The organism is Streptomyces sp. MA5143a (assembly GCF_900290235.1).
In the GTDB taxonomy this organism is placed as follows: Bacteria; Actinomycetota; Actinomycetes; order Streptomycetales; family Streptomycetaceae; genus Streptomyces.
This window is the reverse complement of sequence record NZ_OLMK01000102.1, coordinates 1-57,671: the sequence shown is the minus strand read 5'-3', so window position 1 is coordinate 57,671 and position 57,671 is coordinate 1. Positions and strand designations below refer to the sequence as shown.

Sequence of the window (57,671 nt, the reverse complement as noted above, 5' to 3'; positions counted from 1 at the left end):
GTCGCCGCCGATGTCGTCGGCCGGGACCAGCCCGGCGGCGAGGGTGAACTGGTCGGCCTCGCAGCAGGGCGCCGAGGGCAGCAGCTGGTGCTGGATCTCGGCGGCGAGGCTGGTCTCGGTGGTGCGGCGGCCCAGATGGTAGAGATCGGTGAAGCGGCGGTCCGTGACGATGATGTAGGCGAGCGCGTGGGCCGCGTCGCGGACCTGGCGCAGCGCGGTGTCGTCGGCGGACTGGAGGGTCACCTCCAGCAGGCCGATGCAGTCGCCGCGGTTGGTGACCGGCGTGACGACGCGCAGTCCGTCCTGCCCGTCCGGCTCCACGTGTTGGCGTTGGCCTCGGAGCACACCGTCGTAGACGCTGCCGTGCAGGGCGATCGGTTCGGCGCGGTCCGTGGTGTCACCGCCGGGCGCGGCGAGGCGTACCAGCCGCTGTCCGATGAGGTCGGCGAACAGGAAGGAGACCCGCTCCGCTCCGAACCGCTTCTGCAGATCGCGAGCCACCACGTCGACGGACTCCCCGGGCGGGGCCGCCTCCGCGGCGGCCAGCAACTCGCCCAGTTCCAGATCTCCACGCTCCACGACAACCTCCTGTCGGTTGCCGCAACTTTTTCCCCGAGTTTCCGCGACATCACCCGATGTGTGACACGGCACGCGGTCCGAGGGCCCGATGCGTCGCCGGATCAGTCCGGATCGCCACCTACGGAGTGTGACGGCCGGTGACGTCCACCGCGGGGTCGTCGGGCAGGGCGATGCGGACGGTGATGCGCTTGCCGACCGGTTCGCGCCGCGCCTCGAAGCCGTGCGCGACGGCCATGACGATCTCCAGGCCGTGCTGCCCGACCCGGCCCGGGTCGGCGGCCCGGGCCACCGGGAGGACGGGATCGCTGTCCCAGACGGCCACCTCGACCATCGCTCCGGAGACCCGCAGCTCCATGAGCACCGGGCCGGGGGCGTATTTGCGCGCGTTGGTGACGAGTTCGCTGACCACCAGCTGGGTCAGTTCCATCGCGCGGGCCGACACCGGCACGCCGTGCTCGACCCGCACACGGGTGAGGAAGTCGGCAGCGCTGTGCCGCGCCTGGGCGATGCAGGACCCGTCGCCGTCCAGGGCGACGGTGTCCTGGATCGGAGCGACATCGGGCATCACACCGCCCTCGCCGTCAGGAACTGATTCCGCCGGGTCCACTTTGATCCCCCGTTCACCTGCCTGCGCGTACCCCGCACCATGACTCACATGCTCCCTGACATCGCCCCAGGCATTGAACACCTGTTCGCCGTACCATCGTGGCAGGGTGCCGAAGCAGATCCTGTCGGAACCCGACCAGCCACCCGCCAGAGCAGTCGAGGACACGAGCGGTGACAGACACCCATGGAACAGCCCGTCCCGGCCGGCTGTCGATCGGTCTCACCTCCGTCGACGGCGTCCGGGTGGTCACGCTGCGCGGCGAGATCGACCATACGGTCAGGGAGCGGTTCACCGAAGCCCTGCTGCCCCGAGGGGACGCGGACGCGCGGACCGTGATCGACCTCAGCGAGGTGACCTTCATGGACTCCAGCGGCGTCAACGTCCTCGTCGCCGCCCACCACGAGGTGAGCGACGCACAGGGCTGGCTGCGCATCGCCGGCGCCCGGGATCCGGTGCGGCGGCTTCTGCACCTGGTCGCCCTGGACCAGGTCATCGCCTGTCACCCCACCGTCGAGGAGGCCCTCGCGGCCTGAGCACGGGGCTGTGCCCCTGGTTGTCCGGGGCAAGGCGCTCGCTACGGCGGGCCTCCCTCCGGTCCCCGGCCGTTCCTGGGTCTACGTCCCCACGCGGTCAGCATGCCGGCCGAGAGGGCGGCGCATTCCTCGGACCCCAGGTAGCGGACCGCCTCGTCGACGGCCGTGTCGTCGACGAGACCCGTGGCGAGCATCGCGGCTCTGCTCCGCTCCCACGTGTCCGCCCAGAAGCGGCTGATGGGGCTGCCCGGAAGCAGGGGCGGCACATGGATCTCGGCGGCCACGGACCCGAGTCCCGCCGCCCGCAGCAGGTGCGGGTACGACGGCACCCGGGAGACATCGGTCCCGATGGTGGCCCGCAGCCCCTGCCACATCGCCCGCATCACCCGGCTGTACGGGGTGTCGGGCGTCCGGTCGCCGGTCAGGTCGACCGCGTCGCTGAGGACCAGCACGCCGCCGGGTTCGACGAGGTCGGCCAACGCCGTGATCAGACGGTCGCGCTCGGGCAGATGCATCAGCACGAAGCGCGCGTGGACGAGCCGGAACCGGCCGGACACGAAGTCGGGGGCGGTGATGTCGGCTTCCCGCACGTCGAGTCCCGGGACGGCACGGGCGCCGAGGAATCGGACGTCGCGGTCCACGGCGAGCACGCTCGCCACCCCGGCCTCCGCCAGGAGCCGCCGGGACACCGTGCCCGTGCCGGCACCGACGTCCAGGCAGCGCCAGCCGGGGCCGACGCCGAGCGCCCGGAGCCGCGCCATGGTGATGTCGTCGTAGGCCAGCGCGCCGAAGTCGATGCGCTCGCCCTCGCCGGCCCGCCCCGGAGGGAAGACGGCCTCGCCGTAGCGGCCGCCGCCCGACAGCGGGTCGTCGATGGGTTCCATGGTGCCGGGCCCCTTCGCACGGAGGTGAGGACGTGCGGCCGTACCGAGGCCGCCGGTGCACCGATCCTCCCCGGAGGGCGGCGTGCGCGGCCGAGGCGCGCCCGCACCTGAGCCGATCGGACGTGGACGGCACCCACCCCGCACAGCGCGGAATTCGGTTGTCCGGCCTGCGGGCCGGCGTCTAGGTTCTGCGGTCATCGACGTGTAGCTCAGCAGCAGAGCGCCGGGCTCGGGACCCGGAGGGCGCGGGGGCGGAACCCGCCACGTCGGCTTATGAACGACAACGCTGAGCAGCAGCATCCCACCGTGGCACCGTCCTATGCGGCGGGCCAGCTGGCCAGGGCCTTCACCACCGGGCTGACCCATGAGGACGCCGACACCCGGCGTCGGGCCGAGGTGCGCGGGCAGCGCTGGCGGGAGGTCCTCGCGGGAATGGCCGCGGGCCGGCTGACGATCGGTTCACGCACCCCGGTCGCGGGTCTCCCCGCCTGGGCGACTTGCGAGGTCGTACGGGGCGGCTTCGCGACCGGGACCGCGAGCGCGGGCGGCCCCCTCCAGCCGTACGAGATCGAGGCCGCGCGGAGCTTCGGGGTGCCCGTCGAGCGGCGCGCGCTCTTCGCCCACTGCCTCACCGAGCCCGGACTGGCCTGGCTGTGGGCCCTGTTGGACAGCGGCCACTACGAGATCGGCGTCCCCGAGGAGGCGGCGCTGCTCACCATGGCGTGGCTGGTGCGGCACGGGGAGGTGGACGCGGCGCTCGACCTCGCGGCGGAACTGGAACCGTTCGCCGGCCGGCTGCGGTTCCTGCCCCGCCCGGCGGAGGGCCCCGCGCCGGACCCCTCCGCGGCGGTCCACCGGTACACCGTCTCCGACACCGTCGACACCCTGGTCCGGCGGCGGCCCAACGCGGCCGTCGAGACCCAGCGCGAGGCGCTCGCCGTGTGGCAGCCGTTCGGCGACGAACTCCTCGTCCACTGGCTGCGCACCGCAACGGACGGCCGGGTGCTCGCACTCACCCCGGACGACGACTGGCTCGCCGACGGGGCGATGCTGCTCGGCCGCTACCGGCGGCTCGCCGCGGAGCACACCCGCTGCGCCAAGCACCTTGACCCCAAGGCGAACCTGGGCATTCTGCGGGGTGCGCTGGAGGAGGTCGTCGCCGGTCGGCCGCTGGACGCGCGGCGACTCGGCCTGCTGCGGCACGCGGTGGAGTCGATGGTGCGGCGACGCGGTCTGCCCGGGTCCGCGGCGCACACGGCGCTGCGCCGAGGCCAGGCCGCGCAGGCGGCCCTCCCCTCCCACCACGCCCTGGCCCAGCTGATGCTGCGCCGCCTCGCCGTACTGCCCCAGGACACCGGTGTCACCGATGTCGCCCCGCTCCTGCGCGCGGTGACCGAGGAGGAGGGCCGGGAGACGGGGCTGCCCGTCGGCGCCGCCGTGCCGCCCGTGATCGGCCGGGTCGTCGAGTCCGCGCTGAGCGCGCCGATCGGCACCCTCGTGGAGCGGGGCGTCGTCCCGTCCGCCGAGGTACTGGCCGAACTGGTACCGCAGTTGGTCGCCGCGACCACCGCCCGGTCGTACCGGGACGAGTCGCTGCGGGCGCTGATGACGGCGCACTACCGTGCGTTCCGCGACCGCCGCTCCCTGCTGCTGCTCGATCTGGAGCGGCAGGTGCGCGTGGAGGAACTGCCCTGGGTACGGGCGGTGTCGGGGCAGCGGTCCGCCGTGCTGGGCAGGGCGGACGGCGAGGGCACGCTCACCGTGCTGCGGCAGCTGGGCGAACTGGCCGTGCAGGCGTTCCCGGGGACCCTTCTGCCCAACCCGCTGGTCCGTGAGCTGGGTGAGCTGGGACGCCGGTGCGACCTGGGCGCCCCGTTCGTGGAGGAGCTGGCCGCGGACATCTTCATGGGCGCGTTCAGCCCCAAGTTCCTCACGGCGGCACGGACAGCGGGCGACCTGCTCGGCGGGGGCTCGCTGTACGAGCGCTACTACGGCATCGACTACGCGGCGATCCGCGACCTGGCGATCGCGGAGGCCGCCGCGGCACCGGGCCGTTCGCCCGGCACCCGCGCGTCGCCCGGTTTCGCGCGCCTGTGCGCCGAGCGCGCGGGGACGCCGTCCGGGTTCTGGTCGGTCGCCGCGAACGGCACGGTGATCGAGCAGGCGCAGATCCTCACCACGCACAACCTGGCCACGCTGGTCGGGCCGGTGGGCATCGCCCCGCGGCCCGGCTGGGCCGACCTGGCGCGGCGCTGCTTCGTGACGGTGTGCCGGCTGACGGGACGCGTCCACCACAACCCGCGCCCCCTGGGCACCCTCAAGGACGCGGCGTACGCCTGGCGCCAGATGCTGTTCCACCTGTCCCTCTGTCCGCCCGGGGAGCAACGGCGGGTCGTCGCCGGGCTGCACGAGGAGACGGCCCGTCACCCCGACCATGTCGCGGTCCGGTTGGCGCCGGCCCTGGCGGGCCTGGCCCTGATCGCCGAGGGCGGCGCCTTCGACGCCGACGGAACGGCGGACGACGGCCGGGCCCGACGCCTGCTGGGGTGGAGCACCGAGGGTCACTGGATGCGAGACCAGACCCATACATAGGATGTCAATGAGTGGGCGGACGGCGAAACAAGAGGAGGTTACCCCCAGTTAGGCTCAGCGATCCTCAACTTTCCCGTATTCATGGGATGTCATGGACGCAATCGCATGGTATTTATACGTCCCATGAGACGGTCCTGGATCCTTCCCCTGATCACGCTGGTCGCCGCCACGTTCGGAGTGACAGCGGCGGGTGCGACCCCGGCATCCGCCGCCCCGACCACCCCCTTGCGGGTCATGCCGTTGGGTGACTCCATCACCTGGGGCGTCGGAAGCAGTACGGGCGACGGCTACCGCGCCGCGTTGTGGAACAAGCTCGCCGCGGACGGCCACCCGCTGGACTTCGTGGGCACCGGGCGCGCCGGTTCGATGTCCGACCCCGACAACGAAGGCCACTCCGGATACAAGATCCACCAGATCACCGCACTCACCGACGCCGCGCTGACCCGTTACCGCCCCAACGTCGTCACCCTCCACATCGGCACCAACGACCTCAACGAGAGCTACCAGGTCTCCACGGCCACCGCCCGGCTGCGGTCGCTGGTCGACCGGATCACCGCCGCCGCCCCCGACGCGACCGTCCTCGTGGCCTCCCTGGTGGTGTCCACGAGCGGCTCGGAGGAGCAGTACCGGGCCGCGTACAACCAGGCCGTGCCCACGATCGTGCGGGACGCGCAGGCGGCGGGCAAGCACGTCGCGTACGTGGACATGAGCGCCCTCACCACCGCCGACCTGGTCGACGCCCTGCACCCCAACGACTCCGGCTACCGGAAGATGGCGGACGCCTTCCACCGCGGCGTCCAGGCCGCGGACAGCGCCGGGTGGCTGAGGAACCCGGCTCCCGCGCCCGCCCGGGTGGAGTCGGGCCTGGCCGGCAAGTGCCTCGACGTCAGCGGCGCGAACACCGCCGACGGGACCGCCGTCCAGACCTGGAGCTGCGGCGGCGGCGCCAACCAGACGTGGTCCGCTTACACCGACGGCACCCTGCGCTCCCTGGGCAAGTGCCTCGACGTCTCCGGCGGCGGGACGGCCAACGGCACCAAGGTGCAGCTGTGGACCTGCCACGGCGGCGCCAACCAGGTCTGGCAGCCCTACGACGGCGGCTACCGCAATCCCGCCTCCGGGCGCTGCCTCGATGTCCCCGGCTTCTCCACGTCCGACGGCACCCAGCTCCACCTGTGGGACTGCCACGGCGGCAGCAACCAGAAGTGGACCACACTGGCCGCCGGCTGACCTTCCGTCGCACCGGCCGGACCGGGGTGGCGTACGCCCGGAACGCCACCCCGTCTCATCCGGGCCGGCCTCCTCAGGGCCCGTCGAGGTCCGCGCCGGGACCCCCGATCGTCGCGGGCCCCCCGGTGGCACTGTGGAGGGCGCCGTCGGGGCCGCCGGTGCGCAGGTGCCAGGGGTGCAGGCTGTCTGTGGTGACGTGGTACCGGTCGCCGTCCCGGCGTACATGGAAGCGTGCCGCGTCCCCGGGGCCCTCGGGACGCGGGATCACCACGGTGCGCTCGGCGCCGTCGGCGAAGGCGTGGACACGCAGTTCGACCCCGTCCGCCCAGGCCGAGACGGGCCGTTGGTCGTCGGCGGCGAAGGGGACGACCGAGTCGGGGCGGGCGAGCAGCGGCAGGGTGTGGAAGTCGTGCCGCTCCCGCACCCAGCGCGGACCGGTGACACGGGCGCCGGTCAGGATGTTGGTCCAGGTGCCCTCGGGGGCGTAGTACTCGACCGTGCCGTCGTCGCTGAGGACCGGGGCCACGAGCAGGTCGTCGCCCAGCATGTACTGGCGGTCGAGGAAGGCGGCCGTGGGGTCGTCGGGGAACTCCAGCACCATGGCCCGCATCACCGGGACCCCGGTGGTGTGGGCCTGGCGGGCGGCCTGCTGGAGGTAGGGGGCGAGGCGGTGCTTGAGAAGGGTGAACGCGCGGGTGACCTCGACGGCCTCCTCGCCGTAGTCCCACGGCACACGGTACGACTTGCTGCCGTGCAGCCGGCTGTGCGAGGAGAGCAGACCGAACTGCACCCAGCGCTTGAACACGGCGGGCGTGGGGGTGCCCTCGAAGCCGCCGATGTCATGGCTCCAGAAGCCGAACCCGGACAGACCGAGGGACAGCCCGCCGCGCAGCGACTCGGCCATGGCGTTGAAGTGGGACTCGCAGTCGCCGCCCCAGTGCACCGGGTACTGCTGGCCGCCGACGGTGGCGGAGCGGGCGAAGACCAGCGCCTCGCCCTCGCCGCGCACCTCCCGCAACAGCTCGAAGACGGCCCGGTTGTACAGGTGCGTGTACGAGTTGTGCATGCCGTCCGGGTCGGAGCCGTCGTGCCAGACCACGTCGGTGGGGACACGCTCGCCGAAGTCGGTCTTGAAGCAGTCGACGCCCTGGTCCAGCAGGGCGCGCAGCTTGCCGGTGTACCAGTCGCGGGCGGCGGGGTTCGTGAAGTCGACCAGGGCCATGCCCGGCTGCCAGAGGTCCCACTGCCACACACTGCCGTCGGGCCGCCGTACGAGGTGGCCCGCGCGCATGCCCTCCTCGAACAGCGGCGACTTCTGGGCGATGTAGGGGTTGATCCAGGCGGAGACCCGCAGCCCCCGCTCCTTGAGCCGGGCCAGCATGCCCGCCGGGTCGGGGAAGGTCTCGGGGTCCCAGTCGAGGTCGCACCACTGGTGGCCGCGCATCCAGAAGCAGTCGAAGTGGAAGACGCTCAAGGGGATGCCGCGCTCGGCCATGCCGTCGATGAAGCCGTTCACGGTGGCCTCGTCGTAGTCGGTGGTGAACGACGTCGACAGCCACAGGCCCAGGGCCCAGGCCGGGGGCAGCGCGGGACGGCCGGTGAGCGCGGTGTAGCGCTCCAGGACCTCCTTGGGTGTCGGCCCGTGGACCACGAAGTACTCCAGCGTGTGGTCCTCGACGCTGAACTGCACCTGGCCGACCGCCTCCGAGGCGATCTCGTAGCTCACCCTGCCGGGATGGTTGACGAGGACGCCGTAGCCGCGGTTCGTCAGATGGAACGGGATGTTCTTGTACGCCTGTTCGCTGCTGGTGCCGGCGTCCGCCTGCCAGATGTCCACCGTCTGGCCGTTCTTGACGAACGGGGTGAACCGCTCCCCCAGCCCGTACACCAGCTCCCCCACGCCGAGGGCCAGTTGGCCGACCATGTGGTGGCGGCCCTCGGCGTCGGTGACGAAGCCCGTGCCCCGCTCGCCCACGGAGGTCAGCGTCCGTCCCCCGGCGGTGAAGTCCAGCCTCCACGGCCCCGAGGTGTCCACGCGCAGCGTCAGCTCCCCGGAGACGAGCTCCAGCAGCGTGCCGTCCCGCCGGATCTTGCCGACGCCCTCCTCGGCACCTGGGAGCTCGAACCGCGGCCCCCCGCGTACCGATCCGGCGTGGTGGGTGGCCCGTACGCCGATCACTCCTTCGGCGGGCGACCAGCACTCGACGGTCAGCAGGGGGCTGTTGAGCGTGTCGCCGCGTCCGCGGACATGGCGTACCGGGGCGTAGAGGGTCATCCGGTGCTCGTCGGCGCGGACGTCCGTGATCTCGGTTGCGTGACGCGCGGTGTGCCCCGGGCGCATCAGCCAGTAGCCGTCGGTGAACTTCATCGTGCGGTGTCCTCCGTCCGCGCGCGGTGCGCGGCGATCAGGGCCCGGTACCAGCGGTAGCTGTCCTTGGGCGTGCGGGTGAGGGTGTCGCAGGCGACGCGGACCAGGGCGGAGCAGTTCGGTGGGCGCGGCCGGCACGACCGGCCGGCCCTGGTGACCGATTGTCGAAGCGCATCGACGCTGCCACTCCTGCCGCTGACCTGTCAATTCCCGGGATGGAAGAAAGTTTCCTTGCCTCTGCCCTCTTGTTTCGCGTGAATTGCCTCATTACCTTCAGCAGCTATGTGAAGCGCTTCGACAGTACAGCTGGTGGGAGGCCGCCGCCATGAGCCGGAGGTTGCACCGCGGAAGCTTCGTACAGGCCGACGGCCCGTCACTGACCGGAGCGGCTCCCACGACCCGTCGAGAGGACCCACCGCGTGCCCCTGCCGCACCGATCGGACGCCATGTTCGCCAATCCCGTGATACCCGGCTTCCATCCCGACCCCAGCGTCTGCCGCGTCGGCGACGACTACTACCTCGCCTGCTCCAGCTTCGAGTACTTCCCCGGCGTCCCCCTCTTCCACAGCCGCGACCTGGTCCACTGGACCCAGATCGGCAACGCCCTGGACCGGCCGAGCCAGTTGCGCCTCCCCAGGGAGACCCCCGCCTCGGGCGGGATCTACGCCCCCACCCTGCGCCACCACGACGGCCGCTTCTGGCTGATCGTCACGAACGTCAGCGGTGACGGCAACCTGATCGTCACGGCCACCGACCCGGCGGGCCCCTGGTCGGACCCGGTGTGGGCGCCGGGCGTGCCCGGTATCGACCCCGACCTCGCCTGGGACGAGGACGGCACCTGCTGGTGCACGGTCGCCGGGGTCGCGCAGGTCCGTCTCGACCCGTCCACGGGGCAGACGTACGGCACACCACATCCGCTCTGGTCGGGCGGACCCGGCGCGAAGGCCCCGGAGGCACCGCACCTCTACCGCATCGGCGACCACTGGTACCTGCTCATCGCCGAGGGCGGCACCGAACGCTGCCACGGCGTCTCCATCGCCCGCGGCCCCTCCCCGACCGGCCCGTTCGAGCCCTGCCCAGACAACCCGATCCTCACCCACCGGGGCACCGACCACCCCATCCAGAACACCGGCCACGCCGACCTCGTCCAAGGCCCCGACGGCTCCTGGTGGATGGTCCTCCTCGGCGTACGACCCGGCGGCGGCACCCCCGGCTGGCACGTCCTCGGCCGCGAGACCTACCTCGCACCCGTCGAGTGGGTCGACGGCTGGCCGGTGGTCGGCGAGGTGCCGCTGGAGGCGCCCGCCCCCGACTGGCCGCTCTCCCCCGCCCCGGTCGAGGAACGGCGCGACGACTTCGACCTCGCCGAACTCCGACCCTGCTGGATCTCGCCACGGGACCGGCCCGCCGAGCACTACGGCACCAAGGAGCGCCCCGGCTGGCTGACCCTCCGGGCGCGCGGCGGCTCCCTGGACGAGCCGGACGTGGTGTTCGCCGGCCGCCGCCAGCAGCATCCGCGGTGCCGGGCACGCACGGTGGTCGACGCGGCCTCGGGGCGCGGTGGCCTCGCCGTACGCCTCGACGAGCGGCACCACTACGAGATCGAGGCGTCCGCCACGGAGGTCCGGGTGATCGCGCGCGTCGGCTCGCTGCGTACCGTCGTGGCCGCCCGGCCCCTGCCCGACGGGCCTGTCACGGTCCTCCGCGTGGAGGTCGGTGAACCGCCGGCCCCGCACGACGCGCGCACCGGGCCCGACGCGCTCGCCTTCGGCGTCGAGGCACCGGACGGCACGTTCACCGCGCTGGCGACGCTCGACGGCCGCTATCTGTCGACCGAGGTGGCCGGCGGTTTCACCGGCCGGGTCCTCGGCCTGTACGCCGCCGAAGGCACCGTCCACTTCGACTGGTTCGACTACGAGCAGCTCCCCCCTGAGGCGGACGCCGCCGAGGACGCGGCCCAGGACGACTGACCGGACGACTGACCGATGCCGTCGGGCCGGGGCGGCGCCATGCCCGCGGGCGGCGCGGTGGCTGAGGGAGACGAGGACATCGCTCAGGACGGCAGCAAGCGACCGCCCGGCTCACTGCTCCTTCGGCGGGGCCGTGCTCTCCCGGAGGGTCAGGGTGGTCGCGATCTCCAGCCCGACCTGCGGTAGTTCCTCACCGCGACCGAGGGCGAGCGCCAGTTCGGTCGCGGCGGTCGCCATCTCGGCGAGGGGCTGGTGGACGGTGGTCAGGGGCGGATCCAGCCAGGCCACGGCCGGTACGTCGTCGAACCCCACCACGCTGAGATCGTCCGGGACGCGCAAACCGAGTTCACGGGCGGCCTGGTAGACGCCGACCGCCTGCATGTCGTTCGCGGTGAACACGGCGGTGGGCCGGTCGGGCCGGGACAACAACTCCCGTGCGGCCGCCTGCCCGTGCTCACGGGTCAGCTGGGTCTTGACCACCAGGCGGGGGTCCACCGGCAGGTCGGCCTCCGCGAGAGCGGACGTGTAGCCGGACAGCCGGGCGAGGCAGAAGGCGTGGTCGGGCCCGCTGATCATCGCGATGCGCCGGTGTCCGAGTCCGATGAGGTGCCGGGTCGCCGCCTGACCGCCCCGCCAGTTGGTGGCGCCCACGAACGGCACGTCGTCGGGCAGCTCGTCGATCGGGTCGAGGACGACGAACGGAATGCCCCGCGCCCTCAGTTGCTCGCGCTCCGCCTCGGAGAGCTGCGCCACCGACAGGACGCACCGGGGGCGCCGGCCGACGGTGTCGTCGATGGTCGTGCCGGAGGTGTCATGGAGCCCGAACTCCGACACCAGCACGCCGATCCGGTTCTTCCGGGCCACCCGTTCGACCCCGCGGATGATCTCCACGGCCCACATGCTCTCCAGTTCGCGGAAGACCAGCTCCACGAGGTTGCTGCGGTTCTTGGGAGGCTTGCGGTAGCCGTGCTGGAGGATCAGCCGCTCCACGCGCGCCCGTGTCTCGTCCGACACCCCGGAGCGGCCGTTGAGCACCTTCGACACGGTGGGTACGGAGACGCCCGCGGACTCGGCGATGTAGGCGATCGTCACCGATACGGGCCCCTCGCCGCGTCCCCCGTGGTCCTCCGTCGAAGGTTGTCCCGCTCGGTTGTCCGGCACGGTCGCCCTCTCCCCTCCCCTGGCCTGCTGCCCCGCCATTCTGGCACCCCGCCCCGGGGAACCGGTGATCGTCCGGCGCGCGGCGACCGCGCCCCGTCGGCGGCCGGCGACCGGCGGTCAGCGGTCAGCGGTCGAGGTGGAAGCGGACGGTGGTGCCGTCGGGCGCCGTGTGGAGGCGGACGAGGTCGGTGATGTGGTGGACCAGCAGCAGACCGCGTCCGCCCAGTTGGTCGCGTGCCGGGGGCCTGCGGCCGGCCAGGGGGTCGGTCAGCCGCCCGAGGTCGTGGACCTCACAGACGATCTGCTCGCCCTCGGCCCAGATCCGCAGCGTCCCCGATCCACCGCCGTGCACCACGGAGTTGGTGGTCAGCTCCGCGACCGCCAGCGTCAGATCCTGTATCCGCGCCTCGGTCAGGCCGAGCCGCCGGGCCTCCCGCACCGCGAACGCGCGGGCCCACGGCAGCGCTTCCGCGTCGAACGGCAGGGCCGCCGCTCCGGGCGGGCCGGTGAGGGGCTCGTTGTAGCGGGCGACGACCTGCTCGGGAGCGTAGGCGGCGCTGGGCCGTTCGACACCGGAGTCGATGACGACGGGATGCGTGGCTCGGGCGTCGGCGAGCACCACCGGGGTCAGGGCGTCCGCGTCGTACGGGCAGAGGATCGTCACCGCTCGGCCCTCGAAGGCCGTGTTGATGAGGGCCTCGTGCTGGACGCACGCCGGGTACTCCGCCGCCGAGCGGCCGGCCCAGATCGGCTCCCCGATGATCCTCACCCGGCCGTCCGGGTGGGCGTCGGCGAAGGCGCGCAGGACGCCGGGGATGATCCGCCCGGGATTGCGGCCCGCCCGCGTCATGTCGAGGAACTCGACCCCGGCGGCGTCGGCGCCCAGCCCGGCCTCGATGAGCGCGAGGCGGGGGCCCGGTACGGCGACCGCGACGGCCTCCCCGGCGGCCAGGCCGTCCCGGAGGAACGGCACGGTGCCCGCCAGGTACTGCTCCTCACCGCGGTAGAACAGCGCGGGGTGCGTGAAAGGTCCTCTGTCGGCGGCCATGGTCATCGCTCCGCCACCTCGATCGCCGCGAGGCCGGGCCAGAACAGGTCGAGGATGCGTGTCAGCTCCGGCGGCGGACGGTGCACGACGATACGGCCGGCGGTCAGTCGCTGCGCGGTGAGCGCCAGCACCGCGGCGCCGCCCACGTCGATGGACATCAGCCCCGACAACTCCACGTGGGAGACGTCTCCATGGGTGCTCGCCACCTTCTTCAGGGCCTGTTCCCAGGACGGACGGGTGATCACGTTGATCTCTCCAGCGGCACGGATACCGGGACGGCCGGACAGCGAACGGATCTCCAGCGCGGCGTCCCCGGGTCGCGCTGCCGGGACCCTCCCGTCCTCGCCGTCGGCGGCATCCACGTTCCCTCCCCGTGTCGGGTGCCGGGGGACGACGTTCCCCCGTGTCGCCGCTCACCGCGTCTCCGGAAACGACGGACCAAATGACACGTCATCGTATAACCCACCGGTCGACCGGGCCTCTGATTCCGTGCCCGGTGTTTAGGGGTGGGCTTTCGGGACAGTCCAGTGCCTGTCATGGACACAGGGGTTCGAGCGCCCGGTGGGGCGATCGATCGACGGAGGGGGAACAACGTGCTCACCCACACAGGACGGTGGCGCCGCTTATTCGGCGCCCTGACGGGCGTGGCCGTCGTGCTCGGGCTCATGGCGGGGGCGGCGCGGCCCGCCGCGGCGGCCGGCGGTACGCCCCGGCCCGTGACCGCCTACCGCCACACCAGCGAGGCCGGCGACTGGATCGGGCAGGGCTCCACCGTCGCGTACACCCCGTCCACGGCGAGCATCACCGTCGAGGGCGCTCTGGAGGTCGTACGGTTCCGGGTCGAGAACGACAGCGCGTGGTGGGACGTGGTGCTCGCCGCCCCGCGCGGCGAGAAACTGCACCCCGGCGTCTACCGCAACGCGGAGCGGGCGCACTCCGCGACAGGCCGGGCCCCCGGCCTCGACGTGAACGGACAGCACCGCGGCTGCAACGTGGTGTACGGGCAGTTCGCCGTCCACCAGATCGAGGCCGACGCCTCCGGGGACATCACCCTGCTGGACGCCACCTACACCCAGCGCTGCGAGTCCCCGGACGCCCCCGCGCTCAAGGGTGTCGTCAAGTACCGCGCGTACCCGCTGTCGTTCACCTACGCCAGCGAGCCGGGCGACTACCCCGGCCAGGGCCGCTCGGGCACCCACACGGGGGCCACGAGCGTCTTCGCACTGCGGGAGTGGGGCGTCGGCGGCCTGTCCTGGGACGCGTCCGGCAAACGGGAGAGGTGGTCGGCGCTGCTCGTCCCGCCCACCGGCGAACGCTTCGAGGCGGGGCGCACCTACCGCACCGAACGCGGCAGCGGCCCCGGAGTCGCCGACCTCGACGTGTCGGGCTTCGGCGGCTGCAACCGCAGCCACGGCACCCTGACCCTCACCAGGCTGGCCCGGGACACCGACGGCACGGTCACCGCCTTCGCCGCCACGTTCGAACAGCACTGCGAGGGAGCCGAGCCCGCGCTGCGCGGGACGATCCACTACTACGCCTGACCGCACGGAACGGCGCGGACCCGCGGGGCACCCCCGGGTCCGCGCCGTCGGCGCCCGGCCCCCGAGGGCCCGGCGCGTCGCACGTTCAGTCGACCCGCACGCCCACGATGCAGGTGTCGTCGTCCGTGTCGGACTTGCTGTAGGTGAGCAGGCGGTCCAGTTGCTGGTCGAGCGTGGGCGGGACCGTGCTCGCGGCCGTCAGCAACTGGGCCAGCGACTCCTCCACGGAACGGTCACGGCGTTCGATCAGACCGTCCGTGTACATCAACAAGGTGTCGTCGACGGCCAGTTGGAGTTCGTGCTCCTCGTACGTCGCCTCCGGTACGGCGCCGAGCAGCAGGCCCTTGACCAGGGGCAGCGGTGCCGCCTCGCCGTCGCGCACCAGGACGGGCGGCAGATGGCCGGCCCGCGCCCAGCGCAGGGTACGGACCTCGGGGTCGTACAGGCCGCAGACCGCCGTGGCGGTGACGGCGCCGTTCAGATGGTGGGCCACCATGTTGAGCCAGGACAGCAGTTGGGCCGGTCCCGCTCCCGTCACGGCGAGACCGCGCAGCGCGTTGCGCAGGACGACCATGCTGGTGGCCGCCTCGATGCCGTGTCCGGCGACGTCCCCGACGCACAGCAGCACCAGCCGGGACGGCAGCACGACCGCGTCGTACCAGTCGCCGCCGACCAGGTTCTGCGTCTCCGCGGGCCGGTAGCGGACGGCCACCCGCAGTCCGGGCGCCTCCAGGGGGGCCTGCGCGGGGGGCATGATCGCGTGCTGGAGCTGGAGGGTCAGCCGGTTGCGTTCGCTCGCCTGCTGCTCGGTGTGGGCGAGCTGGTCCCGGGTCGCGGCGAGGGCGACCTCCGTCCAGTGGTGGGCGGAGATGTCCTGGTAGGCGCCCCGTACGACGAACAGCCGGCCGTCGGAGTCGAGGACCGGTTCGGCCACCACGCGGATGTGCCGGGTGACGCCGTCGGGCCGCTGGAGCCGAAACGCCGTGGACGCGGGGCGGCGGTGGTGCAGCAGGGTGCGCAGGAACCTGCCGATGGCGACGGCGTCGTCGGGGTGGGCGTGGGCGGGCAGTTGCTCCAGCGGGACCGGGCCGCCGACGGCGGGTTTGCCATAGAGGCTGTAGAGCTGCCCGTTCCAGGTGATCTCACCGGTGAGGAGGTTCTCCTCGAAGCCGCCGATACGGCCGAGGCGCTGGGCGTGCTGGAGCAGGCTCGCCAGGCGCGCCGTCTCGTCCTCTATCCGCCAGATGAGCAGGACGCTGCCCCCGTGGCGGCTGATGTTGACATCGGCGACCGCGGCCAGCGGCACGTCGTCCACGAGCGCGGTGAGCCGCATGCGGTGCGCGCGGAACGGCTCACCCGTGGCGTAGACCCGTTCGACCTGGCCGAAGAGTTCGCTGTCGCCGGCGGCCATCGGGTAGGCCTCCAGCAGCAGGGCGCCGTTGACGACGCCGCGGGGCCGGCCGGCCGGGTCGAGGAAGCGCCGGTTGACGTGGTGGATGCGGAAGTCGACCAGTTCCCCGTCGGCGTCCAGGTGCGGGACGAGCACCAGCGCGGGGTCGTGGAGGCCGTCGGCCAGGTCCATCAGCTCGGCGACGGCCGGCAGGACGCCGGGCCGGGTGTCGCCGTCGGGTCGGCGCGGGACGTACGTCTCCAGCGTGTGAGCGCACAGCTCCGCCAGGGCCTCCACCTGGCGGACGATCTGCGGGGGTTGGGGCTCCAGCCGTGTGGGCCAGACGATCTCCAGCACGCCGTGGATACGGCCGCCGGTGCCCGCGGGGAGGGCGACGCGGCCTCCGTCGGGGTGGTGGTGCTGGCCGATGGACGGCAGCCCCGTCTCCGACAGACAGCCGATCCACTGGCCCGTCCGCTCGCCGAGTCCGCGGCGTGCCACGGTCGCCACGCCCGGCGGCACATACCGCCAGCGGCCGGCCTCCGCCGCCGAGAACCCGGCGCTGCCCGCCAGGGTGAGGGAGCCGTCGGCGTCCAGCGCCCAGATGGCGACGGCCTCCGCGCCGAGCGGTGTCAGGGCGTGTTCGAGCAGGGAGTCGGCGACGGCCTGCGCGTCGTCCGCGGCCAGCGCCCCGCTCTCGGCGGTCCGCAGCCGTACGGCGAAGGAGTCGCGCCCCGCGTCGGTGGTGTCGCCGCGGTGCGCGGTGGTCGCGAGGAACGCGGTCGTCACCTCCGAGAGCCGGTCGCGCGAGGCCTGGTTGATGACCTCGACGGCGAACTCCAGGGGGGTCACGCCCGCCTGTTCGGTCAGCTCGGCGAGCTGCCGTGCCGCCTGGGCCGGCCCGCAGTGGAGGCGTTCGACGAGGATGCCCTTGGCCAGCTCGACCAGGGCGCGTCCGTCGGCCTCCGCCTGGGCGGCCTGCACCTCGCGGCGCAGGCGCTCGACGGTCGCGGCGAGCCGTCCGACCGGGGAGGACTGTCCTGTGCCGTCCTCGTCGTCCGGGCCGGTGACGGCCACCGCGTCACCGTCCGGGAACTGGCCGGCGGGGGTCCGGGCGACGGTCGTCCCGGCGGCGGGGCCGGTGGCGAGCAGATCGGTGCCCGCCGGCCGGTCGGCGGCGGACGGCTCGCCCGTCGGGGCGCCGGGGTCCGGCGGGTCGGTGGGCTGGTGGAGGTTGCTCACGGTTGGCCTGTTCCTGGGCTCGGGCGTCCGGGGACGCCAGGCGGTCGGCTGGTGCGCGCGGCGGGGCGGTCCCCCGTCACGTGGACAACCAGCGTCGGACGCGGCCGATGAGGTCGTTGGTGTCGACGGGCTTGGTGACGTAGTCGTTGGCGCCCGACGCGAGACTCTTCTCCTGGTCGCCGGGCATGGCCTTGGCGGTGACGGCGATGATGGGCAGCTCGGCGTACCGGTCCATCGCGCGGATCTCCGCGGTGGCGGTGTAGCCGTCCATCTCCGGCATCATCACGTCCATCAGGACGAGTGAGATGTCGGGGTGGGCGAGCAGCATCTCGATGCCCTTGCGGCCGTTGTCGGCGTGCAGGACCTGGAAGCCGTGCAGTTCGAGGACCCCGCTGAGGGCGAAGAGGTTGCGCGCGTCGTCGTCGACCACGAGCACGGTACGGCCCAGGAAGGCGTCGTCGACGACCTCGGCGGCCGGGCGCTGAAGGTCGTCGCCCCGGACCAGGGACAGCACGTCGCCCGGCTCCTCGGCGGACAGGTGCAGGGTGATCCGTTCGCGGAGTTCGTCGAGGCTGGACAGGAAGTCCAGCGGGCGGCTCTCCGCGCGGGAGCGCAGCGTCTGCTCCTGCGCCAGGTCCACGCGGTGCCCGGTGTGCACGAGGACGGGCACGCTGGCGAGTGCCGAGTCGCCTTCCATGGCCTCCAGCAGCCGGGCGCCCTCGCCGTCGGGCATGCCGAGTTCCAGGACGACGCAGTGGCAGGGGTCGGCGGCCAGGGTGCTGGCCGCTTCCTGCGCGCCCACCGCCGTGATGATGTCGATGGCGCCGAGCGGGTCGTCGGGGTCGGGCGCGATGTCCGCGACGGCGCGTTCGGCGACGAGGGTCAGCAGCCCGCGGGGCCGTTCCTCGACGACGAGGAGGCGCCGCCTGCGCCGTTCCGCGGTCACGGTGGGAGCGGTGTCCGGCCGGGGGGCCGGGGGCAGTTCGGCGGTGTCCGACTGCTCCAGGGGCCGGGCGCCGCCCGCGAGGACGTCCTCGAAGTCGGCGCGCGCCACGGGGAGGTAGAGCGTGAAGGTGCTGCCCTGACCGGGTGTGCTGTCGACGGTGACGGCGCCGCCCAGCAGGTGGGCGATCTCCCGGGTGATCGACAGGCCGAGGCCGGTGCCGCCGTACTTGCGGCTGGTGGTGCCGTCCGCCTGCTGGAACGCGCCGAAGATCGCCTCCAGTTGCTGCTGGGGGATGCCGATGCCGGTGTCCTTCACCCGGAAGGCCACCACGGGGCCGCCGCGGAGGACACCGAGGGGCACCTCCCGGTCGGCGGCGGGCTCGATGCGCAGTTCGACACTTCCCTGTTCGGTGAACTTCACCGCGTTGGAGAGCAGGTTGCGCAGGATCTGCCGCAGCCGGGAGTCGTCGGTGAGCAGGTCGGCCGGGGTGCCGGGTGCGGTGGCCACCGTGAAGTTGAGGCTCTTCTGCGTCGTCATCGGCCGGAACGTCGCCTCGACGTACTCCAGCAGCTTGCGCAGCGGGACCCGTTCGGGGGTGACGTCCATCTTGCCGGCCTCGACCTTCGACAGGTCGAGGATGTCGTTGATCAGCTGGAGCAGGTCCGAGCCGGCCGAGTGGATGATGCCCGCGTACTCGACCTGCTTGGGGGTGAGGTTGCGGGAGGGGTTCTGTGCGAGCAGCTGGGCGAGGATCAGCAGGCTGTTGAGCGGGGTGCGCAGTTCATGGCTCATGTTGGCCAGGAACTCCGACTTGTACTTGGACGCGAGCGCCAGTTCCTGGGCGCGGGTCTCCAGTTCCTGCCGGGCCTGTTCGATCTCCAGGTTCTTGGCCTCGATGTCGCGGTTCTGCGAGGCGAGCAGCGACGCCTTCTCCTCCAGTTCGGCGTTGGAGCGCTGGAGTTCGTCCTGCTGCACCTGCAACTCGGCGGAGCGGGCCTGGAGTTCCGCGGTGAGCCGCTGGGACTCGTCCAGCAGTTCGTCGGTGCGGGCGTTGGCCACGATGGTGTTGAGGTTGACGCCGATGGTGGGCATCAGCTGGGCGAGGAAGTCCTGGTGGATCTGGGTGAAGCGGGTGACGGAGCCCAGTTCGATGACGCCGAGGACCTGGTCCTCGACCACGATGGGCAGCACCACCAGGGCGCTGGGCTCGGCCTGTCCGAGACCGGAGGAGATGGTGACGTAGCCCGGCGGCAGTTCCTCGACGCTGATGGGCCGGCGGTTGCGCGCGGCCTGCCCGACGAGGGAGCGTCCCACGGGGATGCGGTCGGGCCGGTCGGTGTCGTCGGGGTAGCCGTACGAGCCGACGAGCCGCAGCTCGGGGCCTCGGGTGGTGTCCTCGGCGAGGTAGAAGGCGCCGTACTGCGCCGAGACCAGGGGCGAGAGTTCGTCCATGATCAGTTCGGCGACGACGGGCAGCTCGCGGTGGCCCTGCATGAGGCCGGAGATCCGGGCGAGGTTGGTCTTCAGCCAGTCCTGCTCCTGGTTGGCCCGCGTGGTCTCGCGCAGGGACTCCACCATGGAGTTGATGTTGTCCTTGAGGTCGGCGACCTCACCCGACGCCTCGACGGTGATGGAGCGGGTCAGGTCGCCCTCGGCGACGGCGCTGGTGACCTCGGCGATCGCGCGGACCTGACGGGTGAGGTTCCCGGCGAGTTCGTTGACGTTCTCCGTCAGCCGCTTCCAGGTGCCCTCGACGCCCTCGACCTCGGCCTGTCCGCCGAGCCGGCCCTCGCTGCCGACCTCGCGGGCGACACGGGTGACCTCGGCGGCGAAGGACGACAGCTGGTCGACCATCGTGTTGATGGTGGTCTTCAGCTCCAGGATCTCCCCGCGCGCGTCGACGTCGATCTTCTTCGACAGGTCGCCGTTGGCGACGGCGGTGGTCACGAGGGCGATGTTGCGGACCTGGCCGGTGAGGTTGTTGGCCATCGAGTTGACGTTGTCGGTGAGGTCCTTCCAGGTGCCGGCGACGTTCGGGACGTGCGCCTGGCCCCCGAGGCGTCCCTCGGTGCCGACCTCGCGGGCGACGCGGGTGACCTCGTCGGCGAAGGCGGAGAGGGTGTCGACCATCGTGTTGATGACGTCCGCGAGGGCGGCGACCTCGCCCTTGGCCTCGACGGTGATCTTCTGCGAGAGGTCGCCGCGGGCGACGGCGGTGGCGACCTGGGCGATGGAGCGGACCTGGCCGGTCAGGTTGGACGCCATCACGTTGACGTTGTCCGTGAGGTCCTTCCAGGTGCCCGAGACGCCCCGGACGATGGCCTGTCCGCCCAGGTTGCCCTCGGTGCCGACCTCGCGGGCCACGCGGGTCACCTCGTCGGCGAACGCGGAGAGCTGGTCGACCATCGTGTTGATGGTGTTCTTCAGCTCCAGGATCTCCCCGCGCGCGTCCACGGTGATCTTCTGCGACAGGTCGCCCTGCGCCACCGCCGTGGCGACCTGGGCGACGTTGCGGACCTGCGCGGTGAGGTTGCCCGCCATGAAGTTCACGGAGTCGGTGAGGTCGCGCCAGGTGCCCTTGACGCCCTTGACGTCGGCCTGGCCGCCGAGGCGTCCCTCGGTGCCGACCTCGCGGGCCACGCGGGTCACCTCGTCGGCGAAGCCGGAGAGCTGGTCGACCATCGTGTTGATGGTGTTCTTCAGCTCCAGGATCTCCCCGCGCGCGTCCACGGTGATCTTCTGCGACAGGTCGCCCTGCGCCACCGCCGTGGTCACCTGGGCGACATTGCGGACCTGCGAGGTGAGGTTGCCCGCCATGAAGTTGACCGAGTCGGTCAGGTCGCGCCAGACGCCGGCGACGCCGGGCACCTGCGCCTGGCCGCCGAGGCGTCCCTCGCTGCCGACCTCGCGGGCGACGCGGGTGACCTCGTCGGCGAACGACGACAGCTGGTCGACCATCGTGTTGACGGTCTCCTTCAGCTGGAGGATCTCGCCGCGCGCGTCGACGTCGATCTTCTGCGACAGGTCGCCCTTGGCGACCGCGGTCGCCACCTGGGCGATGTCGCGCACCTGCGTGGTCAGGTTGCCGGCCATGGCGTTGACCGAGTCGGTCAGGTCCGCCCAGGTGCCCGAGACCCCCGGCACCTCGGCCTGACCGCCGAGCGTGCCCTCGGTGCCCACCTCGCGCGCGACGCGGGTGACCTCCGAGGTGAACACGGACAGCTGGTCCACCATGCCGTTGAAGACCGTGGCGATGTCACCCAGCAGGCCGTCGCCGTCGGACGGCAGCCGGGTGCCGAAGTCACCGTCCCGTACGGCGGTCAGTCCGGCCAGCAACTGCCGCAGTTCCTGCTCGCCCGGGGCCCGGTCGGTGGCCTCGATCGTCTTGCCGCTCATGCGCACCCTCGTTCCGCTCCCCTAGAGCCCTCACCCCGAGGACTCGGAACCCGCGCCGGGCCCCTGGCGAGGCCCGCTCCTCCTCGGCATTCCCGCAGTTCACGGATGAGCCGGATGGGAAAATCCGGTGAAGGTTAACTCAGTTGTCGCGCCACGACCAAAGCCTCGTACGGACATCTCGGCCGCCACGAAAAGACCCTGCGCCGGGGGGCATACATCGAGGAACAAGGGGCACTCGGCGTGGTTCGGCCCGGTCGTCCGGCCGGCGCCGGAGCCGCGCCGCCGGCGGCCTCGGGGCGCTATTTGACCGACCCTGCCATGACCCCCTGCACGAAGTGCCGCTGGAAGGCGAAGAACACGACCACGGGCACGATCAGCGACAGGAACGCGCCCGGCGCCAGCACGTCGATGTTGCTGCCGAACTGGCGGATCTGTGACTGGAGCTCCACCGTCAGCGGCTGGGAGGAGCTGTCGGCGAACAGCAGCGCCACCAGCATGTCGTTCCACACCCACAGGAACTGGAAGATGGCGAGGCTCGCGAGCGCCGGCCGTCCCACCGGCAGGACGAGCCGGGTGAAGATGCGCCATTCCGTTCCCCCGTCCATCCGGGCCGCCTCCAGCATCTCCTTCGGGATCTCCGCGAAGTAGTTGCGCAGCAGGAACACGGCGAACGGCAGCCCGTAGGAGACGTGGAAGAGGACGACACCCGGGATCGTGCCGAACAGCCCGAGCTGGCCGAAGAGTTTCGCCACCGGCAGCAGACCGATCTGCACCGGCACCACCAGCAGGGCGACGACCAGCAGGAACAGGGTGTCACGGCCGGGGAAGTCCAGCCAGGCGAAGGCGTACCCGGCGAGCGCGGCGATCACCACCACGAGCACCGTCGTGGGTACGGAGATCAGCACCGTGTTCCAGAACGCCTGGGTGATCCCCGCGTTCTCCAGCAGCGCCGCGTAGTTGTCGAAGGACAGCTGCCCGGGGCTGGTGAACGTCGTCCACCAGCCGCCCCGGGCGGTGTCCTCGGCGGACCGCAGGGACGACAGGAGCAGTCCGGCCAGCGGGGTGAGCCAGATCAGCCCGATGACCACCAGGAAGGCCTGGACCAGGCTGTTGCCCAGTCCGCGCCGGAGCGCACCGAGATTCATCGCTGACTCCCTCGGAATCGACGGACGTTGAAGACCATGGCCGGGATCACCAGCAGCAGGAGCAGGACCCCGAGGGCGCTGCCCAGACCCTGGTTGTTGCCGCCGCCGAAGGACACCAGCCACATCTGGGTGGCCAGCACGGTCGCGTCCTCCTGCACCGGTCCGGGCGCGATGATGTAGACGAGGTCGAACACCTTCATCACGTTGATGACGAGGGTCACGAAGACCACGGTCAGCACGGGCGCGAGCAGGGGCACGGTGATCCGGCGGAACACCTGCCACTCGTTGGCCCCGTCCATGCGCGCCGCCTCCAGGGTGTCCCGGGGCAGGGTGGACAGGCCCGCGCCGATGAGCACCATGGCGAAGCCGGTCCAGATCCACAGGTAGGCGCCGATGATCGCGGGTGTGACGAGCGCCGGGCCGAGCCAGGAGACGCCGTCGTAGGGCGGGGCGAAGTTGGAGCCGGGGAGCGCGACGGTGTACGTGCCGTCGGCGAGGCCGGCGAAGCGGAAGGAGCCGTCGGCCCCGGTGGTCGTGCTCGCGACCGCCTTCCCGTCGCGCACCGCCTCGACGGTCATCCGGGGCAGTCCGCTCTCCTCGGGGTCGACCCGGCCGGGCTCTCCGCCCCCGCCGCGGGTGAAGTCGAGGTAGACGACGCCGCGCAGTTCCCCGGGCGCCGCCTCGCGGTCGGCCGCCGTACGGGCCGGCCGGGCGCCCTCGGGCAGGTCCTTGGGGGCGACGCCGACCAGGCCGAGGGAGACCGTGTCGCCGGGCGACACCGTCGTGCTGGTGCGGTAGGAGCCGTCGGCGCCCGCGCTGAGGCCCTGGCCGTCACGGGCGCGGGCCGTCGGGTACGACGAGGAGCCCTGGAAGGCGTCGTGGACGCCGACCACCGCCGCGTTCAGGACGCCCTTGTCGGGGTCCTCGTCGTAGGCGAGCCGGAAGATGATGCCGGCGGCGAGGAAGGAGACGGCCATCGGCATGAAGAGGAGCAGTTTGAACGCGGTGGCCCAGCGGACCTTCTCGACGAGCACCGCGAGGATCAGCCCGAGCCCGGTCAGCAGGGCCGGCGCCACCACGACCCAGATCGCGGTGTTGCGGACCGCCTTGAGGGTGGCCGGGTCGCGGAACATCTCGGTGTAGTTCTCGCCGCCGACGAACCGGGTGCCGGTGGCGTCGAAGAGGCTGCGGCCCACGGAGAACAGCACGGGGTAGACGACGAGGGCGCCGAGCAGGAGCAGGGCGGGGAAGACGAAGAGGAGGGCGACGATCCGGCCCCGCCGCCGGGCGCGCCGCTGACGCGCGGCGGGTTCGGCGGCGGGGGGAACGGCCACCTTCGTGGCAGTGGCGGTCATCGCGGTCAGCCCTTGTACGCCTTGGCCGCGGCGGCCTCCAGCTGTGCGGCGGTCCCCTTCGGGTCGGACGGGTCGCGCAGGAAGTCCTGGAGGATCTTCCACTCGCCGGCGCCCTTGGTCCCGCCGAAGGCGGCCGGGGCCTGGTCGGACATGTCGAAGCGGACGGAGTCCCCGGCGGCTATGAGGGACTTGGCGGTGGTGCGGGTGACGTCGTCGCCGTAGGCGGCGGGGTCGACCTTCTTGTTCGGGGAGAGGAAACCGCCCGCCTCGGCCCACACGGCGGCGGCCTCCGGGGTGGCCAGGTACTCAAGGAGGGCCATGCCGGCCTCGGTGTTCCTGCCGTCCTTGAGGACGACGGCCGCGTCACCGCCGCTGACCACGGGTGCCTTGCCGCCGCCGACCGGCGGGAACGGGAAGAAGTTCGCGTCCTCGCCGATCTTCCGGCCGAACTGGTCCTTGGCGACGCCGGCGACGAAGTCGCCCTCGTAGACCATGCCGGCCTCGGGCTCGGGGCCGAAGACCTTCTCGACGGAGCCGGGGAAGTCGGTGTTGAGGGCGCCCTTCTGTCCACCCTGGAGCAGCTGCTTGTCGCCGAACAGCTCACCTAGGGTGGTGAGCGCCTCGACCACGCTGCCGTCCGTCCACTTCAGCTTGTGGGCGGCGAGGGCGTCGTACTTCTCGGGGCCGGCCTGGGAGAGGTAGACGTTCTCGAACCAGTCGGTGAGCGTCCAGCCGTCCTGCCCGGCGACGGAGAAGGCGGCGAGACCCGAGTCGGAGACGGTCCGCCCGGCCTTGAGCATGTCGTCGTACGACTTCGGCGGCTTGACGCCGGCGGTGTCGAGGGCGTCGGGGCTGTACCAGACGGTCGACTTGTGGGCGGCCTTGAAGTACAGGCCGTAGAGGGTGCCGTCGACGCTGCCGTAGTCCTTCCACACGGTCGCGTAGTTGGCGTCGACGGACTTGCGCGTGGTGCCGGACAGCGGCTTGAGCCAGCCGTTCCGGGCGAACTGCTGGAGCACGCCGACCTGCGGGACCATCACCACGTCGGGGGCGTTGCCGCCCTCGATCTTGCTGCCGACGACGGTGGAGACGTTGTCACCGGTGGAGACGAACTGGGTCTTGGCGCCGGTCTTCTCGGTGAAGGCGTCCAGCACCTTCTGGAAGTTCTTCTGCTCGCTGCCGGACCAGACGCCGGCGACGGTGACCGTCCGGCCGTTCAGCGCCTTGTCGCCGCCGCCCGCGGCGACGGGGCCGCCGCCTGAGCAGGCGGTGGCGCCGAGCGCCAGGGCGAGGGCGGTGCAGCCGGTGAGCAGGGTGGTACGTCGTCGCATCATCGTTGATGTCCCTTCGGAGCGGGGAAATGGACGGTGTGAGGGGTGTGGGGGCTCAGGAAGCGGCGTCGTCGCCGATCCACCAGGCGGCCGTGGAGCCGGGGAGGACCCCGGCCGGGCAGGGGCCGCTGGACAGCAGGGGGGTGCCGGCGACGGGCGCGGGCGAGGGGGCGGTGCCGAAGTTGACGGCGCAGACCAGGCCGTCGCCGCGGACGAAGCCGAGGACGCCGGGCTGGGTGTCCAGCCAGCGCAGCTCGCCCTCGCCGAGCTGGGGCAGGGCGGCCCGAAGCTGGAGACCGTCGCGGTAGAGGTGCCAGAAGGAGCGGGTGTCGGCGAGAGCGCGGTCGGTGGCGTACTCGGCGAAGTACTCGGGCTGCGGCAGCCACGGCTTGGCGCCCTCGACCCCGGAGGTGAAGCCGAACGGGGAGGCCTGCCCGGACCACGGCAGCGGCACCCGGCAGCCGTCGCGGATCCGGGCGCGGCTGCCGGTACGGCGGAAGATCGGGTCGGTGAGCACGTCGTCGGGCAGGTCGACGACCTCCGGCAGGCCCAGTTCCTCGCCCTGGTAGATGTAGGCGGCTCCGGGCAGCGCCAGCATCAGCAGGGCGGCGGCGCGGGCGCGGGCGGCGCCGAGGCCGCTGCCCTCGACGGCGGGCTCGCCGTAGCGGGTGACCGTGCGGACCTGGTCGTGGTTGTTGAGGACCCAGGTGACGGTCGAGCCCGTGCCCGCGATGTCCTGCATGGCCTCGGTGATGACCTTGCGGAAGGCGTCGGCGTCCCAGGAGGCGCTCAGCAGGTCGAAGAAGAACGCCTGGTGGAGTTCGTCGGGGCGCACGTACAGGGCGTGCTCGCGTGCCGTGGGGACGGAGACCTCGCCGACGAGGAGCCGCTCACGGCCGTCCCGCTCGGTGTACTCCTCGCACACCGCCCGCCAGTGCCGCCACACGTCGTGGACCTCGGGCTGGTTCCAGGCGAGCGGGTTGACCGAGTCACGGGTGCGGGCGTCGGCCTCGGGGTCCGGCGAGTCCGGCAGCTCCGGGTGCTTGAAGAGGCCGGCGGCGACGTCGATGCGGAAGCCGTCGACGCCCCGGTCGAGCCAGAAGCGCAGGACGCTCTCGAAGTGGGCGCCGACCTCGGCGTCACGCCAGTTCCAGTCGGGCTGCTCGGGCGTGAACATGTGCAGGTACCACTGGCCGGGCCGGCCGTCGGCCTCGGTGACGCGGGACCAGGCGGGGCCGCCGAACATGGCGTGCCAGTTGTTGGGCGGCTCGGCGCCGTCCGCTCCCCGCCCGTCGGCGAAGTGGAAGCGGGCACGGGCCTCGCTGCCCGGCGTGGAGGCCTGGGCCTCACGGAACCACGGGTGATCGCTGGAGCAGTGGTTCGGCACGATGTCGAGGAGCACCTTGACCCCGAGCCGCCGGGCGGCCGCCACCAGCAGGTCGAACTCGGCGAGGTCGCCGAAGAGCGGGTCGACGTCGCAGTAGTCGGCGACGTCGTAGCCGTGGTCGTGCTGCGGGGAGGGATAGAAGGGGCTCAGCCAGATGCCGTCCACGCCCAGCTTCTTGAGGTACGGCAGTCCGGCCCGGACCCCGGCGAGATCGCCGACGCCGTCGCCGGTGCTGTCCAGGAAGCTGCGGACGTACACCTGGTAGATCACTGCGTCACGCCACCAGTGACGCGATTCGATGCGCTTGGAGCTCACCCCGTTGGCCTGTCTGTGCGAGCTGACGGTTATGCATGCATGTTATGTAGGTGTGTCGCAGAGGTGTCAACGAGTGCACAGCAGATATCTGATACCTGGGACTTTATATGCGGATATTCCGACCCAATGGGAGGCTGGTCGATACGCGGGCGTTACCTAACATGTAAGTAGGTGGGGACGCGCGACGAGGGGGGGAAGGGGGTCAGCCGCGGCGGGAGATGTCGGCCAGCTCCCGGGTGAGCCGCCGCACCGCGGCCTCGGGCGTCGCGTGGCCCGTCATCGCGTCGTGGACGACCGCCTGCACGACCATGCTGACCTGGTCGTAGCGCGGACTCTTGGGGCGCGGCGCGGCCGCGAGGACGCTCCGGCGCAGCGTCGGCAGATAGGGGAACTGCCGGATCAGCTCAGGGTCCCGGTAGAGGTCCGCGCGCACGGGGGGCAGCGCGCCCCGGGTGAGGACCTGCCGCTGGACCCGCTCACTGGTGAGGTACGTGATCAGGCGTGCGGCGGTGTCGGCGTGTTCGGCGTGCGCGTTGACGGCGAGGTTGGAGCCGCCGAGCACACTCGTGCCGGGCCCGTTCGGGCCGGGCAGCGGTGCGGCGCCGATCTTCCCGGCGACCGCGGAGCCGGGGGCGGAGGCGCCGACGTAGGCGTAGGGCCAGTTGCGCAGGAAGAGCAGCCGGCCGTCCTGGAAGGCCCGCTTGGACTCCTCCTCCTTGTACTCCAGCGCCTCCCGGGGTATCCACCCCTCGCGTACGCCGCGGGCGAGGAACCCGATGCCCTCGCGGGCCGCCGAGCCCACGGTGACGCGTTCGCCCTCGTCGCCGAGGATCGTGCCGCCCGCCGAGTAGACGGCCTCGGCCGCGTTGACGGTGAAGCCCTCGTAGGGCAGGAACTGGCCGGCGTAGCCGTCGAGGCCGTGCTCGGGCGCGATGGTCCGCGCGTAGTGCTCCAGCTCGGCCCAGGTGCGGGGCGGCGGGACACCCTCCTCCGCGAGGACGTCCTTGCGGTAGAGGAGCAGACCGGCGTTGGTGACGTAGGGGACGGCGTAGAGGCGTCCGTCGTACGTCGCCGTGTCCACGACCGGCCGCAGGAAGCTGCCCAGCGGGAAACGGTTGCGCGGCAGCGGGCGGATCCAGCCGGCGGCGGCGAACTCCGAGGTCCAGGTGACGTCGATGTTGAGCACGTCGAAACGGCCGCGGTCGCCGCCGCGCAGATCGGTGATCATCTGGGCGCGGGTCTCGTCCGCGGAGTCCGGAAGTTCGACGAGGGTGACCCGCTCCCCGGGGTGGGCGCGGTTCCAGCCCTCCAGGAGGGGACCGAGGTAGCCGGTGAGGTCTCCCGCGGTGGCCAGGGTCAGCGGACCGCGGCCCCTCAGTCCGCCCTGGGCCTGCGCGCCGGAGGCGCCGTAACCGGCCAGGACGACCGCGAGAACGAGGAGGCCCCTACCGGCGGCGCGTATCCACCGCATAGGTTCCTCCCTGTGCACCCGGCGCCGGGCACCTTCGCCCGGAGTCAGAGGCTATGTATACCCGTTAGGTATGGGCGATACTAGGGCCTGGAACACAATACGAGGCCGCGAGGAGGACAGCTTCAGTGCGCCTGCCCCTCCTGGCCCTGCTGGCGCGCGGCCCGGCCCATGGCTACGAGCTCAAGCAGGACCTTGAGCAACTCCTGGGTGCCGCGTACCCTCAGCCGAACATCGGCCAGATCTATGTGACCCTCGGCCGCCTCGAGAAGTCGGGTCTGATCGAGGGCGAGGAGGTCGAGCAGTCGAGCCGGCCCAACAAGAAGATCTACCGCCTCACCGCTGCCGGGCAGGAGGCGCTCAGCGCCTGGTACGAGGAGACGTCGGACGAGCCGCGGGTACGGGACGAGTTCTTCATGAAGCTCGCGCTCGCCCCGCAGACCGGTCTCGCCGACCAGATCACCCTGATCAACCGACAACGGCGCCACTACCTGAACACCATGCGCAATCTGTCGAAACTCGCCACGGCCGACCACCGGGACAACCGCATCGCCCAACTGCTCATCGAGGGCGCCATGCTGCATCTCCAGGCCGATCTCGACTGGCTGGAGCGCTGCCAGGAGGAACTGGAGAAGCCGGAATGAGCGACGCGCCCACTGCTGTGCTGCGGGCCGAGGGGCTCGTCAAGACCCACCACGGGGAGGGCGCGCCCGCCCATGCCGTGCGCGGAGTGGACCTGTGTGTGCGGCGGGGTGAGTTCGTGGCCGTCACCGGCCCGTCCGGCGCGGGCAAGTCGACGCTGCTGCATCTGCTCGGCGGACTGCAACGCCCGGACAGCGGCAGCATCTGGCTGGACGGCGAACGCACGGACGCCTACAGCGAGGCCCGCTGGGCCGTGGAGCGCCGCCGCCGTATCGGCATCGTCTTCCAGTTCTTCAACCTGGTGTCCAATCTGTCGGTCGCGGACAACGTGGAACTCCCCGCGCTGCTGGCCGGGGTCTCCGCCAAGCGGGCCCGCGCCGAGCGGGCGGAGCTGCTGGCCGAGCTGGGGCTCGCCGGCAAGGAGCGCAGCATGCCGGGCGAGCTGTCGGGCGGCGAGCAGCAGCGGGTCGCGCTGGCCCGCGCCCTGGTCAACCGCCCTCCCCTGCTGCTGGCCGACGAGCCGGCGGGCAGCCTGGACAGCAGGGGCACCCGTGAGGTGATGCGGCTGCTGTCGCGTTTTCACCAGCGCGGCCAGACGATCCTCCTCGTCACCCATGACGCCCGGCTGGCGAGCGCCGCGGACCGGGTGATCAGCTTCTTCGACGGCCGGATGGCCGACGACGTCGAGCTGGACGGCGCCCCGTCGCCCGGCGCGGGGGTGCCCGCCGTGCTGGAGCTGAGGGACTGACGGATGCGAGCCATGTTGCGCTGGGCGCACTCGGACCTGCGCACCCACCGGGGCGAGGCGCTGTTCCTGGTGCTGGCCACCGTCGGCATCGTGACGTCCCTGCTGTTGGCGACGGCGCTCTTCGGGTACGCGACGAACCCGTGGCAGCGTCTGTTCACGCAGTCCCGCGGCGCCCATGTGTGGATCCACACCGCCCCCTCCACCGAGGTGTCCGAGCTGGCCCGGCTGGCGGGCGTCGAGTCCGCGGCAGGCCCCTACCGGACCGCCGACACCACGGTCACCTCCCGCGGCACCCGCGCCTCCGTCGAGCTGCGCGGCACCGCCGAGCGACCCGAGGTGGGCCGACCGCTGCTCACCTCCGGCCGGTGGCTGGATCCCGGCCGCCCCGACGGTGTGGTGCTGGAGAGCAGCCTCGCCCGGACCCTGCTCGCCGGCCCCGGTGACGTGCTGTCCCTGCCCGGCGGCACCGGGAAACTGACCGTGCTGGGCGTCGCCGACAGCGCGGAGCCGCGCTACCGCAGGGGCGAGCGGCCGGGGCTGGTCTGGGTCCCGCCGGCCGCCCTGCCCCGCACCGCGGCCGAGCACGGCCAGGTCATCGGGCTGCGCCTGACGGACCCCGACGACACCGACTACGCCGTCCAGCGGGCCGTCACCCTGCTCGGCGCCGGTGCCGTCAGCGAGGTCTCCGCCTGGCAGCAGGCGCGGGCCGAGGCGGAGGGCGACAACCGGCTGCTCGGTCTGGTGCTGGGGCTGTTCGGGCTGGGCGCGCTGGTCGCCGCCGGGCTGGCCGTGCACGGGGCGATCGGCACCCGCATCCGGGGGCATCTGCGGGACATCTCGATCCTGAAGGCGATCGGTTTCACGCCGGGCCAGGTGGTGCGGATCTTCCTGCTCCAGCACCTGGCGTACGCGCTGCTGGGTGCCGTGGCCGCGGCGGGGCTCACCCAGGCACTGGGCCCGCTGCTGCCCGGACGCCTCGGGGACGCGGTCGGCCTCTGGCAGGGCATTCCCGGGCACACCGCCGCGCTCGTCGCGGTGCCGGTGGGAGTGGTGCTGTTCATCGGGGCGACCACCGGGCTGGCGGCCTGGCGGGCGGGGCGCGTGCCCCCGGTCCCGGTACCGCGGGCCGCCGTACCGGCCGGGGGACGACTGTCGGGGGTGGCGCGGCGGGCGCTCGGTCTCGGGCTGCCGCCCGCGCTGGTCCTCGGCTGGCACCGGGCGTTCACCCGCCGCGCGCGGTCCCTGGCCACCGTCGCCCGTCTCGCGCTGCCGCTGACGCTGATCGTGGTGGCGATGAGCGCGTGGACGACCATCGACCGCTTCCAGAGCGAGCCGGAGCGGGTGGGTCTGGCGTCCGCGCTCACCGTCCGCGCCGGCGACGGCCTCGGCGACGCGGAGACCCGGGCGCTCCTGGCGCGCGACCCGGAGGTCGCCGCGGCCCATCCGGGTGTAGAGGTGGCCGCCCTGGTGTCGGGCCAGACGGCCACGATCGCGTTGCGGGGCCTCGGCACGGAGGCGGAGCCGTACCCCTTCACGCTGGCCGAGGGCCGCCCCGCCCGCGGTCCCGACGAGGCGGTGGCCGGACAGGGTCTGCTCGACCTGCTGGACGTCGCGGTCGGCGACTGGGTGCGGCTGACCGTGGCCGGCCGACCCCAGATCCTCCACATCGTGGGTCGCAGCATCGAGCCGGAGAACGCGGGCCGGACCATCTCCACCTCGCTCGACACCCTGCGGGAGAACGACCCCGCGCTGCGGCCGACGTTCTACCAGGTACGGCTGCGCGACGGTGCGGATCCGCGGCGGGTGGCCGCCGACCTGACCGCCGCGGCCGGACCGGGCCGACTGGACGTGCACACGGTGACCAATCCCGCCGACGGTCTGTCGCCGCTGCGCGGTGTCGTCGTGGGCCTGCTGGGCGTCCTCGCGCTCATCGGGCTCGTCGAGCTGCTGACGGCCATCGGCGGCACGGTCCGCGAGAGCGAACGGGATCTGTTGGCGCTGAAGGCGATCGGACTGTCGCCGCGGCAGATCACGGGCATCACCGTCACGGCCACCGGATGCACCGCCCTCGCCGCGACGGCGGTCGCCCTGGCGCTGGGGCTGCCGCTCGCCCACTGGCTGATCGACGCGCAGGGCGGCTCCAGCGGTGTCGGGGCCGGGATCGCGCGGGGCCCCTCCCCCGTCGTGCTGTCGGTCTTCGCCGCGGCGGCGGTGCTGGGCGCCCTGGCGCTCGCGGTCCTGCCCGCGCTCCGCGCGGCCCGCCGCCGCCTCGCGGACACGCTGGGCGCGGTGGCGTAGCGCGCGCCGCCGCCCGACCGACCCGGGCTCGCCCGCCCGAGCGGCGCGCCCGGTACGGGTGCCGTACCTCACCGGTCGGCGGGGGGCCGCGCCGTGCCGCCGGTTCACATCGGTCGCCTTCCAGCGGGAGATGAGCCCGGCCGAACTCATCCGCAACGGCCCGCAGGCACTGCCCTACCTGGGCGCCAGGCTCGCCGCCGAGCCGTGGGCCACGTGTACCTGCGCAGGATCGCGGAGTACGCCGACCGGCACCCGGCCGGCGCACTCCCGAGTTCCTGCCCGGGCAGCGTCTCGACCTGGGCACCGCCCTCGCCGCGTACACGACGGGCAGCGCCCATGTGAACCACCTGGACACCCTCACCGGCAGCATCACCGCGTCCGGGGTCCTGCACCGGTCCGTGGAGGAGCCAACACCGCCTTCCAGCTCGTCCTGCGTCCCCGTGCCGCTCCGGACCCGTACTGGACCGGCGTGCCCGGCATGTACGTCTCTTCCGCGGCGACCCGGCCCAACCGCTGCCCGAGTCGCTGCGGCAACGGGCCATGGTCACCGCCGGCGATCTGCACGTACGTGAAGCGGCGGTGAGGGGCGAGGACCCTGGTGAAGGGTCCTGGTGAAGGGTCCTGGTGAGGGCCCTCCGGCCGCCGGTCCCGCACGCCTCCCCCGTGCCGGGTCGGCGCCCGTTCCGATGCCCCCGTGTGTGACGCATGTGTTCCGAACTCTTGACGCCCGGCGTATGACTGCGTAGACATGACAGCGCAGACATGACTACGCAGTCAGACACACGACGTCTGACATGATGGCGTTCGGTCGTGCGGTCACCGGGAGGCACCATGACGCGAGGGGCAGGGCGGGGCGGGAGTTCCGCCGCGCCGCGCAGTGTGGACGTCGCCCGGGTGGCCGGGGTCTCGCAGAAGACGGTGTCACGGGTCTTCAACGACGAGCCGTACGTCTCCACCGAGGTCCGCCGGCGCGTCCTCGACGCCGCCGAGCAGCTCGGCTACCGGCGCAACAACGCCGCCCGCGCGCTGGCCTCGGGGCGCACCCGTTCGATCGGCGTGGTGACGCTGGGGACGGCCCTGTACGGGCCCGCCTCGCTGCTCATGGGCGTCGAGCGGGTCGTCCGGGACACCGGGTACGCGCTCCGCGTGGTCAACACGGTGGAGGGCGACCCGGCGGGCCTCGCCGGTGCCGTCGGTTCGCTCCTCGACCAGGGGGTGGACGGCATCGTGATCTCCGAGCCGATCGACGAGATCGACGAGGAGCGCGCGGAGCCGGACGCCTCACCTCGGGTGGACGTGCCGGTGCTCGTCATCGGCGCGCCGTCGCCGGTCACCGCGCCCGCGGTGCTGACGGCGGGCGACTGCGCCGATGTGATGGCCCGTACGGCGACCGAGCATCTGCTGGCCCTCGGTCACCGGACGGTCCACCATCTGGCCGGACCCCAGCGGTGGTACGCCGCGCGGGACCGGCTGCGGGGGTGGCGGGCGGCGCTGGACGACCACGGCAGGGACGTGCCGACCGTCGTCCGCGGCGACTGGTCCGCCCCCTCCGGCTACGCGGCCGGACGGCGACTGGCCGAGGACGCCGACGTCACCGCGGTGTTCGCCGCCAACGACGACATGGCCATCGGTCTGATCCGGGCGCTGACGGAGGCCGGGCGGCGCGTACCGGAGGACGTCAGTGTCGTCGGGTTCGACGACATCCCGGTGTCCGCGTTCGTGAACCCGCCGCTGACCACCGTGCGCCAGCCCTTCGACGCGGTGGCGCAGGAGGGCCTGAAACGGCTCGTCCACGCCATCGAGAACCCCGACGCGGATCTTCTGCCATCGAGTGACCCGCCGATCGACCTGATCGTGCGTGCCTCCACCGCCCCTCCGCCGAGCCGGACGACCCCGGCCCGCTGACGGCGTACCGCCCGACCCTCGCCCCACCCCGCCGAGCGGCCCTCCACCCGGGCCCGCGCCCGCCGCCGCTCCCCGCCCTGCCCCCGACCCCTGTGTCCGGGGCTGCCCGTCCGGTTCCGGGTCCCTGCACCCGGGGCTCGCTCCCCCACGCCTCCGCACGCCCAGTCAGGCGTGTCGTCACCCTCGTCTCCCGCGGGAGTTCACCATGCCCACGAACCCGTTCCTGTCCGGTACGTCCCGGATGAGCCGCCGGAACTTCCTCGCCGCGACCGGTGCCGTGTCACTCGGCGCCGCCCTCACCGCGTGCGGCGGCGACTCGGGCGGCTCCTCCACCTCGGCGAAGCCCGTCAGCCAGGCCGACATCGACAAGGCGATGAAGACGCCGACCGAGCTGACGTTCTGGACCTGGGTGCCGAACATCGCCAAGGAGGTCGCCCTCTTCGAGAAGAAGTACCCGGCGGTCAAGGTCAAGGTCGTCAACGCCGGTCAGGGCACCCCGCAGTACACCAAGCTGCGCACGGCGCTGAAGGCCGGCACGGGCGCACCCGACATGGTGCAGATCGAGTACCAGGCCATCCCGACCTTCACCATCACCGACAGCCTGCTCGACCTGCGGCCCTACGGCGCCTCCGCGCTCAAGTCGACGTTCGTGGACTGGACCTGGGGCCAGGTCAGCGGCGGCGACGGCGAGGTCTGGGCGATACCGCAGGACACCGGCCCGATGGGCATGCTGTACCGCGAGGACATCTTCGACAAGCACGGCATCGACGTGCCCACCACCTGGGACGACTTCGCCGAGGCGGCCCGCAGGCTCCACAAGGCCGACCCCGACGTGTACCTCACCAACCTCGCGGCCAACCAGGTCGCCGCCTGGCACGGACTGCTGTGGCAGGCGGGCGCGGAGCCGTACGCGACCTCCGGAAAGAGCGGCATCACCATCAGCGTCGACGACGCCGTCTCGAAGAGGCTCGGCGCGTACTGGGGCGGTCTGGCCAAGGAAGGCGTCATCGGCGTCGAGCCCGACTTCACCGACTCCTGGTACGCGGCCCTCAACAAGGGCAAGTACGCCACCTGGCTGACCGCGGCCTGGGGCCCGGTGTTCCTCTCCGGCTCGGCCAAGGCGACCGCCGGCAAGTGGCGGGCGGCGCCGCTGCCGCAGTGGGACGCGGCCAAGCCCAGATCGGGCAACTGGGGCGGCTCGACGACCGCCGTGATCCGCTCCACCAAGAACCCCATCGCGGCGGCCGTGTTCGCGCAGTTCCTCAACAGCGACCCGGCGAGCGCGAGGATGTTCGCGACGGAGCAGTTCTTCTTCCCGGCGACCAAGGCGCTCCTCACGGACGCGGAGTTCACCGGCGACGCCCCCGAGTTCTACGGCGGCCAGAAGGTCAACCAGGTCTTCGCCGACATCAGCTCCACCGTCAACTCGTCCTTCCAGTGGCCTCCGTTCCTGGACAAGGCGGCCACGGACTGGACGGAAACCGTCGGCAAGTCCCTCGCCGACAAGGGCGACACGGTCGCCGCCCTCGGCACCTGGCAGCAGCGGCTGACCACCTACGCCAAGGGCCAGGGCTTCACGGTCAAGGGGAGCTGAGATGGCCGCCACCACCGCGGCAGCGCCGAAGGCCCCACGGCGGACGGCGGCGAAGGGCCGCCGTCGCCGTGGGGCAGGGCCCCTGTTCGTCGCCCCGTTCATGGTGCTGTTCCTGCTGCTCTTCCTCGCCCCGCTCGGCTACGCCGCCTATCTGAGCCTGTTCCAGGAACGGCTCGTCGGGGGCACCGCGTTCGTCGGCCTCGACAACTACGCGACCGCCCTGAAAGACCCTCAGTTCCGGGACGGAGTCGCCCGGGTGGCCGTGTTCTTCGCGGTCCAGGTCCCCGTGATGCTGCTGCTGGCGCTGGTGTTCGCCCTCGCGCTGGACAGCGGCCTGCTGCGGCTCGCGCGGGTGATCCGGCTCGGCATCTTCGTCCCCTACGCCGTGCCGAGCGTGGTCGCCGCGCTGATGTGGGGATACCTGTACGGCCCGGACTTCGGGCCGTTCGCCCAGCTGGGCCGGGAACTGGGGCTCGGCACCCCGGACTTCCTCGGCGAGAGCTGGATGCTCGGCAGTCTGGCCAACATCGTGACGTGGGAGTTCGTCGGCTACAACATGATCATCCTGTATGCCGCCCTGCGCACGATCCCGCAGGAGCTGTACGAGGCGGCCGCGATGGACGGGGCCGGTGCCTGGCGCATCGCCTGGTCGATCAAACTGCCCGCGCTCAGGCCCGCGCTCCTGCTCACCCTGCTGTTCTCGGTCATCGGCAGCTTCCAGCTGTTCAACGAGCCGAAGCTGCTCAAGGACATCGCGCCGGACGTCATCAGCAGTTCCTACACCGCCAACCTCTACGCCTACACGCTCGCCTTCACCGGCCAGCAGGTCAACTACGCGGCCACGGTGTCCTTCCTCCTCGGCCTCGTCATCGTGATCGCCTCCTACGCCGTCCTGCTCACCGCGAACCGCAGGAGGACCCCATGACGACCACGACCACCCCGGCCGGGGTCACCGCGAAGGCCGCGGCACCGGTGTCCGCGGCCCGCGCGAAGGAACGCCCGGCCCGCCGCAGCACCCCGCTGACGATCGCCATGCTGGCCGCTCTGGCCTACTTCCTGCTCCCGCTGTTCTGGCTGCTGATCGCCTCGACGAAGAGCACCCAGGACCTGTTCACCAGCTTCGGCCTCTGGTTCTCCGAGGCCCCGCAGCTGCTCGCGAACCTCAAGGCGACCTTCACCCACGACGACGGCGTCTTCCTGCACTGGCTGCTGAACACGGTGCTCTACGCCGCGGTCAGCGCCGTCGGCGCCGCGCTGCTGGCGGCGGCGGGCGGGTACGGCTTCGCCAAGTTCCGCTTCCGCGGCGACCGGGCGGCCTTCAACCTGGTCCTCGGCGCGGTGATGGTGCCGACCACGGCCCTCGCGATCCCCACGTATCTGGTGTTCGCACAGGCGGGCCTGGTCAACACACCCTGGGCGGTCATCCTGCCCTCGCTCGTCAACCCGTTCGGTCTCTACCTGATGCGGATCTACGCCGAGGACGCCGTGCCCGACAGCCTCCTGGAGGCCGCGCGGATCGACGGCGCGGGCGAGGCACGGATCTTCTTCCGGATCGCCCTCAGACTGCTGGCCCCCGGCCTGGTCACCGTCCTTCTGTTCACGCTGGTCGCGACGTGGAACAACTACTTCCTGCCACTGATCATGCTGAACGACCCGGATCTGTACCCCGTCACCGTCGGCCTCGCCTCCTGGGCGGCCCAGGCGCAGAACGGCGGCGCCGGCGCCAGCAGCGACATGCTCGCGCTGGTGGTGACCGGTTCGCTGATCTCGATCGTCCCGCTCGTCGTGGCGTTCCTGATGCTCCAGCGGTACTGGCAGAGCGGCCTGGCCACCGGCGGCGTCAAGCAGTAGCGAGCGCCTCGTCCCCCGTACCACTCCCCCTTCCCCCGGAGGTTCCCCTTCATGGCGGCTCTGCCTGCCCGCGTCCTGTTCGGCGCCGCGTACTACCACGAGTACCGGCCTCCCTACGGCACCGAACAGCCCGAGGAACGCCTCAAGACCGATCTGGACCTGATGGCGGACGCGTGTGTCTCCGTCATCCGGGTCGGTGAGTCGGTGTGGTCGACCTGGGAGCCGGAGAACGGCCGCTTCGACCTGGACTGGCTCCAGCCGGTGCTCGACGGCGCCCACGAGCGCGGTATCTCCGTGGTCCTCGGCACCCCCACGTACGCCGTACCGCCGTGGCTGGCCCGCCAGTACCCGGAGCTCACGGGTGAGCGGCGCACCGGTGAGCCGATCGGCTGGGGCGCCCGGCAGGAGGTCGACTTCACACACCCCGGGTTCCGCTTCCACGCCGAGCGGGTGATCCGCAGGGTCGTCGGCCGGTACGCCGGCCACCCGGCCGTCATCGGCTTCCAGGTCGACAACGAGCCCGGACTGCACCTGTTCCACAACCGCGGTGTCTTCCAGCGCTTCGTGGACCACCTGCGCGACAAGTACGGCGACGTGGAGACCCTCAACCGGGAGTGGGGCCTGGTCTACTGGTCGCACCGGTTGTCGACGTGGGCCGACCTGTGGACGCCGGACGGCAACGAGCAGCCCCAGTACGACGTCGCGTGGCGGGAGTTCCAGGCCCGGCAGGTCACCGAGTTCATCGGCTGGCAGGCGGACATCGTCCGGGAGTACGCGCGGCCCGAGCACTTCGTGACGACGTGCGTCTCCTACACCCGGCAGGGCGTGGAGGACGACGAGCTGACCAACCGTCTCGACATCGCCTCGGGCAACCCGTACTACGACATGCAGGACGGGCTGCTGCTGCCCGACCCCACCCCGGACGACCACGAGCAGAAGTGGAAGACCACCGGTGTGTGGGCGCTCTACCAGACCGCCGACTGGATGTTCTCCTCCCGCCAGGAGCCGTTCCTCGTCACCGAGACCAACGCGGGCTCCATCGGCTTCGCCTGGGACAACCGGCCCGGCTACGACGGCCAGTGGCGGCAGGCGGCCTGGGCGCTCGTCGGGCGCGGCGCCCGCATGATCGAGTACTGGCACTGGAACACCCTGCACTTCGGCGCCGAGACCTACTGGGGCGGTGTCCTGCCCCACACCGGCAGGCCGGGCCGTACGTACGCCGAACTCGCCCGTCTCGGGGCCGAGTTCGAGTCGGCGGGCGCGCTCGTCGCCGGGCTGGAGCCGGACGCCGACATCACGATGGTCTACTCGACGCCGAGCAAGTGGCTGATGCAGAAGTACCCGCCGCTGGCCACGCCGGACGGCGAGCCCGACCCGACCGCCTACCACCGCGTGTTCGACCCGTTCTACCGGGGCGCGTTCGACGCGGGGCGGCAGGTGCGGATCGTCCACGCCCGGCAGTTGCACGACCCGCTCGGGGAGCGCGAGGGCCTCACCCCCGAGGAGGCCGTCCGCCGCCACCCGGTGCTGGTGGTGCCCGCGCTGTACCTGGCGGCCGACTCCACCCTCGACTGGCTGGCCGCCTACGCCGAAGCGGGCGGCCATCTGGTCCTCGGCCCGCGCACCGGGTACGCCGACCACGAGGCACGAGCCCGGCAGGAGGCGGCCCCCGGCCGGCTCGCGGACGCCGCGGGCGTCTCCTACGACGAGTTCAGCAACCTCGTACGGGAGGTTCCCGTGCGGTCGGCGCCGGACGGACCGCTCGCCCTGCCGGAGGGGGCCACGGCGACCCGGTGGGTGGAGGGGCTGACCGTCTCCGACGCGGATCCGCTGGTCACCTACGAGCACCCGCACTTCGGGCGCTGGCCCGCCGTCACCACCCGCCGCCACGGCGCCGGTCATGTCACCTGCGTCGGGACGGTGCCCGGCCGTGAGCTGGCCAGGGCGCTCACCGAGTGGCTGACGCCGTCCGCGCGCCACCCGTGGCAGGACCTCCCGGCATCGGTCACCGCGACGACCGGTACCGCCTTCGACGGACGCCGGGTGCACATCGTCCACAACTGGAGCTGGGAGCCGGCCCGCGTCGACGCACCGGCCGATCTGACCGACGTCCTGAACGGCACCCCGCTCCGCGCGGGCGTGCCGCTCGACCTGGGCCCCTGGGACGTCCGCGTGTTCGTCTCCGCCGGTGCCGCCGGCCCGTCCGGGGCCTGAGCCCCTCGCGTTCCTGATCGATCCCCGAAGGAGTGGGTTGTGAACAGAAGAAGACTCCGGCTGGCGCTGGGCGGCGTCGTCGGCACCTCGGCGCTGCTGGCGATCCCCCTGACCAGCGCCCAGGCGTACGACCCGACGGGCGGCGTCCTCTACCAGCTCGGCAGCGAGCCGTGTCTGAAGGGGCGGGGCAACTGCGCGGTCTACCCCAAGTCGGCGCAGCTGCCGAGCGGGCGGCTGGTGGCGTCGTTCGAGAAGTCCACGGTCGTACCGGCGACGGGAAGCGCCGACCGGCAGACCCTCCCCGTGTACAAGAGCGACGACGACGGCACGACCTGGCAGCCGCTGTCGGAGGTGAAGGCCCCGGCGTACCTCTCCGGTGACCCCCAGTACGCGAAGTACACCAGCAACTGGACCAACCCGTACCTGTACGCCCTTCCGCAGGACGTCGGCGATCTCAAGCAGGGCACCCTGCTCCTGGCGAGCGTGGTCTCCGGCGACGACCAGTACTACAAGGAGCACAAGGCCGCCGATCCGAACTGGACGCCGACCAACGACGGTGACCGCAAGGACCTGGCGATCGCCCTGTACTCCAGCACCGACGACGGCGCGACCTGGAAGGTCGTCAACGTCGTCGCCACGGGCGGCTGGCAGGGCGGCAGCGCGGGCGCCACCGGACAGAACACCGCGAACGCCAACTCGTACCAGCAGGTCGACCCGCTGTGGGAGCCGTACCTGATGGTCCACAAGGGCAAGCTGGTCTGCTACTACTCCGACGAGAACGACTACACCGGCTTCGACCCGGACACCGGCGTCCCGAAGCTGGACCCCGCCAACGACACCGCGAAGGACTCGCTCGGGCAGATCCTGGTGCACAGGACGTGGGACGGCCGCGGCGCCAGGTGGAGCGACCCGGTCGTGGACATCGCGGGGCTCACCGACGACATGGGTGGCGGCAAGACGGAGATCGGCGGCGGCCGGCCGGGCATGACGAACGTCGTCAGGACGACGGACGGCAAGTGGATGATCACCTACGAGTACTGGGGCGGAGGGGCCAACACCCGGTTCCGGCTCGCCGACAGTCCACTGGAGTTCTTCCGTGGCTCCGCCACCGGCGAGGGCGTCACCACGCTGCCGGTCGACACCGGCTCCCGCACGCTCGCCACGGGAGGCAGCCCGGTCCTCGTCCGGCTCCCCGGCGGCCGCCTGGTCTACAACGCCGCGGGCAGCGGCAACGTCTGGGTCAACCAGAGCGGACGCTCGGGCGGCGTGTGGAAGGAGTACCAGACGACCTCGCGGGCCGGGTACAGCCGCAACCTCCAGTACGTCGAGGGCACCGGCCGCGTCTCGATCCTCAACAACCAGGGCACGTCGGTCATCGCCTACGCGGAGGTCGACCTGGGCGACTCGCGCGGCGCCTACGTCCAGCTGGTGAACCGCAAGACCGACCAGGTGATCGGCACCGGCGACAAAACCAACGACGCGAACATCGGCAACGGTGACGTACCCGACGTGCGGCTGGAGCCACCCGGCTCGGCCGCGAACCCGGACACGCAGTACTGGCACGTGATGAAGGAGCCGCAGGGCGGGGTGTCGCTGCTGAACAAGTCGGGAGGCCGGGCGGCCGCCATCTGGACCGGCAACGCCACGGCGGGCCGGCGGATCGGCCAGTGGGTCGACGACAGTCCCACGGGCAGCTGGAACCTGGTGAAGACCTCCGACGGGTTCTACCGGCTCCAGTCGGTCAAGAACACCGGCCTGTATCTGACCGGCGCGACCGCGGGGGCACCGCTCACCCTCCAGGTCTCCACCGGGGACGGCTCGCAGGAGTGGGAGCTGGTCGAGTAACCCGCGGGCGCTGCCGGCGGGACGCGGTGCGCCGGCAGCGGGCCTCAGTCGTCCGGGCCGGGGAGGCGGTCGTCGGGCACGATGTGCACGGCGGCCTCCTCCGCGCCCGCCGCTCCGCCGTCGATGCCCTCGTCCTCGGCGACGAGTTCCTTCGTGGTGTCGGGGTGCGCGCCCTCGTCCGGTGCCACGAGACGACCGGCACGGTCGGCGCCGGCCTCCGGGTCGACGGGCTCGCCCTCACCGCCGGGAAGGTCGCCGACGCCGTCGCCGGGCGGCACCGTCACATCGGGGACCTCTTGGCGCAGCCGTTCGTCGAGGGACTCGCCCTCGTGCTGCTCGGCGGGCGTGGTGCCGGTCTTGGAGACGCCCAGTGGCCTCTCGGGCGGTGAGTAGCCCTCGTCCAGCATGTCGTCGTAGGTGCGCTCGTCGACCGCGTCCTGGAGATCCAGCGGCGCGGCGTCCTCCTGCTCCTCGTTGCCGCCGGTGGGCTGGTAGGCGTCGGTCGCCGGGGTCTCTTCGCTCATGGTCGCCTCCCGCTGACGGTGACTGGTTCCTGTCCTCGTGCGGAGTACCGAGGAGCGGCGGTGTGACACCCCCCGTCGCTGCTGTTTCGCCGGGTGCGCCGGGGAAACCCGGTCCTCGTCCTCCCCACCCCTCACGAGGACGAGGACCGTGGGTGAGGGAAGTGACAGGGCGAGCGGGAGGAGGGTCTGCCATGACGAGCCCTGACCCCGAGCCGAGCCGGACCACCGGCCTGGAACCGGGTGGCGGAGTGCCCCCGGGTGAGACGCCGCCCGCCGAGGGCGGGACCTCCGGCGTCGCCCGTCCCGACCCGCCCGCCGTGCGGCGCAAGGGATGGGGTGCCCTGCCTCTCGTCCTGATCATCCTGCTCGCGGCGGTGATCGCGATCGGGCTGATCGGCATGGCGGTGGCACTGATCGTCCAGTGAGGCGCGGCCTGTTCCCGCCTGCGGCCCGCCGCGTTTCCACGGGCCGCCGCCGGGGACCCGCACGCTGTGGTGGCCTATGGAGCAGAGGAACGGGTGCGGATGCCCGTTCTGCGGGCCGGGTGGTCGACGCAGACATTCGTGCACTGGCCGTTCCGTCCCGACCAGGTACAGGCCCTCCTGCCGGAGGGCCTGGAGGTGGACACGTACGAGGACACGGCGTGGGTGAGTCTCACGCCGTTCGTCATGGCCGACGTCCGCACGCCCGGCCTGCCCGCGTCGGCACGAGGGCTCCCGACGTTCGCGGAGACCAATCTGCGGACCTATGTGCGCACGCCGGACGGGCGGGACGGACTGTGGTTCCTCTCCATCGAGGTGGCCTGCCCGTTGATGCTGGCGGCCCGTGCCTTCGGCGCCCCGTACCGGCTGGGCCGGCTGCGGACCTCGCGGGACCTGGCGGCCGTGTCGTACGCCGGTGCCCGGTGGAGCGGCGGGGCGTCGTACCGACTGGTGGTCCGCCCCGGTGAGCCGATCAGACCGGCCGAGCGGGACGTGTGGCTGACCTCGCGCTGGCGGGCGTACACCAGCCGGTTCGGCCGGATCTGGGAGACGCCCGTGGAGCACGAGCCCTGGCCGTTGTGCGAGGCGACTGTGGACGCGGTCGAGGAGACCCTCACTACGGCGGCGGGACTTCCCGCGCCGGGCGCCGAGCCCCTCGCGCACTTCTCACCGGGGGTCAGGCACGTCCGGCTAGGGCGGCCCCGACCGTGCACGGCGGAGGTCGCGCGCGGCGGTGCTCGCGAGCGGAGCCGGTGACCGTGCCTCGCGGTGGCTCCGGGCGGCCGGGGTTCGGCCGGGGCTCCGGGCGGCTGGTCTTCGAGGGGTGGATCGCGGGCCTCGGCACGTCCTCGGGGACCCGTGTGGTGGTGGGGCACTGGGAGGTGTCGCCGTTCGGGCCGTTCGGGGACGTGATGGTAGAGCGGGCGGACGGACATCGGCTGCTGCTGGCACCGACCCGGCGGACGGCTGACTTCATCGCGGGCACGTACCGCTTCGACGAGGTGCGGGTCGTGCCGGTCGACGTGCGCCGTGGCCGGGAGGCCTGGACGGTCCGGGCCGGGCCGCTGGACCTGCGGTTCACCCTCGGCCGGCGCGGTCCGCTGGGGCTGCTGCTGCGTACCCTGCCGGGCGCGCTCGCCCGGCGCCCGGCGTGGAGCGCCCTGACCGACGTCCCCGCCCGACTGCTGCTGCGGGGCGTACGGACGCGCGGCAGCGCCGGCTCGGGGCGCCGCGAGTGGTACGGCGCGAGGGATCTGCGGCCGGTTCGTACGCTGTCGGCGGCCTTCGCGGGGGACGACCTCGGGACGTCGGCGCCCGTCGATCCCCCGGTGCGGTTCGGGTTCGGTTCGGTGCCCCGGAACCCCGGCGTCACCCGGGTCGTCACGACGGTGGCACCGGTCCGGGAGCGCCGACCGGCCCGCTCCGACCGGTGAACAGCCGGTGACGGATGACACCGGGCTTGCCCGTACCCGGTGGCGGAGACGCCGGGCGCCCCATCCTCCCATGGGGCAGATGAGGCGGGTCGGCTGTCCCCGTGGGCAGATGAGGCGGGTCGGCCGTCCCCCGGAGGGGCAGGTGCGGCGGGTCGGCCGTCCCCGTGGGGCAGATGAGGGGGGCCAGCGGTCCCTGGAGGGGCAGGTGCGGCGGGTCATGTGCCCCCCGGCGGGCAGGTGAGACGGGTCGGGTGTTCCCCGGGGGAGCAGGTGCGGCGCGTCGGCCGTCCCCGGGAGGGACAGGTGCGGCGCATCGGCCGTCCCCGGGAGGGACAGGTGCGGCGCATCGGCCGTCCCCCGGAGGGACAGCTGCGGCGGGTCATGTGCCACCCGGCGGGCAGGTGAGACGGGTCGGGTGTTCCCCCGGGGGCGGATGACGCGGGTCGGCCAGCCCCCGGGGGGCGACGCGGCGTTACCGACGGCGCCGGGCGGGCACTCGCGCCGCATGAATCCAAGTCGCCCCCCGCTCGGGGACAGCTCGCTCGCGGCACTCGTCAAGGGATACAACTGGCTGCCCGACCTCAGGAGCCGCACCGCCGGACCTCTGGTGCGCGTCCGTGTGGCGGGACGGCACGCCGTCGCCCTGCGCGGCCCGGAAGCCGTGCGGTTCTTCTACGACGAACGGCATGTGGAACGCGTGACGGCGCTCCCCGGACCGGTGCTGAGCACCCTGTTCGGCCACGGCGCCGTGCACACGCTGGACGGGACGGCCCACCGCGTCCGCAAGGAGATGTTCCTGTCGCTGCTCACCGGCCCGGAGGCGGTCGCCGCCCTGGTGGACGAGGTCGCGTCCGCCTGGGACGAGGCCGTGGACACGTGGTTCGGGCAGCCGTCGGTGGTCCTCTTCGACGAGGCGAGCCGGGTGCTCACCCAGGGTGTCTGCCGGTGGGCCGGCATCCCCCTCGACGACGCCGGGGAGACGGCCCGCGACCTGGTCGCCATGGTCGACGGCTTCGCCACCGCCGGGCCCCGGCACTGGCGGGCCCGCCGCGCCCGGAGCCGCAGCGAGGCATGGCTCGCCCGTCTGGTGGAGGACGTACGGGAGGGTGCCGCCCCGGCACCGGCCGGGTCGCCGCTGGACGTGGTGGCACGGCACCGGGACACCGACGGCCGGACGCTCGACCCGCACACCGCCGCGGTCGAACTGCTCAACATCGTCCGCCCCACGGCCGCCGTGTGCTGGTTCGTCGGCTACGCGGGACACGCGCTGCACTTCCGGCCGGAGATCCGGCAGCGCCTCGCCGAGGACGACCCCGCGTACGCCGTGGCGTTCGCCCACGAGCTGCGCCGCTTCTACCCGTTCGCCCCCTTCGTCGGCGGGCGCGCCGTCGCCGACCTGGAGTGGCAGGGGGAACGCATCCCCGCGGGCACGCTGATCCTGCTCGACCTGTACGGGCAGAATCACGACCCCGACCTGTGGGACCGTCCCCTCGTCCTCGACCCCCGGCGCTTCCTGGAGGCGCCGCCCGGCCGCGACGCACTCGTCCCGCAGGGCGGCGGCGACCGTGCCACCGGCCACCGCTGCCCCGGCGAGGACGCCACGATCGCTCTGCTCGCGGCACTCGGGCCCCGGCTGGCCCGGCTGGAGTACGACGTGCCGGCCCAGGACCTGAGGATCCCGCTGTCCCGCATCCCGGCACGGGTGCGCAGCGGCTTCGTGATGGAGCGCGTCCACGTACCGATGCGCCCCCTCGCCACCAGCAGGGCGGCAGCGGGGTAGGGCGGTGCCGCCCGGGCCGGGAGCGGTCGTGTCGTACGGCTTGGGCGGCGGGCCGGCGGCGGGCCGGTCGCGGGCGGCAGCCGTCATCGCCGCCGCCCGGCTGATTCACGCCGGGGGCCGCCGGGTACCCGGCACGCTCACGCGCGGATCCGCTGCGCCGAGACGGGTCAAGGTGGTGCCGCCATGACCGAGTACGAACGTTCCCGCACGATGCCCGCACAGCCTGAGCACGTGTTCGACCAGGCTGCCAACGTCGACCAGCTGGACGCCTGGTTGCCGGACGCCCTGCATGTGGAGGCCGCCGGCCTGCCCGCCGTCACCGTGCACGAGGACCGCACGGACGAGGACATGGCCGCGCTGCTGCGCGCCCGGCGCGAGCAGATGCGGCTGGAGTGGGGCACGCGGGGCCGGTCGAGTTACACGGGGTGGCTTCAGGTCGCCGGTATCGACAGCGGGGCCAGCGAGGTGACGGTGCACCTCTCCTTCTTCGACGACAGCCACGATCCGGGCGAGCAGGCCGTGGCCGACGCCCTCGACACCAGCCTGCGGCGCCTGGAGGAGCAGGTGCGGCTGCGCGTCGACCACGCGGCGGGCTGACACCGGACGGTCCACGGCCCTCGCCCCGACCTCGCCCCCGACCTCGCCCCCGACCTCGCCGCGGGACACGCCCCCGGCCTCGGCGGGGAACGCCGTCTCCACCCGTGGGTGGAGAGCACACCTCCACCCACGATCCTCCCTGCCTCCGATCCCCTGACCCGCGCTTCCGCCTAGCTTGACGGGTACAGGACTTCCCCGTTCCCCGGAGGCGACCATGTCCGAGTCCGTCAACGCGCTGGTGATCGTCGCGGTCGTCGTGTGGGTGGTCGTACGGCAGTTCCTGGCGCAGCGGATCGACCTGGACCGGCGGTGGTGGGTGCTGCCCGTCGTCCTGGCCGTGCTGGCAGTGCGGGAACCGGGGCTGCTCGACGGACGGCATCCGGTCGCCGCCGCCACGCTGCTCGGCGCGGAGGTGGTCGTGGGGCTGGTGACGGGCCTCGGCTGGGCGGTGACCCCGCGTGTGTGGCGGGCCCCGGACGGCTCGGTGTGGGCCAGGGGCACCGGAGCCACCGGGCTGGTGTGGCTCGGCGGGGTCGCCGCGCGGGCCGGGCTGTACGGCGCCGGGGCGGCGGCCGGCGTGGCGCAGGGCAGCGGAGCCCTGCTGCTGGGGCTCGCCGTGACCCTGCTGGCCCGGGGCGGGGTGCTCAAGTGGCGGACCCGCGGCCTGGGGCCGACGTACCGTGATGCCGGCCGAGTCGTCATCTCCGCCGCCGCCCGGAAGGACCGTGTGTGAGTCGTCGTGTGACCTGGACGAGCTGGCCCTCTCGGGAGGCGCTCGCCCGTGAGGGCGCCACGCGGTACGGGCGGCTGCGCGCCTGGACCGGACGGATCTTCGTGACCGGGCTGCTGCTGTGGCGCGGGGTCTCGGAGCACCCGGTCCTGTCCGGGCGGACGCTGTTCGACGTGGTCGCCGTGACGGGCTGCGTCCTCGGTGTGTGGGTGTTCTTCCGGCTCACCCTCGCCCGGCGGCTGTGGACCTCCCTGCTGATACTCCTCGCGGCGGCGGGCCTCGCCGTGGCGGCGCGGGCCGTGGGCTTCGACGTGCTGGCGGTCGTCGTGTGGTGCGGCGTGGTCGTCGTGGCGCTGCGGCGGCTGCCGTGGGCCGCAGCCGTGCCCGTGGCGGCCGGTGCGCTCGTCGGCTACGCCGTGACGGCGGACGACCCATGGCCCACGACGGCCGCGACGGCGGCCGGTCTCTTCCTCCTCGGCCACGTCCTGCGCCTGGACGCCGAGGCGCGCGGGAACGCCCTGCGGCTCCAACTCCGTGAGCGGGCCGCGCTGGAGGCCCAGGCGGAGTCCGCCGCCCTCACCGAACGGGCCCGGATCGCCCGCGAGATGCACGACGTCCTGGCCCACAGCCTCTCCGCCCAACTGGTCCACCTGGAGGCGGCCCGGCTGCTGATCGAGGGCGACGCCGAGCGGGAACGGATCCTCGAACGGGTCGTCGCCGCCCGGGCCATGGCCCGTGAGGGCCTGGCGGAGACCCGTCAGGCGCTGTCCGCGCTGCGGGGGGAGACGGCTCCGGTGGAGGAGTACCTGCGTGATCTGGCCGCCCTCACCGAGGCGACCGCCGTGGAGGTCGGCGGTGAACGCCGCGCGCTGTCGGCGGAGGCCGCGCAGACGGTGCGCCGGGTGGCCCAGGAGGCCCTGACCAATGTGCGCCGCCACGCACCCGGCGCCCGGGTGCGGCTGCGGCTCGCCTACGAGGACGCCCATGTCGCCCTGGAGGTGCGGGACTTCGGTGCCGTGCGCGATCCGGGCCGCGACGGCGACGGGCCGGTCCGGGCCGGCTCCGGGTACGGTCTGCTCGGGATGCGCGAGCGGGCCGAACTGCTCGGCGGCACCCTGGAGGCGGGACCGGACGAGGAGGGTTTCGTGGTGCGGCTGCGGGTGCCGGCGTGATCGAGCGGACCGGGGACGCGGGGACCGGGGACGCGGGGGCGAAGAACGCGGGGGCGAAGAACGCGGGGGTGGGGGGCGCGGGGGCGGGGGCCGGCCGGACGGCGCGGGTGGTGGTCGCCGACGACCAGACCGTGGTGCGCGAGGGCATCGTGATGATCCTCGGGCTGCTGCCCGGCATCGAGGTGGCCGGTTCGGCGGGCGACGGCGAGGAGGCCGTACGGCTCGTCGCCGAACTCGCCCCGGACGTCGTGCTGATGGATCTGCGCATGCCCCGCTGCGACGGCGTCGAAGCGACCCGTCGTATCCGCGCCGACCACCCCGGCACCGAGGTCGTCGTGCTCACCACGTACGCCGACGACGACTGGCTCTTCCCGGCGCTGCGGGCCGGGGCGCGCGGCTATCTCACCAAGGACGCCGACGGCGACGAGATCGTACGGGCGGTCCATGCCGTGCTCGACGGGGACGCCGGCCTGTCCCCGCGGGTCCAGCGGCGACTGCTGGAGCAGCTGGCCCACCCTGCCCCGGATCCGGGGCCCGCCACGCTCCCCGACCGGCTGACCGCCCGTGAGGCCGAGGTGCTGGCCCGTATCGCCGACGGGCTCAGCAACACGGAGATCGCCCGTGCCCTCCATGTCTCCCCGGCCACGGTCAAGACGCACATCAACAACCTCTTCGCCAAGACGGGCGTCAAGGACCGGGCGCAGGCGGTGCGTTACGCCTATCAGAAGGGCCTGACGCGTCCGCCGGGGGCGTAACCGGGCGCCCGTCCGGCTTCCCGGCGGGTGCGCGGCCCGTCGCGGCGGTCCGGCGTCGTGACGGATGTCGACCCGAGGGGTTGACGGGGTCGTGTGGGGCGGTCACTTTCGAAAGCGCATGACCTGGGAGCGCTCCCACGCTTGCATGCTTGGGCTCCCCCACTCCGCGCCCGTCCGTCCACGTGTCGAAGGGATGTCACATGCACATGTCTCGCCCCTTGCCCCCACCGTCACAGCTCTCCCGCAGGACCCTGGTCGCGGCCGCCGCCACGGGGCTCGTCACCGCCGCCGTCCCCTCCCCCGCGCGGGCGGCCGCCGACGCACGGGCCCTGTTCCACACCGTGGGCCGGGTCAAGGAGGCCGCCGACGGGATGGTGCAGTACACCTGGCCCGGCGTGTACTTCGAGGCGCGGTTCCGGGGCACGGGCATCGGGATCGTCCTCGACGACGCGAACAACGACTACGACGTCCGGATCGACGGGACGACCGCCGCCACACTGGTCACCCCGGGCCGCACCGTGTCCTGGCTCCGCGGACTGTCCGACGCCGAGCACACGGTGCGGCTGGTCAAGCGCACGGAGAGCCCGTGGGCGGTGGGGCGGTTCGGTGGGTTCACGGCGGCCCCCGGCGGGGCGGTCCTCGGCGCGCCCCGGGCGCGGACCCGGCAGATCGAGTTCATCGGCGACTCGTTCACCGCCGGGTACGGCAATGTCTCGCAGACACGGGACTGTTCGGGCAACGGCGGCGTCAACCGGAACAGCAACGCCGATCTCGCGTTCGGCTCGCTGGTCGCACGCAGGCTCGACGCGGACCACCAGCTGAACGCGATCTCCGGTCGCGGCATGGTCCGCAACTACAACGGCGGCGACCCGGGGGTCAGCTACCGCACGTTCTACGAGCGGGCCCTGCTGAACGTGGACGGCGACGTGTGGCGCAAGCCCGACAGCTGGCGCCCCCAGGTCGTCGTGATCGGTCTGGGCATCAACGACTTCTCCACTCCCCTGCGTCCCGGTGAGCGCTGGGCCACCCAGGAGGCACTGGTCGCCGACTACGAGAGCGCCTACCACGGGTTCCTGGACCGGCTGCGGGCGCGCTACGGCCCCGGCACGTTCCTGGTGGTGTCGGCCACCCGTCCGTTCGCCGACGCGACCACGAGGATCGTGCGGGAGCGCAACCGACGGGGCGACGACCGGGTCCGCCACTTCTTCTTCGGCGACGCGGCCCTGGACCTCCTCGGCTGCGACTGGCATCCGTCGCTGGGCGACCACCGGACCCTCGCGAACCTGCTCACCGAGTTCGTGGCGCGCCTTCCGCTGCGCTGGTAGCGGGCGGCCTGGCCCTTGGCGGCCGGGGTCAGGCCGGCAGGGCCTGCCCCGGCCGCAGCGCGTCGAGGAGGCCGGCGTGGTGGAGTCCGGCCACGGGGGCGAGGAGGTCGGGGTGGCGCAGCAGCGCGGCGGCCCGGCGGTCCTGGACGTCCGGGTCGAGCAGCCGGCGGAAGGCGACGGGGGAACCGGAGGTGTGGTGGGTGCCGGCGAGGGCGGTCACCGCGGCGCCGGCCAGGGCGGGGTCGGTGAGCAGGCACGCCGCCCAGCTGGCGACGACCTCGTCCACCCAGCTCCGCCAGGCGTGCTCGGTCTCCGCCACGGAGTCCGTCTCGTCGGCCGTCTCGTAGCCGGTGATCCAGTCGAGCCGGGCCGAGCCGCCGGGTCCGGCGACGCCGACGAGGCCCGCGTCCATCGGCGTGGGGTAGCGCAGCCAGGCGGCCACGGTCACCGCCTGCCGGGCCTGGGCCTCGCAGAGGGCGGAGTCGATCGCGCCGCCGCCCGCCGGGTAGGCGCGGGTCAGCCACTGGGCGGTCGCGGCGATGAGGGGGGAGAGATCTGCGTGCACTGGGCCATCCGGGGTACTGGGGAGCGCGCACCCAAGAACGTAGCCGGGGACCGTCGCGACGGAAATGGCGCAGGCCACGCCACGGACGTGTCCTCGGCCACAGAGGCCGGCCGACCTGACCACCAAGGGATCAATACATCGATACCGGACACGAAGGGGGTTCACTGGCCCCCTTCGGGCCCGCCCGCGGCAGACGGCCGGGACAGGCGGAAAGGAGCGAGTCATGGGACACGGCGGAAACGTCGTCGAGGAACTCAAGACCGACCATCGCGAGGTGGAGGAGCTCTTCGGCAAGATCGAACAGCTGCCCTCGGGGCACGCCAAACGCAAGGAGTACGCGGACCAGGTCACCATCGAGCTGATCCGGCACTCGGTCGCCGAGGAGGCGTACCTCTACCCGGCGGTCCGTGAGCACGTGCCCGACGGGGACGCGATCGCCGACCGTGAGTTGCAGGACCACGCGGAGGCCGAGCGCCTCATGAAGGACCTGGAGCGGTGCGAGGCCGACGACCCCGAGTTCGACCGGCTGATCACCCAGCTGATGACGGAGATCAGGAGCCATGTGCGGGACGAGGAGAGCAATCTCTTCCCCCGGATGACCCGGTCCTGTCCGGCGGAGATGCTGGACCAACTGGGCGACAAGGTGCGGACGGCCAAGAAGACGGCGCCGACCCGGCCGCACCCGTCCGCGCCGGACAAGCCCCCGGCCAACAAGATGCTGGCGCCGGGCATGGGTTTCGTCGACCGGCTGCGCGACGCGATGACCGGCCGCGGCAAGGAGTCCTGAGACTCCGGTCGGCGGCCGGTACGGACTCGGGGCCCGGGGCGGACGTCCGCCCCGGGCCCCGTGTCATCCGCCGGCGGCGATGCCGGCCATGGCCTCGACGGTCAGGTCGAGTTCGGCCTCGGTGTTGTAGTAGTGCGGGGAGAGGCGCACCAGCGGGTGGACGCCCCGGTGTTCGGTGTCGAACTGGGTCTGCTCGGGGGCGGTGTACGTGACGTTGATGCCGTGGCCCGCCAGGGCGGCGACGACCTCGGCGGCGGGCACGCCGGCGACCTTGGCGGTCACGATGGCGCAGCGGTGCGCGCCGAGGTCGTGGGTGGTGACGCCGGGCAGGGCGTCGAGGCGGTCGCGCAGATACGCGCCGAGGGCGAGGGCCCGTTCGCCGATCCGGTCCAGTCCCAGGTCGAGGGCCTGGCGTACGGCGGATTCGAGGCCCAGCACGTTGGCGTAGCCGGTTTCCCAGCTCTCGAAGCGCCGGGCGCCCGGCTGCCAGGTGAAGCCCCGTTCGCCGTCCCAGGTGGCGGCCTGGATCTCGATGACGTGCGGCTCCAGGTACTGAAGTGCCTCGGGCCGTACCCACAGGAAGCCGGTGCCGCGGGGGCCGCGCAGGAACTTGCGGCCGGTGGCGGTGAGCAGGTCGCAGCCGATCTCGGTGACGTCGACCGGGAACTGCCCCACGGACTGGGTCGCGTCGAGCAGGTACGGCACCCCGGCGGCGCGGGTGATCCGGCCGATCTCGGCGGCCGGGTTGATCAGGCCGCCGCTGGTCGGCACATGGGTGACGCCGACCAGCCTGGTCCGCTCGTCGATGAGGTCGGCGAGGGCGGCCGTGTCGAGCTGCCCGTGCTCGTCGTCGGGGACGACGACGATCTCCGCGCCGGTGCGACGGGCGATCTGGAGGTAGGCGAGGACGTTGCTGCCGTACTCGTCGCGACCGGTGAGGATACGGTCGCCGGGCTTGAAGGTCAGGGAGTAGAAGGCGGCGTTCCAGGCGTGGGTGGAGTTGTCGAAGAGGGCGACCTCCTCGGGCCGCCCTCCGACCAGTCGGGCGATGTGGGTGTAGGTGGCGTCGATCCGTTCCCTCTCCCGTGCCGCGGCCTCGTAGCCGCCGATGGTGGCCTCGAGTTCCAGGTGGGAGGTGACGGCCGTCAGGGTCTGCCGGGAGAGCAGGCCGGCTCCGGCGTTGTTGAGGTGGATCCGGTGGGCGGTGCCCGGTGTGTCCCGGCGCAGTGCGTCGACATCCATGGGCCCATCCTTCCCGACCGTCACCATTGGGTGAAACCGTGCGCGCCCCGCTGATCGACATTCGGGGTGACGGTGACACCGGTGTCGGTGAGCGTCCGGCCGTGGGTGTCGGTGACGCCCGGGTGGCGACCGGCCGCCTTCCGCCTTGGCCCGGACCGGTCGTTGTCGCCCGGGGTGCGACTCCGGGCCCGGGGGTCCCCGCTGGACGCGCGCTCGTTCACCGAGACCGGGCTTTCGACAACAGGCGAGCCGCGCCACCGCCGGTCGACACCGCGTCGGGCGCCCTCCCCCGCCTTCCGCGTCGGCGTCCTCCGCGTCGGCTCGACCGAAGAAGTCGCCCTCCATCTTGACGTGTTCATTTCTGTCATCAAGCATGCCCGAAGCGCGATTCCTTCTGATCGGTTCTGTTCAGCTCTGTGTTGTGGAAGGGAGTGCCGTGTCCCAACGGCATCGCATCGTCCGGGCCTTGACGCCCATGGTTCCCCTGGTACTGGGCGCGGGCCTGGTGGCAGCGCCCCCGGCGGTCGCGGACACACCGGCCCCGGCGGCGCGGAGCGGAGTCACGGTACGGATCGATCCCTCGTACCGGCAGCAGGAGTTCGAGGGCTGGGGCACGAGCCTCGTCTGGTTCGCCAACGCGACGGGCCGCTATCCGGATCCCGTCCGAAGACGACTCGTGGACATGCTGTTCGGCGACGACGGACTCGCCCTCAACATCGCGCGCTACAACATCGGCGGCGGCAACGCCCCGGACGTCCGCACGGACTACATGAAGACGGGCGCGACCATGGAGGGCTTCTGGAAGGCCCCCGAGGGAACCACCCGGCAGGACAGGGAGTGGTGGGACCCCGCCAATCCCGACCACTGGAACTGGGACGCCGACGCCGGCCAGCGCTGGTGGGTCGACCAGGTCAAGGACAAGGTCACCAAGTGGGAGGCGTTCAGCAACTCCCCGCCCTGGTTCCAGACCGTCAGCGGCTATGTCTCCGGTGGCTTCGACGCGAACACGGACCAGATCCGCGCGGACCGCGTCGACGAGTTCGCCGCCTATCTCGTGCGCGTCACCGAGGAGTTGGAGAAGGCGCACGGCATCGACTTCGACACGATCGCGCCCCTCAACGAGCCCAACACCAACTACTGGGGCACCCAGATCGGCGCGAACGGCCAGCCCACCGGAGGCCGCCAGGAGGGCGCGCACGCGGGCCCGGCGCTCCAGCAGAAGGTCGTCCGCGCGCTCGACAAGGCGCTCGACGGGGCGAGGACCGACGCCGAGATCTCGGCGATGGACGAGACCAACCCCACGATCTTCACCCAGAACTGGAACGCCTACGACGCCTCGGCGCGGGCGGCCCTCCCCCAGCTGAACGTGCACACCTACGGCACGGGGATGCGCACCAGCGCCCGCGACATCGCCAAGGGCGCCCACAAGAAGCTCTGGATGAGCGAGGTCGAGGGCACCTGGGGCACGGGCACCGACTTCACGGGCATGGAGCCGGGGCTCGGCATCGCCTCACGCATGGTCGACGACATGCGGGAACTGGAGCCGTCGGCCTGGGTGTTCTGGCAGCCGATCGAGGACGCGATCCCGCAGGCCGCGGCGGGCAAGAACTGGGGCAGCATCCACGTCCCGTTCAACTGCACGGCCGACGACACCCTGGAGACCTGCCCGATCCGGGCCAACTCCAAGTTCCACACCATCCGCAACTTCACCCATCACATCCGCCCCGGCGACCGGTTCGTCAAGGTCGACGACCCGTCCAGCGTCGCCGCGGTGAAGAAGTCCGGCCGTGCGGCGACCGTCGTCCACGTCAACAGCGGCACCACCGGCCGCTCCGTCACCCTCGACCTCTCGCGCTTCGGCACGGTCTCCCCCGGAGCCACCGTCACGCCCGTGGTGACCAGCGCCGACGGCGCCCTCGTGCGCGGCACCCCGGTCCGGGTGACCGACCGTTCGGCGACGCTCGACGTCCCCGCCAAGTCGGTCACCACGTTCCTGGTCCAGGGCGTCGGCGGGGTGGCGAAGGACGCCGCCCTCGTACGGCCCGGCCATGTCTACCGGCTCCAGGGCGCCCAGAGCGGCAGGTCGCTGACCCCGTCGCAGGACGGCACCGGCGTCGTCCAGCGCACGAACGACCCCGGCAGCGCACGGCAGTTGTGGTCGGTACGGCAGCTGACGCCCGGCACCGGCAACCGTGAGCGGTACGCCCTCGTCAACGCCGCCACCGGCACGCGCCTCGCGGTGCGCGACAACCAGGCCGTACTGGAGGACGCGACGGCCGACGAGGTCCCCGACGCCGCTCAGTGGATCATGTCCACGACCGGCGACGGCACCTGGACCTTCGTCAACGCAGCGACCGGCCGTCTGGTCGACGTCACGGGCCAGTCGTCCGCGGACGGCGCCACGGTGTCGACGTACACACCGACCTCGGCGGCCAACCAGCGCTGGGCCGTGACCGACGAGACGGTGCTGCGCACCGAGCGGGCCGAGGTGTTCACCGTGCCGGGGCTGCGGCCGACGATGCCGGAGACGGTGACGCCGGTGTTCCGTGACGGTGGCCGCGGCTCACTGCCGGTGGTGTGGGACCTGCCGTCGGACCGGCGCTGGAAGAGGCCCGGTACCGTACGCGTCGAGGGCGAGGCGACCGACGCCCTGGGCCGCGAGCACCGGGCGAAGGCGCTCGTCACCGTCGACACGATCGCCTCGACGCTGCCGGGCCGCGCCAAGACCCATGCCGGCGGGGAGCCGGAACTCCCGGCCACGGTCACCGGCGTCGGCCGGCACGGCGGCCGCACCCGTCTCCCCGTGACCTGGGAGGCGGCACCGGCCGGGGCCTACGACAAGGCCGGCGTCGTGAAGCTCACCGGGACCGCCCGAGTCGTCGGCGGCGACGAGGTCGACGCCACCGTGCGCGTCCAGGTCACCGAGGCCACGCAGACCAACATCGCCCCCGACCCGGAGGTGTCCGTCGACGCCACCTTCACCGAGAGCGGCTACTCGGCGGAGCGGCTGCGCAACGGCGACCGGTCCGAGAAGGCCTGGTCCAACTGGAGATCGGGCACCAAGAACCCCTCCGACACCCTCACCTTCACCCTGCCGAGGGCCCGCGACCTGACGCGCGTCGTCGCCCACTTCCACCGCGACGGCGGCAACGTCTCCTTCCCGGAGAGCCTCAAGGTCCAGGTACGCGCCGGCGCCGACGGGCCCTGGACCGACGCGAGCGACTCCGTCCCGGTCGGCACCGAGGGCACCCCGGTGATCGACGTGCCCCTGGAGGCGGGACCGGCCAGCGCCGTCCGTGTGGTCATGACGGCCCGCCAGGGCGGCTACATCACGATGAGCGAGATCGAGGTCTACGCCAAGGCCCCCGGCCGCTCCGCGGACGCCGCCGCGGCCTCGATCGAGGTGGCGGGCCAGCCGATCGCGTCCTTCGACCCGGAGACGACGACCTACCGCGTCACCACGGGCCACCCGCGCCGGGCCCCCGTCACCGCCACGGCCCGCGACCCGTACGCCACCGTCACCGTGGACCGCTCGGGCCCGGCCGACCGGACGTCGGCCGTCGTCACGGTGACCTCCGAGGACGGTTCCCGGACCCGCAGGTACCGGATCGACCTCGTACGCCGCTGAGCGTCTAGCGGGACTCCTCCAGAAAGGTGCGGGCCACGTCGCCGGCGCGGGTGAACCAGTCGGTGAGCACGGCGAGTTCGTCGGGGGTGTAGCCGCCGAAGAGTTCCGCGAGACGCTCGTAGAACGGGCCGTAGAGGGTCATCGCCTGCTCGACGGCGGTCGGCTGGGCGACCACCAGGACACGGCGCCGGTCGGCCGGGTCCGGCCTGCGGGCCACGAAGCCCCGGCCCTCCAGGCGGTTGAGGACGCCGGTGATCGCACCGGTCGTGACATGCGCACGGGTCGCCAGGTCACCGGCGGTGACCGGGGCGTCCCCAGCCTCCAGGACGTAGGCGAAGCAGACCAGGTCGGTGACGCTCAAACCGAACCGGCGCGCGAACTCCTGCTGTCCCACGATCATCGTCGCGATCATGCGATCCATGGCGCCGATGGCGTCCGGGACGGTGGGGTGGCGCTCGGCCTCCATTGAAATGTGCCTCCGGGACAGGCTAGATTCCTTAGCTACTAAGATATTATAGTCCGGCGCCGTAGGCGTGGCCACGGCATGCCGTGGCGCGCCCCGGCGCGCGAGGGGAGCAGACACATGAGTCTCTACGACGAGGGCCACACCGTGGCCGGCTGGACGGGTACCGCGATCGGCACGGCCGGTTCCGTGGCGCTCGGCATGGGCGTCTGCGGCTGGGCTCCGGGCCTCCCGCTGGGCATCGCCGTCTCGGTCGCCGCGCTCCTGGTCACCTGGGTCCTGCACCTCGCGGGCTGGGGCAAGCCGCCGGGGCCGCGGCCGAGGGACCAGTGGCCCCTCGGCGCTCGCGACCGCTCCGCCCGCGGCGGCCACCCGGGCTGCCTCGGCTGCCGTATGGCCGGCCGCCGGGGGCCTCGGACGGCCGGCCTGCCCGAGCCCGTCGCGTCGACCGCGACCGCACCGGCCGCCACCGGCACGGCCGCGGTCTCCACGGCCGACTCGTCGTCCTGAACCACCGGGTGCCGGCGCTCCGGTCACAGCCTCCGGGGGTTCCGCACTGATCAGTCGGACAGCTCCAGATCGCGCATGCGCAGGTGCAGCTCT

General features: G+C 72.5%; 44 protein-coding genes and 1 tRNA gene (1 of these 45 running past the window's edge). 27 read left to right on the top strand and 18 right to left on the bottom strand.

What is annotated here, in order from left to right; genetic code table 11:
• A protein-coding gene (locus SMA5143A_RS35995) for a PP2C family protein-serine/threonine phosphatase (RefSeq protein WP_107467020.1) crosses the window boundary here: on the bottom strand, positions 1-579 show its 5' portion. It extends 657 nt beyond the left edge of the window; only the first 579 of its 1,236 coding nucleotides appear in the window; its start codon is at positions 577-579; its stop codon lies off the left edge, out of view.
• A 118-nt stretch (positions 580-697) separates the two neighbouring features.
• Positions 698-1,144, bottom strand: coding sequence for an ATP-binding protein (locus SMA5143A_RS35990; RefSeq protein WP_107467019.1), 447 nt, complete (start codon positions 1,142-1,144; stop codon positions 698-700).
• 212 nt (positions 1,145-1,356) lie between these two features.
• Between SMA5143A_RS35990 and SMA5143A_RS35985 the strand changes: the two genes are divergently transcribed.
• The gene (locus tag SMA5143A_RS35985) at positions 1,357-1,719 is read left to right on the top strand and encodes an STAS domain-containing protein (protein ID WP_107467018.1); all 363 of its coding nucleotides are present in this window, start codon (positions 1,357-1,359) and stop codon (positions 1,717-1,719) included.
• Between the two features lie 41 nt (positions 1,720-1,760).
• Here the strand turns inward: SMA5143A_RS35985 and SMA5143A_RS35980 are convergent, their stop codons facing one another.
• Complete coding sequence (locus SMA5143A_RS35980; RefSeq protein WP_107467017.1) at positions 1,761-2,603, bottom strand: class I SAM-dependent methyltransferase; 843 nt, start codon at positions 2,601-2,603, stop codon at positions 1,761-1,763.
• 198 nt (positions 2,604-2,801) lie between these two features.
• Here SMA5143A_RS35980 and SMA5143A_RS35975 point away from each other — a divergent pair.
• The 3 genes from SMA5143A_RS35975 (at position 2,802) to SMA5143A_RS35965 (ending at position 6,425) form a co-directional block, all read left to right on the top strand.
• Positions 2,802-2,873: transfer RNA gene (locus SMA5143A_RS35975), tRNA-Pro, on the top strand.
• A 3-nt stretch (positions 2,874-2,876) separates the two neighbouring features.
• Entirely contained in the window at positions 2,877-5,195 is a 2,319-nt protein-coding gene (locus tag SMA5143A_RS35970) for a hypothetical protein (protein ID WP_107467016.1), read from the top strand.
• A 123-nt stretch (positions 5,196-5,318) separates the two neighbouring features.
• Complete coding sequence (locus SMA5143A_RS35965) at positions 5,319-6,425, top strand: SGNH/GDSL hydrolase family protein (RefSeq protein ID WP_107467015.1); 1,107 nt, start codon at positions 5,319-5,321, stop codon at positions 6,423-6,425.
• Between the two features lie 73 nt (positions 6,426-6,498).
• Here SMA5143A_RS35965 and yicI read toward each other — a convergent pair whose 3' ends face one another.
• Positions 6,499-8,793, bottom strand: a complete 2,295-nt coding sequence (gene yicI, locus SMA5143A_RS35960; RefSeq protein ID WP_107467014.1) for an alpha-xylosidase — start codon at positions 8,791-8,793, stop codon at positions 6,499-6,501.
• Positions 8,794-9,239: 446 nt separating this feature from the next.
• On the opposite strand from yicI, the gene SMA5143A_RS35955 reads away from it, so the two are divergent.
• A complete protein-coding gene (locus SMA5143A_RS35955) occupies positions 9,240-10,763 on the top strand; it encodes a glycoside hydrolase family 43 protein (RefSeq protein WP_181362178.1) in 1,524 nt (507 codons plus the stop codon).
• Between the two features lie 111 nt (positions 10,764-10,874).
• Here SMA5143A_RS35955 and SMA5143A_RS35950 read toward each other — a convergent pair whose 3' ends face one another.
• The 3 genes from SMA5143A_RS35950 to SMA5143A_RS35940 all read right to left on the bottom strand — a co-directional run bounded on the left by SMA5143A_RS35950 (position 10,875) and on the right by SMA5143A_RS35940 (position 13,334).
• Complete coding sequence (locus SMA5143A_RS35950; protein WP_258193928.1) at positions 10,875-11,855, bottom strand: LacI family DNA-binding transcriptional regulator; 981 nt, start codon at positions 11,853-11,855, stop codon at positions 10,875-10,877.
• Positions 11,856-12,048: 193 nt separating this feature from the next.
• Positions 12,049-12,972 carry an anti-sigma factor RsbA family regulatory protein gene (locus SMA5143A_RS35945; protein ID WP_375136586.1) on the bottom strand — a complete coding sequence of 308 codons (924 nt, stop codon included), beginning with the start codon at positions 12,970-12,972 and terminating at the stop codon, positions 12,049-12,051.
• Positions 12,973-12,974: 2 nt separating this feature from the next.
• Positions 12,975-13,334 (bottom strand): STAS domain-containing protein, encoded by a 360-nt coding sequence (locus tag SMA5143A_RS35940; protein ID WP_258193927.1) that lies wholly within the window; start codon positions 13,332-13,334, stop codon positions 12,975-12,977.
• A gap of 231 nt (positions 13,335-13,565) precedes the next feature.
• On the opposite strand from SMA5143A_RS35940, the gene SMA5143A_RS35935 reads away from it, so the two are divergent.
• Positions 13,566-14,513: a hypothetical protein gene (locus SMA5143A_RS35935; protein ID WP_181362174.1), complete on the top strand. Its 948-nt coding sequence runs from the start codon at positions 13,566-13,568 to the stop codon at positions 14,511-14,513.
• An 85-nt stretch (positions 14,514-14,598) separates the two neighbouring features.
• Here SMA5143A_RS35935 and SMA5143A_RS35930 read toward each other — a convergent pair whose 3' ends face one another.
• The 7 genes from SMA5143A_RS35930 to SMA5143A_RS35900 all read right to left on the bottom strand — a co-directional run bounded on the left by SMA5143A_RS35930 (position 14,599) and on the right by SMA5143A_RS35900 (position 28,491).
• Positions 14,599-16,980, bottom strand: a complete 2,382-nt coding sequence (locus tag SMA5143A_RS35930) for a SpoIIE family protein phosphatase (RefSeq protein ID WP_258193934.1) — start codon at positions 16,978-16,980, stop codon at positions 14,599-14,601.
• A gap of 241 nt (positions 16,981-17,221) precedes the next feature.
• The gene (locus SMA5143A_RS35925) at positions 17,222-21,487 is read right to left on the bottom strand and encodes a HAMP domain-containing protein (RefSeq protein WP_107467008.1); all 4,266 of its coding nucleotides are present in this window, start codon (positions 21,485-21,487) and stop codon (positions 17,222-17,224) included.
• A 299-nt stretch (positions 21,488-21,786) separates the two neighbouring features.
• Positions 21,787-22,632: a carbohydrate ABC transporter permease gene (locus SMA5143A_RS35920; protein ID WP_107467007.1), complete on the bottom strand. Its 846-nt coding sequence runs from the start codon at positions 22,630-22,632 to the stop codon at positions 21,787-21,789.
• Complete coding sequence (locus SMA5143A_RS35915) at positions 22,629-23,987, bottom strand: ABC transporter permease (protein WP_107467006.1); 1,359 nt, start codon at positions 23,985-23,987, stop codon at positions 22,629-22,631. Before SMA5143A_RS35915 ends, SMA5143A_RS35920 begins: the two co-directional genes overlap by 4 nt.
• A gap of 5 nt (positions 23,988-23,992) precedes the next feature.
• The gene (locus SMA5143A_RS35910) at positions 23,993-25,321 is read right to left on the bottom strand and encodes an ABC transporter substrate-binding protein (protein WP_107467005.1); all 1,329 of its coding nucleotides are present in this window, start codon (positions 25,319-25,321) and stop codon (positions 23,993-23,995) included.
• 52 nt (positions 25,322-25,373) lie between these two features.
• The gene (locus tag SMA5143A_RS35905) at positions 25,374-27,020 is read right to left on the bottom strand and encodes a glycoside hydrolase family 13 protein (RefSeq protein WP_258193926.1); all 1,647 of its coding nucleotides are present in this window, start codon (positions 27,018-27,020) and stop codon (positions 25,374-25,376) included.
• A 202-nt stretch (positions 27,021-27,222) separates the two neighbouring features.
• Complete coding sequence (locus tag SMA5143A_RS35900) at positions 27,223-28,491, bottom strand: ABC transporter substrate-binding protein (RefSeq protein ID WP_107467004.1); 1,269 nt, start codon at positions 28,489-28,491, stop codon at positions 27,223-27,225.
• A gap of 125 nt (positions 28,492-28,616) precedes the next feature.
• Here SMA5143A_RS35900 and SMA5143A_RS35895 point away from each other — a divergent pair, with 125 nt between their 5' ends.
• The 9 genes from SMA5143A_RS35895 to SMA5143A_RS35850 all read left to right on the top strand — a co-directional run bounded on the left by SMA5143A_RS35895 (position 28,617) and on the right by SMA5143A_RS35850 (position 41,585).
• On the top strand, positions 28,617-29,132 hold the full coding sequence (locus tag SMA5143A_RS35895) for a PadR family transcriptional regulator (RefSeq protein WP_099965223.1): 516 nt from the start codon (positions 28,617-28,619) through the stop codon (positions 29,130-29,132).
• On the top strand, positions 29,129-29,878 hold the full coding sequence (locus SMA5143A_RS35890) for an ABC transporter ATP-binding protein (RefSeq protein WP_107467003.1): 750 nt from the start codon (positions 29,129-29,131) through the stop codon (positions 29,876-29,878). Before SMA5143A_RS35895 ends, SMA5143A_RS35890 begins: the two co-directional genes overlap by 4 nt.
• Before the next feature lie 3 nt (positions 29,879-29,881).
• A complete protein-coding gene (locus tag SMA5143A_RS35885; protein WP_107467002.1) occupies positions 29,882-32,176 on the top strand; it encodes an ABC transporter permease in 2,295 nt (764 codons plus the stop codon).
• Between the two features lie 831 nt (positions 32,177-33,007).
• The gene (locus SMA5143A_RS35875; protein ID WP_107467000.1) at positions 33,008-34,081 is read left to right on the top strand and encodes a LacI family DNA-binding transcriptional regulator; all 1,074 of its coding nucleotides are present in this window, start codon (positions 33,008-33,010) and stop codon (positions 34,079-34,081) included.
• A 205-nt stretch (positions 34,082-34,286) separates the two neighbouring features.
• Positions 34,287-35,675 (top strand): ABC transporter substrate-binding protein, encoded by a 1,389-nt coding sequence (locus tag SMA5143A_RS35870; RefSeq protein ID WP_107466999.1) that lies wholly within the window; start codon positions 34,287-34,289, stop codon positions 35,673-35,675.
• Between the two features lies 1 nt (position 35,676).
• Positions 35,677-36,600: a carbohydrate ABC transporter permease gene (locus tag SMA5143A_RS35865; RefSeq protein ID WP_107466998.1), complete on the top strand. Its 924-nt coding sequence runs from the start codon at positions 35,677-35,679 to the stop codon at positions 36,598-36,600.
• The gene (locus SMA5143A_RS35860) at positions 36,597-37,526 is read left to right on the top strand and encodes a carbohydrate ABC transporter permease (RefSeq protein ID WP_107466997.1); all 930 of its coding nucleotides are present in this window, start codon (positions 36,597-36,599) and stop codon (positions 37,524-37,526) included. Before SMA5143A_RS35865 ends, SMA5143A_RS35860 begins: the two co-directional genes overlap by 4 nt.
• A 51-nt stretch (positions 37,527-37,577) precedes the next feature.
• Positions 37,578-39,740 carry a beta-galactosidase gene (locus SMA5143A_RS35855; RefSeq protein WP_107466996.1) on the top strand — a complete coding sequence of 721 codons (2,163 nt, stop codon included), beginning with the start codon at positions 37,578-37,580 and terminating at the stop codon, positions 39,738-39,740.
• A gap of 39 nt (positions 39,741-39,779) precedes the next feature.
• On the top strand, positions 39,780-41,585 hold the full coding sequence (locus tag SMA5143A_RS35850) for an RICIN domain-containing protein (protein ID WP_107466995.1): 1,806 nt from the start codon (positions 39,780-39,782) through the stop codon (positions 41,583-41,585).
• Between the two features lie 44 nt (positions 41,586-41,629).
• On the opposite strand, the gene SMA5143A_RS35845 is transcribed toward SMA5143A_RS35850, so the two are convergent.
• Positions 41,630-42,109 carry a DUF5709 domain-containing protein gene (locus SMA5143A_RS35845; protein ID WP_107466994.1) on the bottom strand — a complete coding sequence of 160 codons (480 nt, stop codon included), beginning with the start codon at positions 42,107-42,109 and terminating at the stop codon, positions 41,630-41,632.
• Positions 42,110-42,300: 191 nt separating this feature from the next.
• Here SMA5143A_RS35845 and SMA5143A_RS35840 point away from each other — a divergent pair, with 191 nt between their 5' ends.
• The 9 genes from SMA5143A_RS35840 (at position 42,301) to SMA5143A_RS35800 (ending at position 50,383) form a co-directional block, all read left to right on the top strand.
• Positions 42,301-42,534, top strand: a complete 234-nt coding sequence (locus SMA5143A_RS35840) for a DUF6480 family protein (RefSeq protein ID WP_107466993.1) — start codon at positions 42,301-42,303, stop codon at positions 42,532-42,534.
• Positions 42,535-42,627: 93 nt separating this feature from the next.
• On the top strand, positions 42,628-43,347 hold the full coding sequence (locus SMA5143A_RS35835) for a YqjF family protein (RefSeq protein ID WP_375136585.1): 720 nt from the start codon (positions 42,628-42,630) through the stop codon (positions 43,345-43,347).
• Positions 43,344-44,024: a hypothetical protein gene (locus SMA5143A_RS35830; RefSeq protein ID WP_375136584.1), complete on the top strand. Its 681-nt coding sequence runs from the start codon at positions 43,344-43,346 to the stop codon at positions 44,022-44,024. Before SMA5143A_RS35835 ends, SMA5143A_RS35830 begins: the two co-directional genes overlap by 4 nt.
• Before the next feature lie 505 nt (positions 44,025-44,529).
• Positions 44,530-45,804, top strand: coding sequence for a cytochrome P450 (locus tag SMA5143A_RS35825; RefSeq protein ID WP_107466991.1), 1,275 nt, complete (start codon positions 44,530-44,532; stop codon positions 45,802-45,804).
• A 183-nt stretch (positions 45,805-45,987) separates the two neighbouring features.
• Positions 45,988-46,401, top strand: coding sequence for an SRPBCC family protein (locus tag SMA5143A_RS35820; protein ID WP_055518512.1), 414 nt, complete (start codon positions 45,988-45,990; stop codon positions 46,399-46,401).
• A 214-nt stretch (positions 46,402-46,615) separates the two neighbouring features.
• Complete coding sequence (locus SMA5143A_RS35815; protein WP_107466990.1) at positions 46,616-47,134, top strand: DUF1453 domain-containing protein; 519 nt, start codon at positions 46,616-46,618, stop codon at positions 47,132-47,134.
• Positions 47,131-48,303, top strand: coding sequence for a sensor histidine kinase (locus SMA5143A_RS35810; protein WP_258193925.1), 1,173 nt, complete (start codon positions 47,131-47,133; stop codon positions 48,301-48,303). Before SMA5143A_RS35815 ends, SMA5143A_RS35810 begins: the two co-directional genes overlap by 4 nt.
• 68 nt (positions 48,304-48,371) lie before the next feature.
• The gene (locus SMA5143A_RS35805) at positions 48,372-49,058 is read left to right on the top strand and encodes a response regulator transcription factor (RefSeq protein ID WP_107467061.1); all 687 of its coding nucleotides are present in this window, start codon (positions 48,372-48,374) and stop codon (positions 49,056-49,058) included.
• Between the two features lie 206 nt (positions 49,059-49,264).
• Positions 49,265-50,383 (top strand): SGNH/GDSL hydrolase family protein, encoded by a 1,119-nt coding sequence (locus SMA5143A_RS35800; RefSeq protein ID WP_107467060.1) that lies wholly within the window; start codon positions 49,265-49,267, stop codon positions 50,381-50,383.
• 28 nt (positions 50,384-50,411) lie between these two features.
• On the opposite strand, the gene SMA5143A_RS35795 is transcribed toward SMA5143A_RS35800, so the two are convergent.
• On the bottom strand, positions 50,412-50,948 hold the full coding sequence (locus SMA5143A_RS35795; RefSeq protein WP_107466988.1) for a hypothetical protein: 537 nt from the start codon (positions 50,946-50,948) through the stop codon (positions 50,412-50,414).
• 223 nt (positions 50,949-51,171) lie between these two features.
• Here SMA5143A_RS35795 and SMA5143A_RS35790 point away from each other — a divergent pair, with 223 nt between their 5' ends.
• Positions 51,172-51,735: a hemerythrin domain-containing protein gene (locus SMA5143A_RS35790; RefSeq protein ID WP_107466987.1), complete on the top strand. Its 564-nt coding sequence runs from the start codon at positions 51,172-51,174 to the stop codon at positions 51,733-51,735.
• 63 nt (positions 51,736-51,798) lie between these two features.
• Here the strand turns inward: SMA5143A_RS35790 and SMA5143A_RS35785 are convergent, their stop codons facing one another.
• Positions 51,799-52,977 carry an aminotransferase class V-fold PLP-dependent enzyme gene (locus tag SMA5143A_RS35785; protein ID WP_107466986.1) on the bottom strand — a complete coding sequence of 393 codons (1,179 nt, stop codon included), beginning with the start codon at positions 52,975-52,977 and terminating at the stop codon, positions 51,799-51,801.
• Between the two features lie 475 nt (positions 52,978-53,452).
• On the opposite strand from SMA5143A_RS35785, the gene SMA5143A_RS35775 reads away from it, so the two are divergent.
• On the top strand, positions 53,453-56,605 hold the full coding sequence (locus tag SMA5143A_RS35775; protein ID WP_107467059.1) for a glycoside hydrolase: 3,153 nt from the start codon (positions 53,453-53,455) through the stop codon (positions 56,603-56,605).
• Between the two features lie 4 nt (positions 56,606-56,609).
• On the opposite strand, the gene SMA5143A_RS35770 is transcribed toward SMA5143A_RS35775, so the two are convergent.
• Positions 56,610-57,071, bottom strand: a complete 462-nt coding sequence (locus tag SMA5143A_RS35770) for a MarR family winged helix-turn-helix transcriptional regulator (RefSeq protein WP_107466984.1) — start codon at positions 57,069-57,071, stop codon at positions 56,610-56,612.
• Between the two features lie 117 nt (positions 57,072-57,188).
• Between SMA5143A_RS35770 and SMA5143A_RS35765 the strand changes: the two genes are divergently transcribed.
• On the top strand, positions 57,189-57,578 hold the full coding sequence (locus tag SMA5143A_RS35765) for a hypothetical protein (protein ID WP_107466983.1): 390 nt from the start codon (positions 57,189-57,191) through the stop codon (positions 57,576-57,578).
• Positions 57,579-57,671: the final 93 nt, after the last annotated feature.

Coding starts and splice junctions, on each gene's coding strand:
- SMA5143A_RS35990 (WP_107467019.1), bottom strand. CDS start 1,144: ATGCCCGATGTCGCTCCGATCCAGGACACCGTCGCCCTGGACGGCGAC.
- SMA5143A_RS35980 (WP_107467017.1), bottom strand. CDS start 2,603: ATGGAACCCATCGACGACCCGCTGTCGGGCGGCGGCCGCTACGGCGAG.
- SMA5143A_RS35970 (WP_107467016.1), top strand. CDS start 2,877: ATGAACGACAACGCTGAGCAGCAGCATCCCACCGTGGCACCGTCCTAT.
- SMA5143A_RS35965 (WP_107467015.1), top strand. CDS start 5,319: ATGAGACGGTCCTGGATCCTTCCCCTGATCACGCTGGTCGCCGCCACG.
- yicI (WP_107467014.1), bottom strand. CDS start 8,793: ATGAAGTTCACCGACGGCTACTGGCTGATGCGCCCGGGGCACACCGCG.
- SMA5143A_RS35955 (WP_181362178.1), top strand. CDS start 9,240: ATGTTCGCCAATCCCGTGATACCCGGCTTCCATCCCGACCCCAGCGTC.
- SMA5143A_RS35945 (WP_375136586.1), bottom strand. CDS start 12,972: ATGGCCGCCGACAGAGGACCTTTCACGCACCCCGCGCTGTTCTACCGC.
- SMA5143A_RS35925 (WP_107467008.1), bottom strand. CDS start 21,487: ATGAGCGGCAAGACGATCGAGGCCACCGACCGGGCCCCGGGCGAGCAG.
- SMA5143A_RS35920 (WP_107467007.1), bottom strand. CDS start 22,632: ATGAATCTCGGTGCGCTCCGGCGCGGACTGGGCAACAGCCTGGTCCAG.
- SMA5143A_RS35915 (WP_107467006.1), bottom strand. CDS start 23,987: ATGACCGCCACTGCCACGAAGGTGGCCGTTCCCCCCGCCGCCGAACCC.
- SMA5143A_RS35910 (WP_107467005.1), bottom strand. CDS start 25,321: ATGATGCGACGACGTACCACCCTGCTCACCGGCTGCACCGCCCTCGCC.
- SMA5143A_RS35900 (WP_107467004.1), bottom strand. CDS start 28,491: ATGCGGTGGATACGCGCCGCCGGTAGGGGCCTCCTCGTTCTCGCGGTC.
- SMA5143A_RS35890 (WP_107467003.1), top strand. CDS start 29,129: ATGAGCGACGCGCCCACTGCTGTGCTGCGGGCCGAGGGGCTCGTCAAG.
- SMA5143A_RS35885 (WP_107467002.1), top strand. CDS start 29,882: ATGCGAGCCATGTTGCGCTGGGCGCACTCGGACCTGCGCACCCACCGG.
- SMA5143A_RS35875 (WP_107467000.1), top strand. CDS start 33,008: ATGACGCGAGGGGCAGGGCGGGGCGGGAGTTCCGCCGCGCCGCGCAGT.
- SMA5143A_RS35870 (WP_107466999.1), top strand. CDS start 34,287: ATGCCCACGAACCCGTTCCTGTCCGGTACGTCCCGGATGAGCCGCCGG.
- SMA5143A_RS35865 (WP_107466998.1), top strand. CDS start 35,677: ATGGCCGCCACCACCGCGGCAGCGCCGAAGGCCCCACGGCGGACGGCG.
- SMA5143A_RS35860 (WP_107466997.1), top strand. CDS start 36,597: ATGACGACCACGACCACCCCGGCCGGGGTCACCGCGAAGGCCGCGGCA.
- SMA5143A_RS35855 (WP_107466996.1), top strand. CDS start 37,578: ATGGCGGCTCTGCCTGCCCGCGTCCTGTTCGGCGCCGCGTACTACCAC.
- SMA5143A_RS35845 (WP_107466994.1), bottom strand. CDS start 42,109: ATGAGCGAAGAGACCCCGGCGACCGACGCCTACCAGCCCACCGGCGGC.
- SMA5143A_RS35840 (WP_107466993.1), top strand. CDS start 42,301: ATGACGAGCCCTGACCCCGAGCCGAGCCGGACCACCGGCCTGGAACCG.
- SMA5143A_RS35825 (WP_107466991.1), top strand. CDS start 44,530: ATGAATCCAAGTCGCCCCCCGCTCGGGGACAGCTCGCTCGCGGCACTC.
- SMA5143A_RS35820 (WP_055518512.1), top strand. CDS start 45,988: ATGACCGAGTACGAACGTTCCCGCACGATGCCCGCACAGCCTGAGCAC.
- SMA5143A_RS35815 (WP_107466990.1), top strand. CDS start 46,616: ATGTCCGAGTCCGTCAACGCGCTGGTGATCGTCGCGGTCGTCGTGTGG.
- SMA5143A_RS35800 (WP_107467060.1), top strand. CDS start 49,265: ATGTCTCGCCCCTTGCCCCCACCGTCACAGCTCTCCCGCAGGACCCTG.
- SMA5143A_RS35790 (WP_107466987.1), top strand. CDS start 51,172: ATGGGACACGGCGGAAACGTCGTCGAGGAACTCAAGACCGACCATCGC.
- SMA5143A_RS35785 (WP_107466986.1), bottom strand. CDS start 52,977: ATGGATGTCGACGCACTGCGCCGGGACACACCGGGCACCGCCCACCGG.
- SMA5143A_RS35775 (WP_107467059.1), top strand. CDS start 53,453: ATGGTTCCCCTGGTACTGGGCGCGGGCCTGGTGGCAGCGCCCCCGGCG.
- SMA5143A_RS35770 (WP_107466984.1), bottom strand. CDS start 57,071: ATGGAGGCCGAGCGCCACCCCACCGTCCCGGACGCCATCGGCGCCATG.
- SMA5143A_RS35765 (WP_107466983.1), top strand. CDS start 57,189: ATGAGTCTCTACGACGAGGGCCACACCGTGGCCGGCTGGACGGGTACC.